The organism is Micromonospora sp. B9E7 (genome assembly GCF_039871815.1).
Taxonomy (GTDB): Bacteria; Actinomycetota; Actinomycetes; order Mycobacteriales; family Micromonosporaceae; genus Micromonospora.
The window spans coordinates 1-57,671 of record NZ_JBDPLX010000029.1; the positions used below are offsets into that span (position 1 = coordinate 1).

Annotated in this window: 48 protein-coding genes, 2 pseudogenes and 1 riboswitch (1 of these 51 running past the window's edge); of the genes and pseudogenes, 24 read left to right on the top strand and 26 right to left on the bottom strand. The window is 73.6% G+C overall.

All coding sequences use genetic code 11. The annotated features are described in order from the left end of the window. From ABGB10_RS30505 to ABGB10_RS30535, 7 genes and pseudogenes are all read right to left on the bottom strand, one after another. Positions 1-998 (bottom strand): annotated as a pseudogene (locus ABGB10_RS30505) (hypothetical protein); the annotation flags it as partial. After that, a complete protein-coding gene (locus ABGB10_RS30510; protein ID WP_347664440.1) occupies positions 973-1,455 on the bottom strand; it encodes a phage tail protein in 483 nt (160 codons plus the stop codon). The gene ABGB10_RS30510 and the pseudogene ABGB10_RS30505, both read right to left, overlap by 26 nt. A 1-nt stretch (position 1,456) precedes the next feature. After that, a complete protein-coding gene (locus ABGB10_RS30515) occupies positions 1,457-2,716 on the bottom strand; it encodes a phage tail sheath subtilisin-like domain-containing protein (RefSeq protein ID WP_145781356.1) in 1,260 nt (419 codons plus the stop codon). A gap of 23 nt (positions 2,717-2,739) precedes the next feature. Further along, positions 2,740-3,438 carry a carboxypeptidase regulatory-like domain-containing protein gene (locus ABGB10_RS30520; RefSeq protein ID WP_347664441.1) on the bottom strand — a complete coding sequence of 233 codons (699 nt, stop codon included), beginning with the start codon at positions 3,436-3,438 and terminating at the stop codon, positions 2,740-2,742. After that, the gene (locus ABGB10_RS30525) at positions 3,435-4,043 is read right to left on the bottom strand and encodes a glycine zipper family protein (protein WP_347664442.1); all 609 of its coding nucleotides are present in this window, start codon (positions 4,041-4,043) and stop codon (positions 3,435-3,437) included. Before ABGB10_RS30525 ends, ABGB10_RS30520 begins: the two co-directional genes overlap by 4 nt. Before the next feature lie 11 nt (positions 4,044-4,054). Next, a complete protein-coding gene (locus ABGB10_RS30530) occupies positions 4,055-4,390 on the bottom strand; it encodes a hypothetical protein (protein WP_278139724.1) in 336 nt (111 codons plus the stop codon). A gap of 146 nt (positions 4,391-4,536) precedes the next feature. Continuing rightward, a complete protein-coding gene (locus tag ABGB10_RS30535; RefSeq protein ID WP_347664443.1) occupies positions 4,537-5,310 on the bottom strand; it encodes a DUF3153 domain-containing protein in 774 nt (257 codons plus the stop codon). A 170-nt stretch (positions 5,311-5,480) separates the two neighbouring features. Between ABGB10_RS30535 and ABGB10_RS30540 the strand changes: the two genes are divergently transcribed. Further along, entirely contained in the window at positions 5,481-5,945 is a 465-nt protein-coding gene (locus ABGB10_RS30540) for an NUDIX domain-containing protein (protein ID WP_347664444.1), read from the top strand. Positions 5,946-6,473: 528 nt separating this feature from the next. Further along, positions 6,474-7,598: an FUSC family protein gene (locus tag ABGB10_RS30545; RefSeq protein ID WP_347664445.1), complete on the top strand. Its 1,125-nt coding sequence runs from the start codon at positions 6,474-6,476 to the stop codon at positions 7,596-7,598. Between the two features lie 156 nt (positions 7,599-7,754). Here ABGB10_RS30545 and ABGB10_RS30550 read toward each other — a convergent pair whose 3' ends face one another. Next, entirely contained in the window at positions 7,755-8,456 is a 702-nt protein-coding gene (locus ABGB10_RS30550; RefSeq protein ID WP_347664446.1) for a phospholipase, read from the bottom strand. A gap of 90 nt (positions 8,457-8,546) precedes the next feature. Next, positions 8,547-9,533: a LacI family DNA-binding transcriptional regulator gene (locus ABGB10_RS30555; protein WP_347664447.1), complete on the bottom strand. Its 987-nt coding sequence runs from the start codon at positions 9,531-9,533 to the stop codon at positions 8,547-8,549. Between the two features lie 160 nt (positions 9,534-9,693). Here ABGB10_RS30555 and ABGB10_RS30560 point away from each other — a divergent pair, with 160 nt between their 5' ends. Together ABGB10_RS30560 and ABGB10_RS30565 are read left to right on the top strand one after the other, a co-directional pair. After that, the gene (locus ABGB10_RS30560; protein WP_347664448.1) at positions 9,694-10,941 is read left to right on the top strand and encodes an MFS transporter; all 1,248 of its coding nucleotides are present in this window, start codon (positions 9,694-9,696) and stop codon (positions 10,939-10,941) included. Positions 10,942-11,020: 79 nt separating this feature from the next. Further along, positions 11,021-11,917 carry an aldo/keto reductase gene (locus ABGB10_RS30565; RefSeq protein WP_347664449.1) on the top strand — a complete coding sequence of 299 codons (897 nt, stop codon included), beginning with the start codon at positions 11,021-11,023 and terminating at the stop codon, positions 11,915-11,917. An 18-nt stretch (positions 11,918-11,935) separates the two neighbouring features. Here ABGB10_RS30565 and ABGB10_RS30570 read toward each other — a convergent pair. The 5 genes and pseudogenes from ABGB10_RS30570 to ABGB10_RS30590 all read right to left on the bottom strand — a co-directional run bounded on the left by ABGB10_RS30570 (position 11,936) and on the right by ABGB10_RS30590 (position 17,476). Beyond that, positions 11,936-14,508: pseudogene (locus ABGB10_RS30570) on the bottom strand (class I tRNA ligase family protein). A 446-nt stretch (positions 14,509-14,954) separates the two neighbouring features. Then, the gene (locus ABGB10_RS30575) at positions 14,955-15,620 is read right to left on the bottom strand and encodes a hypothetical protein (protein ID WP_347664450.1); all 666 of its coding nucleotides are present in this window, start codon (positions 15,618-15,620) and stop codon (positions 14,955-14,957) included. Positions 15,621-15,646: 26 nt separating this feature from the next. Further along, positions 15,647-16,153: a hypothetical protein gene (locus ABGB10_RS30580; protein WP_347664451.1), complete on the bottom strand. Its 507-nt coding sequence runs from the start codon at positions 16,151-16,153 to the stop codon at positions 15,647-15,649. A gap of 65 nt (positions 16,154-16,218) precedes the next feature. Then, positions 16,219-16,929, bottom strand: a complete 711-nt coding sequence (locus tag ABGB10_RS30585) for a hypothetical protein (protein WP_347664452.1) — start codon at positions 16,927-16,929, stop codon at positions 16,219-16,221. Next, complete coding sequence (locus ABGB10_RS30590; RefSeq protein WP_347664510.1) at positions 16,922-17,476, bottom strand: RNA polymerase sigma factor; 555 nt, start codon at positions 17,474-17,476, stop codon at positions 16,922-16,924. The genes ABGB10_RS30585 and ABGB10_RS30590 overlap by 8 nt, the downstream gene beginning before the upstream one ends. Before the next feature lie 149 nt (positions 17,477-17,625). Between ABGB10_RS30590 and ABGB10_RS30595 the strand changes: the two genes are divergently transcribed. Then, positions 17,626-17,961 carry a hypothetical protein gene (locus ABGB10_RS30595; RefSeq protein WP_347664453.1) on the top strand — a complete coding sequence of 112 codons (336 nt, stop codon included), beginning with the start codon at positions 17,626-17,628 and terminating at the stop codon, positions 17,959-17,961. A gap of 11 nt (positions 17,962-17,972) precedes the next feature. Here the strand turns inward: ABGB10_RS30595 and ABGB10_RS30600 are convergent, their stop codons facing one another. After that, positions 17,973-18,689 carry an MBL fold metallo-hydrolase gene (locus ABGB10_RS30600; protein WP_347664454.1) on the bottom strand — a complete coding sequence of 239 codons (717 nt, stop codon included), beginning with the start codon at positions 18,687-18,689 and terminating at the stop codon, positions 17,973-17,975. A 342-nt stretch (positions 18,690-19,031) separates the two neighbouring features. Further along, positions 19,032-19,161: riboswitch (cobalamin riboswitch) on the top strand. A gap of 282 nt (positions 19,162-19,443) precedes the next feature. Between ABGB10_RS30600 and cobN the strand changes: the two genes are divergently transcribed. The 12 genes from cobN (at position 19,444) to cobA (ending at position 35,890) form a co-directional block, all read left to right on the top strand. Next, on the top strand, positions 19,444-23,112 hold the full coding sequence (gene cobN, locus ABGB10_RS30605; protein ID WP_347664455.1) for a cobaltochelatase subunit CobN: 3,669 nt from the start codon (positions 19,444-19,446) through the stop codon (positions 23,110-23,112). Continuing rightward, a complete protein-coding gene (locus ABGB10_RS30610; protein WP_347664456.1) occupies positions 23,109-25,496 on the top strand; it encodes a magnesium chelatase subunit D family protein in 2,388 nt (795 codons plus the stop codon). Before cobN ends, ABGB10_RS30610 begins: the two co-directional genes overlap by 4 nt. Beyond that, positions 25,496-26,107, top strand: a complete 612-nt coding sequence (gene cobO / locus ABGB10_RS30615; RefSeq protein ID WP_347664457.1) for a cob(I)yrinic acid a,c-diamide adenosyltransferase — start codon at positions 25,496-25,498, stop codon at positions 26,105-26,107. Before ABGB10_RS30610 ends, cobO begins: the two co-directional genes overlap by 1 nt. Next, positions 26,101-27,465 carry a cobyrinate a,c-diamide synthase gene (locus tag ABGB10_RS30620; RefSeq protein ID WP_347664458.1) on the top strand — a complete coding sequence of 455 codons (1,365 nt, stop codon included), beginning with the start codon at positions 26,101-26,103 and terminating at the stop codon, positions 27,463-27,465. Before cobO ends, ABGB10_RS30620 begins: the two co-directional genes overlap by 7 nt. Beyond that, positions 27,462-28,235, top strand: coding sequence for a precorrin-2 C(20)-methyltransferase (gene cobI / locus ABGB10_RS30625; RefSeq protein ID WP_347664459.1), 774 nt, complete (start codon positions 27,462-27,464; stop codon positions 28,233-28,235). The genes ABGB10_RS30620 and cobI overlap by 4 nt, the downstream gene beginning before the upstream one ends. After that, positions 28,232-29,065, top strand: a complete 834-nt coding sequence (cobM, locus tag ABGB10_RS30630; RefSeq protein WP_347664460.1) for a precorrin-4 C(11)-methyltransferase — start codon at positions 28,232-28,234, stop codon at positions 29,063-29,065. The genes cobI and cobM overlap by 4 nt, the downstream gene beginning before the upstream one ends. Beyond that, on the top strand, positions 29,062-30,213 hold the full coding sequence (locus ABGB10_RS30635) for a cobalt-precorrin-5B (C(1))-methyltransferase (RefSeq protein ID WP_347664461.1): 1,152 nt from the start codon (positions 29,062-29,064) through the stop codon (positions 30,211-30,213). Before cobM ends, ABGB10_RS30635 begins: the two co-directional genes overlap by 4 nt. A gap of 104 nt (positions 30,214-30,317) precedes the next feature. Beyond that, positions 30,318-31,592 (top strand): precorrin-6y C5,15-methyltransferase (decarboxylating) subunit CbiE, encoded by a 1,275-nt coding sequence (cbiE, locus tag ABGB10_RS30640; protein WP_347664462.1) that lies wholly within the window; start codon positions 30,318-30,320, stop codon positions 31,590-31,592. Then, positions 31,589-33,319, top strand: a complete 1,731-nt coding sequence (gene cobJ / locus ABGB10_RS30645) for a precorrin-3B C(17)-methyltransferase (protein WP_347664463.1) — start codon at positions 31,589-31,591, stop codon at positions 33,317-33,319. Before cbiE ends, cobJ begins: the two co-directional genes overlap by 4 nt. Next, on the top strand, positions 33,307-33,585 hold the full coding sequence (locus tag ABGB10_RS30650) for a 4Fe-4S binding protein (protein WP_347664464.1): 279 nt from the start codon (positions 33,307-33,309) through the stop codon (positions 33,583-33,585). Before cobJ ends, ABGB10_RS30650 begins: the two co-directional genes overlap by 13 nt. Continuing rightward, positions 33,582-34,178 carry a precorrin-8X methylmutase gene (locus ABGB10_RS30655; protein ID WP_347664465.1) on the top strand — a complete coding sequence of 199 codons (597 nt, stop codon included), beginning with the start codon at positions 33,582-33,584 and terminating at the stop codon, positions 34,176-34,178. Before ABGB10_RS30650 ends, ABGB10_RS30655 begins: the two co-directional genes overlap by 4 nt. Beyond that, positions 34,175-35,890 (top strand): uroporphyrinogen-III C-methyltransferase, encoded by a 1,716-nt coding sequence (gene cobA, locus ABGB10_RS30660; RefSeq protein ID WP_347664466.1) that lies wholly within the window; start codon positions 34,175-34,177, stop codon positions 35,888-35,890. Before ABGB10_RS30655 ends, cobA begins: the two co-directional genes overlap by 4 nt. 3 nt (positions 35,891-35,893) lie before the next feature. On the opposite strand, the gene ABGB10_RS30665 is transcribed toward cobA, so the two are convergent. From ABGB10_RS30665 to ABGB10_RS30695, 7 genes are all read right to left on the bottom strand, one after another. Continuing rightward, entirely contained in the window at positions 35,894-38,047 is a 2,154-nt protein-coding gene (locus ABGB10_RS30665) for an FtsX-like permease family protein (RefSeq protein WP_347664467.1), read from the bottom strand. Then, positions 38,044-38,724: an ABC transporter ATP-binding protein gene (locus tag ABGB10_RS30670; protein WP_347664468.1), complete on the bottom strand. Its 681-nt coding sequence runs from the start codon at positions 38,722-38,724 to the stop codon at positions 38,044-38,046. Before ABGB10_RS30670 ends, ABGB10_RS30665 begins: the two co-directional genes overlap by 4 nt. Beyond that, positions 38,721-39,245, bottom strand: a complete 525-nt coding sequence (locus ABGB10_RS30675; protein WP_347664469.1) for a PadR family transcriptional regulator — start codon at positions 39,243-39,245, stop codon at positions 38,721-38,723. The genes ABGB10_RS30670 and ABGB10_RS30675 overlap by 4 nt, the downstream gene beginning before the upstream one ends. Positions 39,246-39,360: 115 nt before the next feature. Further along, a complete protein-coding gene (crcB, locus tag ABGB10_RS30680; protein ID WP_347664470.1) occupies positions 39,361-39,723 on the bottom strand; it encodes a fluoride efflux transporter CrcB in 363 nt (120 codons plus the stop codon). Further along, the gene (locus ABGB10_RS30685; protein WP_347664471.1) at positions 39,723-40,196 is read right to left on the bottom strand and encodes a CrcB family protein; all 474 of its coding nucleotides are present in this window, start codon (positions 40,194-40,196) and stop codon (positions 39,723-39,725) included. The genes crcB and ABGB10_RS30685 overlap by 1 nt, the downstream gene beginning before the upstream one ends. Before the next feature lie 59 nt (positions 40,197-40,255). Next, a complete protein-coding gene (locus ABGB10_RS30690; RefSeq protein ID WP_347664472.1) occupies positions 40,256-41,014 on the bottom strand; it encodes a class I SAM-dependent methyltransferase in 759 nt (252 codons plus the stop codon). A gap of 140 nt (positions 41,015-41,154) precedes the next feature. Further along, on the bottom strand, positions 41,155-42,375 hold the full coding sequence (locus ABGB10_RS30695) for an MFS transporter (RefSeq protein ID WP_347664473.1): 1,221 nt from the start codon (positions 42,373-42,375) through the stop codon (positions 41,155-41,157). Positions 42,376-42,512: 137 nt separating this feature from the next. On the opposite strand from ABGB10_RS30695, the gene ABGB10_RS30700 reads away from it, so the two are divergent. The 4 genes from ABGB10_RS30700 to ABGB10_RS30715 all read left to right on the top strand — a co-directional run bounded on the left by ABGB10_RS30700 (position 42,513) and on the right by ABGB10_RS30715 (position 46,212). After that, a complete protein-coding gene (locus tag ABGB10_RS30700) occupies positions 42,513-42,962 on the top strand; it encodes a MarR family transcriptional regulator (protein ID WP_347664474.1) in 450 nt (149 codons plus the stop codon). Between the two features lie 78 nt (positions 42,963-43,040). Then, entirely contained in the window at positions 43,041-44,351 is a 1,311-nt protein-coding gene (gene paaK / locus ABGB10_RS30705) for a phenylacetate--CoA ligase PaaK (RefSeq protein ID WP_347664475.1), read from the top strand. A 132-nt stretch (positions 44,352-44,483) separates the two neighbouring features. Then, a complete protein-coding gene (locus ABGB10_RS30710) occupies positions 44,484-45,590 on the top strand; it encodes a nucleotide disphospho-sugar-binding domain-containing protein (protein WP_347664476.1) in 1,107 nt (368 codons plus the stop codon). A gap of 55 nt (positions 45,591-45,645) precedes the next feature. Then, a complete protein-coding gene (locus ABGB10_RS30715) occupies positions 45,646-46,212 on the top strand; it encodes a dienelactone hydrolase family protein (protein WP_347664477.1) in 567 nt (188 codons plus the stop codon). Between the two features lie 86 nt (positions 46,213-46,298). On the opposite strand, the gene ABGB10_RS30720 is transcribed toward ABGB10_RS30715, so the two are convergent. After that, on the bottom strand, positions 46,299-47,228 hold the full coding sequence (locus tag ABGB10_RS30720) for an NADP-dependent oxidoreductase (RefSeq protein WP_347664478.1): 930 nt from the start codon (positions 47,226-47,228) through the stop codon (positions 46,299-46,301). Positions 47,229-47,278: 50 nt separating this feature from the next. Between ABGB10_RS30720 and ABGB10_RS30725 the strand changes: the two genes are divergently transcribed. Beyond that, positions 47,279-47,944: a helix-turn-helix domain-containing protein gene (locus ABGB10_RS30725; protein WP_347664479.1), complete on the top strand. Its 666-nt coding sequence runs from the start codon at positions 47,279-47,281 to the stop codon at positions 47,942-47,944. 115 nt (positions 47,945-48,059) lie between these two features. On the opposite strand, the gene ABGB10_RS30730 is transcribed toward ABGB10_RS30725, so the two are convergent. Further along, the gene (locus ABGB10_RS30730; protein ID WP_347664480.1) at positions 48,060-48,752 is read right to left on the bottom strand and encodes a hemerythrin domain-containing protein; all 693 of its coding nucleotides are present in this window, start codon (positions 48,750-48,752) and stop codon (positions 48,060-48,062) included. A gap of 90 nt (positions 48,753-48,842) precedes the next feature. Next, positions 48,843-52,127, bottom strand: a complete 3,285-nt coding sequence (locus ABGB10_RS30735; RefSeq protein ID WP_347664481.1) for a BTAD domain-containing putative transcriptional regulator — start codon at positions 52,125-52,127, stop codon at positions 48,843-48,845. 105 nt (positions 52,128-52,232) lie between these two features. Between ABGB10_RS30735 and ABGB10_RS30740 the strand changes: the two genes are divergently transcribed. Beyond that, entirely contained in the window at positions 52,233-52,778 is a 546-nt protein-coding gene (locus tag ABGB10_RS30740; protein WP_347664482.1) for a YciI family protein, read from the top strand. 120 nt (positions 52,779-52,898) lie between these two features. Here the strand turns inward: ABGB10_RS30740 and ABGB10_RS30745 are convergent, their stop codons facing one another. Continuing rightward, positions 52,899-55,160 (bottom strand): adenylate/guanylate cyclase domain-containing protein, encoded by a 2,262-nt coding sequence (locus ABGB10_RS30745; protein WP_347664483.1) that lies wholly within the window; start codon positions 55,158-55,160, stop codon positions 52,899-52,901. A gap of 194 nt (positions 55,161-55,354) precedes the next feature. Between ABGB10_RS30745 and ABGB10_RS30750 the strand changes: the two genes are divergently transcribed. Continuing rightward, positions 55,355-57,671, top strand: the 5' portion of a protein-coding gene (locus ABGB10_RS30750) for an AAA family ATPase (RefSeq protein WP_347664484.1). 581 nt of this gene lie beyond the right edge of the window; only the first 2,317 of its 2,898 coding nucleotides appear in the window; its start codon is at positions 55,355-55,357; its stop codon lies beyond the right edge, outside the window.

Below are 57,671 nucleotides of genomic sequence, written 5' to 3' on the forward strand. Positions count from 1 at the left end.
TCGATGGGCGGAACCGGGAGGTCGGCGCACGCTTCGAGCGCAGCCGACCGGTCCGGCAGCCCAGGGATCGGCGGTGCCAGCCCACGGGGCAGCGCTCTCGGGGCGGCGGTGGGATCATCGATCGCTGGGCCCGTCGCCGCGACCCGTCGGAATGGCGCCCGTGACCACCAACCGTCCAACAGTCGGCCCTGCGGACGTCGGTCCGCAACCGATGCGAGGGGCGCCGTGGCGGTTCTCGCGACGTCGGAGGCGTCGCCGCTGCCCCGTGGGCTGGCACCGCCGATCCCTGGGCTGCCGGACCGGTCGGCTGCGCTCGAAGCGTGCGCCGACCTCCCGGTTCCGCCCATCGAGGGCAACCCGTCCGGCCTTGCGCCCTCGCTCACCACGTCCGGCCCGTCGACGCCGTACGCCGCGCCCACCATGCCGTCGTCACCCACGCCGGGCGTAGCGGACGCCGGGCGGCCACGCCCGTCGGAGTGCGCCGCCAGGTCGGGGCCGCGCTCGCTGGGTGCGCGGCCGAGCCCACCACCCGTGCCGGGGCCACGACTCACCGTGCCGGGGGCACGCCCCACCGCGTCGGGCCCACGCCCCACCGTGCCGGCGGCACGACCCACCGTGCCGGGGCCACGACGACCCACCGAGTCGGCAGCACGCCCGGCGCTCTGCTCGACGGGCCGAACTGGTCGGGTCACCGCGGTCCACCGGTCCGGTCCTCCCCGATCGATCCGATCGCCGAGGCCGAACCCGTCATCGCGCCCCCGCGCCGGATCCGCAGCGGGCGGGTCGAGGTCCAGGTCGCGCAGCAGGCCGGGGGCGTGCGTGGCCACGAGGTCCAGCCAGTGTCGCGGGGGCTCACCGAAGCGGCGTGGCGGGTCCGACGGCGGCTGCTGACGGGGTTGCCCGACGGGCTCGACCCGTCCGGCGAGGCGCTGGACCGCGCCGGCGGCCGAGCGCAGCCGGCCGGCCAGCCAGCTACGCGGGTGCGGGCGCGGTGGCACCGCCGGTCTCCAGCTCCAGGCCCTCGTAGCGCAGGGTCAACGAGGCGATGGCGATCTCGTGGCTGAGCGTGTTGAGGTGCGCGCCACGCCACTTGGTCGGCCAGGCGTCGATCAGGTTCCAGCGCAGCACCTCCGCGGTGCCGACCGAGTCGAGCAGCACCACGGAGACGTTGCGGCGGTTGAGGGTGCCCTGCGCGGTGGCGTTCACCCAGTCCCACAGCTCGCGGGAGGCGGTGAGGCCGAAGTGCAACGTCACCGGTTCGTACTCGGCCTGGCCGGGCACCATCCGCATCCGGCCCAGGCCGTGCTCCCGGTACGGCTGCCCGGGGATGTTCACCTCCAACCCGGTCATCTCGGTGAAGTGGCCGTTGGTGACGCCGTTGATGAGTAACCGGAAGTTGTACGCCCGGTACGGGTCGACCGGTGCGCCGGGCTGCGGGGTGGCGGTGGTGGGCATGTCAGCCTCCGATCGTCTCGGTCTCGGTGCCGCCGGCCCACTGGCTCAGCTTGAACACCACGAATTCGGCGGGCTTGACGACGGCGATGCCGATGTGGGCGATCACCATGCCGGCGTCGCGGACGTCCGGCGGGTTGGTCTCCTCGTCGCACTTGACGAAGAACGCCTCCTCGGGGCTGCGCCCCAGCAGCGCGCCGTCGCGCCACACCCGGGTGAGGAACGCCCCGATGTCGCGTCGGATCGAGCGCCAGAGGGTGAAGTCGTTGGGCTCGAACACCATCCACCGGGTGCCGTTGGCGATGGCCTGCTCGATGGCGATGCTGAGCCGCCGCACGTTGAGGTAGCGCCACTCGCTGGCCTCGGCGGCGAGCGTACGGGCGCCCCAGACGCGGATGCCCTCCCCGGCGAAGTAGCGGATCACGTTGACGCCCTTGGGGTTGAGCACGTCGTGTTCCGGTCGGGTGACCAGGTAGCCCAGGTCGACGGCGCCGCGTACGGGTTCGTTGGCCGGTGCCTTGTGCACGCCGCGCAGGGCGTCGGTGCGGGCCCAGATGCCGGCCAGGTGCCCGCTGGGCGGGGTGAGTTCCAACTCGCCGCTGATCGGGTCACGCACCCGCAGCCACGGGTAGTAGAAGGCCCCGAACTCGGACTGTCGTGGCCGGTAGGCCGCCCCCTCGTGCCCGCCGGAGCCGCCCGGCTGGGCCGAGCCGCCGCCGGGACCGCCCGAGCCGCCGCCCGTACCCCCGTCGGGCTTGGGGGGTTTGCCGGAGGACGGCGTGGCGACCCGGGTCAACGCGGAGATGTCGTCGATGTCCGGTGCCGGGTCGCAGATCGCGACCATGGTGCGGGTGCGCTCGGCCATGCTGAGCAGCGCCTCGTGCGACACCGGGTCGTGGAAGCCGGGCGCGGCGATGATGGAGATCTCGTCGACGGCCTCCAGCAGTTGCAGGCCACCGCGGCGCTGCCCGGTGCCGGTGATCGCGCCGCCCTCGCCGACGTTGACCACCCAGCAGCGGGCGCCCCCGTTGTCCAGGAAGCCGAAGACCGCCCGGGCCAGCGGAGTGCTCTCCACCCGCTCGCCGCCGGCGAAGAGCCGCAGGAACTCCGTCCAGTTGTTGACCGGCACCGCCTTGCCCAGGTGGGCGGAGCGGTCCGGGGCGACGCCGACGAACGCGGCGATGCTGGTGCTCGCCGGGCCGATCGGTCGGGCGCCGCTGGGGACCTCCTCGACATAGATGCCGGGGGAGAAGTAGCTGGGCATCGGTCCTCCTGTGCGGGTGGGCGTCAGTGGGTCGGTGGCGCGCAGACGATGACGAGATCGGGTTCGGTGGGGTCGACGTCGGCGGTGAGGACGAGCCCGCGACCGGTCAGCCGGAGCCGGACCGGGCTCGGGTGTTCGGGATCGTGCGGGACGCCGACGATCAGGAACCGGCCGTCGGGGTCGGTGCGGGTGGCGGACCCGGTGCCGGGTAGCTCGACCCGCATCGCGGCGAGCGGTTGGTCCTCGGGACCGACCACCCGGCCGGCGAGGGCCCGCACCCCGAGTTGCCGCAGGCGCAACGGTTGCAGGACCGGCGGCGCGGCCGGGGTCGGGTGGTCCACCTGCGCGGGTACGTCGATCAGCAGCGCCGGGCGCGGCGCCGCACCGAACGCGGTCCAGAGTGGCGGGTCGCCGGCCTCCAGGACGACGCTGTAACTGCCGTCGGTGGTCGCGGCGGTGAGCACCCGGTCCAGCCGGGGCAACCCGGCCGGACCGGTGACGCAGAGCAGATAGCGGACCGTGAACCGGTACGGTTCGCGGACCGCGCCGCTGGAGCGGGTCTGCCGGGCCGGGCGTAACTCCAGCGGCCAGAGGGTGAGCCCGGCGGCGTCGCCGTCGGTACGGGGCGGACCGACCGGGACGGGTTCCCCCACCGCGCTGGTCAGCCAGGAGGCCAACTCGGCGGTGGCCGTCTCGATCGGGCCGCGCCCATCTGTGGTCATCGCGGCGGCGTCCCCTGGATCCGGTACGCGATGGCCTCGTTCCACACGTGCGGGTAGACGCCGATCTCGAAGTACCGGGTGAACCGGTTGATCGGGGCGTTGGTGTGGTCGTGGTAGAGCAGCCACACCGGGGCGATGGTGAACAGCACGTAGTTCGCCAGGACGAGGGGGATGTAGAGCGGCCCGAGCAGGCGGCCCTGGAAGATGTGCACGTCCTCGTGCCGTTGGATGCCCGAGCTGGCGCCGGCGCAGACGGTGCCGATGGTGGTGGCGTAGCGGGGCGAGACCCCCTCCACCACGCAGACCCGCCCGCTGCCCTGCGAGGTGGGCCGGTCCAGCGAGTGCCCGAAGATCAGGTGCACGGCCAGGTAGATGGCACCGACGACCGTGTTGAGCAGGCTCCAGGTGTGGTCGACGACGAAGAGGAAGATGCCGCGCGCGTCCGGCGCGTACACCCCGGCGGAGGCCACCGCCCAGCCGAAGACCGCGCCGACCAGCAGGCCCACGACGGCGCCGATCAGCAACCCGATCGGGCCACCGGCGAGGAAACCGAAGAGGGCGCCGAGACCGACCTGGACCGCCGCGCTGATGATTCCGAAGACCATGACGTCACCTCTCAGACCCAGGAGCGGACGAATCGGGGCTCGCGACCGCTCGCGACCTGGGTCGGCGTCGCCTGCCGGTTACCGGGCGGGAACTGGTTGATGCCGAGCGCGGCGGAGAAGATCACCAGCGCGTTGAAGAACGCGATGACCCACTTCTCGCCGCCGGCCTCGTCGGCGAACGCCGCGGTCACGTAGGACAGCAGCAGCGCGATGGCGATGGCGATCCACTTGCGGAGCTTGTCCCCGCTGGGGCCGATCAGGCCGCCGATGACGTTGGTGGCCAGCAGGGTGGCGGCGCTCGCGCCGGCGATGCTGCCCAGGGCGGCCCAGGTGAAGAGATCGTTCACGGCGATCCCCCTTTTCTACGATGGTGCGACCGGAATGTGGTGGTGGTGAGGTTCGGTGCTCCCACCGGGAGCACCGGGGCCGGTCGCCGTCGTCTCGGGGGCGGCCGGAGCCGGGCGCGGCCGGCGGGTGCCGGCCACCAGGTGGATCAGCCGGGCCCCGGTGAGCCGGCGGGCGGGCCCGCCGGGGTCGGGCCGGACGCAGCCGGCGCGGCGGGCTGACGGCGGCGCAGCAGGAGTACGCCCACCACGGCGAGCAGCAGCACCAGGAGTACGCCGGCACCGACCAGCAGCCAGGGGAAGCCGCCCTCGGCGCCGGCGGCTGCCGGCGAGGCGGACGGTCGAGGTGGCGCCTCGGCCACGGCCCGCAGTTCGGCCGGCTTGTCCTGGTTGGCGTCGACCTTCCAGCTCACCGAACGGCCGTTGACCGTGCCATTGCTGTCGATCACCCGGCCGGGAAATGTCACCGAGATCTCGAACGACATGAGCTTGAGGAACGCCTGCTGTTGCTGCGGATTCTGCTGCGCGACCTTTCCGCCGTATTTCTGCGGATCCAGTGGCAGCGTGAAACGGTAGAGATCGCCGTCCCGGACCAGTTTTACGCTCTCCGTGTCGAAACCGGCCAGCGGCGCCTTGCGGTAACTGATCTGGGAACCGTAGAAAGTGTTGTCCTGGTAAAGGGTCTCTCCGCCGGCCGGCAGCGCGGGAATGTTCTGCCGCAGCTCCGCGAAGGCGGCCGGGACGTTCTTGTTCCGTGCGCTCAGCACGGACTTCTGGGCCGTCAGCAGCAGTTGACCGTCCACCGTGTCGTCGGCGTTGACGGTGAGGCCCATGTTGAGCTGCATGCAACCGCTGAGTGCGGCGAGGAGGATGAGACACACCGCGACGCGGAGTGCCTTACCGCGGTTGACTCTCCTGTTCATGGGCTCAGTGTGTGTGATCGCTTTCACTATGAGCAGTCAGCGATCGGTCACATGACAGTCGCCGATTGTACCGGCGGACTGTCGCCTTTGATTAGCTCCGACGACGGCCCGAATGACTATTCTGGAGCTTTGGGGCCACGACGGTTCCCCGCCGGCCGTAGTCTGGCCGGATGAGAATTGTCGCGTGCGTCCTGCTGGTAGATCCCGACGGGCAGCTGCTGTTGCAACTGCGCGACGGCGACGCGATGCACCACCCGAACGTGTGGGGGCTGCCCGGCGGCCACGGTGAGCCGGGTGAGACGCCGGAGCAGACCGCCGAGCGGGAGCTGTGGGAGGAGACCGGCCTGCGGGCCGACGGGCCGCTGCGCCTGGTCGCCGTGCAATCGCTGCCCGAGCTGGATCGGGTGAAGCACTACTTCCTCGGCAGCACCCGGGCCCGGCAGGAGGACGTGGTGCTCGGCGAGGGCGCGGCGATGCTCTTCGTCCCCGGTTCCGAGGTGCTCGACGGTCGTCAGTGGACGCCGGGCACCGTGGAGGTGTTGACCGAGTTCCTCGCCTCGGCGGAGTATGCCGCCCTGGCCACCGGGCGGATCGCTGGGCCGGCTCAGCCCGCCGGCGGTCGCCAGTCCGCGTAGCGGGCCATGCTGCGCAGGGCGACCCGGCCCGGGGTGAGCCGCAACGCGGTGTCCCGGATCGCGACGGCGAGCGGGTGGTTCAGCTGCTGTCCGAATCGGCCGGCGGTGGAGGAGGCCCGGGCGACGGCCTGACTACGCGGTCAGCGCTGCGCGTCGTACGCGGCCAGGGCGGCCGGCAGCCCCTCGGCGCCGCCCGCGCAGACCGTGCCGAGCACCACCGCGTGGGTCGCAAAGCAGCCCGGTGATCAGGTCTGACGCGTGATGGGAGACGATCGCCCCGGGAGGCCGTGGGCCGCCGGCCTGGTGCCGTGGGCTGGTCCTTTGGAGCTGAATCGTCTACGACATCGCGCCTGATTCGTTTACGGCATCAGCTCCACAGGGGGAGCGGACGGGGTGCTGCGGTGAGCCGGCGGTGTGGTGCCGCGCGTTGGCGGCGGGCCGGCGTGAGCTGTTGGCGGGTGTGGTGAGCTTGCGGCTTGGTGTCGGACCGGGGCGCGGCCGGCAGGCATGGGTGGGAGAGGTTGGGCGATGGTGCGGTTCAGCGGCCTGCGGACGGCCGGCGGGCGGTTGCGGCACGGCTGGCGGCCGGTGCTGGAGGCGACCGTCGCGGCGACCGTGGCCTGGCTGCTGGCCACCCGGTTGCTCGGGCACCCGCAGCCCTTCTTCGCGCCGGCCGCCGCGCTGATCGTCCTCGGGCAGGCCCGGGGGCAGCGCATCCGCCGGGCCGTCGAGGTCGTCCTCGGGGTCGCCGCCGGGGTGCTCGTCGCGGACCTGGTGGTGCAGGCTCTCGGCCCGGGCAGCACCTGGACGGTGTTCACCGTCATCCTGCTCACCGTTCTCCTCGCGGTGGCTTTCGGCGCCACCGGCGTGACGCTGGTGCAGGCGGCGGTCTCCGCGCTCTACCTGGTGGTGGTCGCACCGCCGGACGGCTCGTTGGTGCCGTTCCGCTTCGTCGACGCGCTGGTCGGCGGCGTGGTCGCCCTCGCGGCCAGCCTGCTGGTCGACGCCCGGCACCCCCTCGCCCCGCTGGTCGCCGAGGTGCGGCGGACCTTCGACGAGTTGGCCGGGCTGCTCGGTGGGATCGCCGACGCGCTGGACGACAGCGACGAGCCGGCGGCGGTCGCCGCGCTCAGGCAGGCGCGGGGGATGGACGCCCGGGTGGACGGGCTGCGCGACGGTGTGCTGGCCGCCGGTGAGGCGCTGCGGCTCAACGTCCGTCGACGCCGGCACATCGGTCGGCTGCGCTCGGTGGACGAGTCGATCCGGCAGATCGACTACGCGGTCCGCAACGTCCGGGTGCTGGCCCGTGCGGGTGTGACCCTCAGCCGGCTGCACACCCCGGCCCCGCCCGAGCTGGGCGCCGCCCTGCGCTCACTGGCCGAGGCGGTCCGTCAGGCCGGTGCCGCCCTCGCCGCCGACCTGAACGGGCAGGAGGAGACCGCCGACCGGCACGCCACCCTTGCCGACGAGTCGGCGTTGGCCGCGGTGCACACCGCCGGGCAACTCTTCGGCTCCACGCAGACCCTCCCCCTGGCGATGATCATCGGTCAGGTCCGGGCCACGGCCATCGACCTGCTGCGCGGGGTCAACCCGGAGGACGACGCCGCCGTCCTCGCCCGCGTCGACGACGCCCTCGGCCTCCCCCCGGTCTGAGCCCGCACCGAGCGGCGGTTCCCACGCCCCCGCCCGGGTCGATCAAGGACTTGTGGTGCCTCGCGTAAGCCACTTTCCGTCGTCAATTGCCCACCACAACTCCATGATCGACCGGGGCGGGGCGGGGCGGGGCGGGGCGGCCCGGGGCGGGGCGGGTTACGTGGTGAGCCAGGCGATGGCGGAATCGCGGATCGGGGCGGGGATGTCGTGGCCGCCGGGGAACTCCTGGTAGGTGACGTCGTAACCGAGGTCGTGCAGGTGGGGGACGAGACGGCGGCTGCACACGTCGATGGGCAGCACCCGGTCGTCGACGCCGTGCGAGATGAAGATCCGTGGCCGGCCGTGGGTGACCGGTGGCGCGGCGAAACCGGGGGAGAAGGCCAGCACCGCGTCGACCAGATCCCCGTTCGCCAGGCCCAGCGACAGCGCGTACGAGGCGCCGTCGGAGAAGCCGGCGACCGTCACGTCGGCCACCGGGTAGGTGTCGAAGACGGTCGCCAACAGCCCGTCGATGCGCCCCACGTCCGCCCCGAAGCCGCCGGCGATCAGGTCCCAACTGGCCGCCGACGAGTCCGGGGCGACCAGCAGCAGGTGCTGCGCGTCCGCGACCGGCAACAGCAGGTCCAGCCCTTGTCGCGCCGAGCCGCCGGCACCGTGCAGGAGCAGCACCAACCGGTGCGCCGAACCGTCGGCCGCGGGCTCCGGGGCGTACGCCAGGGCCAGCCGGTCACCGTCGGGGCCGGTCATCGGCACCAGCCCGGTGCGGCCCGGCGCCACCGGCGGGTGGCGGCGGGCGGTCAACCGGCCGTCCCGGGGGCTCGGCGGCGAGTCCCAGTGCGACGGCGCGGAGTCGGACACGGGTCGGCGCTCCTCGCGGTGGACGAAAGGTCCGACGCGGTTACCCGGCCCGTACGGGGTTAACCGTCAGCGTGCCCGACTGGGCGCCACTCAGGCGCTGGCCCTCGCCACCAGGGCGGACGGGAAGAGGGTCACCGGCGCGGCCGGTCGTCCGTCGAGCAGGGCGGTGGCCGCGGCGACGGCGATCCGCCCCACCGGGTGACTCGCCGTGGTCAGCGCCGGGGCGGTCAGCCCGGCCACCGGAATGTCGTCGAAGCCGGCCACCGCGACGTCGCCGGGCACCTGCACCCCGGCGTCCCGCAGGCCCGCGATCACCCCGAGCGCGGTGTCGTCGCTGATCGCGTAGATCGCGTCGATGTCCGGCCACTGGCGCAGCACCACACCCGCTGCCGTCCGGCCGCACGCTGCCGTGAAGTCCCCGGGCAGCAACCGCTCCGGCATTCCGGCCTGCCGCATCAGCCGGCGGTACGTCTCCACCGGGCGCTGCGCGCAGGGCAGCCACCGAGGGCCGGCCACCATGGCGATCCGGCGGCGACCCGTGGCGTACAGGTGGTGCAGCACCGCCTCGGACCCGGCGGCGTTGTCGACGTCGAACGACGGCACGCTCGCCGAGCCGACGCCGATCGAGACCACCCGACCGCGCAGTGACCGGGGCACCGACTCCAGCAACTCCTCGGTGGTGTTGACCAGGATCACCCCGCACACGCTGCGATCGTCGAGCTGGTCCAGCCCGCCGGGGTCACCGAGCGGCAGCCAGTGCAACGCCACACCGACACCGACGGGTGTGCACACCCGGGCGACCGAGCCGACCACCCGGTGCACGTATGGGTCGTCCAGCACCGCCGCGCTGGTCCCCAGCACCGCCACGACCATCCGTACGCCGCCGCCGCGGACCAGCGCCCGGGCAGCCGGGTTGGGTACGTAGCCGAGCTGGTCGACCGCTGCCGCGACCAGTTCCCGGGCGGCCGGCGAGGCGAACCCGGTGCCGGCGATCACCCGCGACGCGGTGGACCGGGACACCCCGGCGACCCGGGCCACGTCCTCGAGAGTTGCCGGCCGGTGTGCCGCTGTCGTCATCGTCGCCTCCCCGCGGCGGCCCGCCCGGTCGGACAAACGCCTGCTCACATCATGCCCCGGCGGGCACACCGGCGGTAAGGGGCGGTTGCGGTTGTGGTGGGAGCGCTCTCAGGTGTGCGATCGTGCCAGGAGATCACCCCGAGGAAGAGGACCTGCCCCCGTGAGCGCCCCCACCAGTCGACCCGTAGCCCCGGCCGCCGCGCCGCCGTCCGCGCGAGCGGTGCTCCTCGCCCGCAACGGCGTCGCGGTCACCTTCACCCTCAACGGGCTCGCCGTCGGCAGCTGGTTCTCCCGGGTGCCGGCGGTCCGCGAGGCGTTGGACCTCTCCGCCGGCCGGCTTGGGCTGCTGCTGCTGGCGATGAGCGTCGGCGCGCTGCTCGCCATGCCCACCGCCGGGCTGCTCGCCCAGCGGCTCGGCGCGGCCCGCACCGTCACCCTGGCCAGCGTGGTGGTCGCGATCGGCCTGACCGTGGCAGGGCTGGGCGCCACGATGACCGGATCGTTCGCCGTCGTCGCCGTGGGCCTGGTCGCCCTCGGCTACGGCTCCGGCGCCTGTGACGTGGCGATGAACGTCGAGGGCGCGGCCGTGGAACGGCGACTGGGCCGGACGATCATGCCCCGTTTCCACGCGGGATGGAGCCTCGGTTCGGTGGCCGGAGCGGCGCTCGGCGCCGGGGCGGCCCGGTTCGACGTGGCGGTCGGCGCGCACCTCGTCGCGGTGGCGGTGGTCGTGTTGACCGGCACGGTGCTCGCCGCCCGGACGTACCTGCCCGTGGGCAGCGACCACACCGGTGACCCGGCCGACGCCACCCCGGCTGCCCGCCGCCGGGCGCAACTCGCCGCCTGGCGGGAGCCGCGCACCCTACTGATCGGGTTGTTCGTGCTGGTGGCGGCGTTCACCGAGGGAGCCGCCAACGACTGGCTCGCCGTCGCGTTCATCGACGGACGGGACCTGAGCGAGGCCGCCGGCGCGGCGGTCTTCGCCGTCTTCGTCGTGGGCATGACCGTCGGGCGCACCGCCGGCACCATCGCGCTGGACCGCTGGGGTCGGGTGCCGGTGCTCAGCGGCACCATCGGGCTCGCCGTGGTCGGCGCCGGCCTCGCCGTCCTGGCCGGCTCCGGGCCGGTGGCCGTCATCGGCGTGGCGCTGTGGGGCCTCGGTGCGTCGCTGGGCTTCCCGGTCGGGATGAGCGCGGCTGCCGACGACGAGGCGCACGCGGCGGTGCGGGTGAGTGTCGTCGCGGTGATCGGCTACACCGCGTTCCTCGGTGGCCCTCCGCTGCTGGGTCTGCTCGGCGACCAGGTCGGCACCCTGCGCGCGCTGTTGGTGGTGCCGCTGTTGTTGCTGCCGACCCTGCTGCTGGTGCCGGTGCTGCGCCCGCCGCACGCTGTTTCGTCAGCCAACTAAAACTAACCCAGACCACCGCCGAGCGGTATCGGGTACGTGGCCGACTGCGCCGCGTACCCGGGCTGGTTAGGGTCGCCCGATGTCAACCGACGAGATCACCGCCGCAGCGGCGGGCACCTGGACACTGGGCGACCGCACCGTGCACCGGATGGGCTTCGGCTCCATGCGGATCACCGCGAACCCCGACCCGGACCGGGCCGTCGCCCTGTTGCGCCGCGCCGTCGAGCTGGGCGTCGACCACATCGACACGGCCGCGTTCTACGTCTCGCCCGGCGGAACCCTGCGCGTCGGCACCGGCCCGGCCCGCTACGCCACCGAGTTGATCCGCGCGGCGCTCGCCCCGTACCCCCAGGACCTGGTCATCGCCACCAAGGTCGGCTTCGGGTACGACCCGGAGGTGGGCTTCACCGAGGCGTTCACCCCTGCGCAGTTGCGCGCCCAGGTGGAGGAGAACCTGCGTCGGCTCGGCCGCGACCACCTCGACGTGGTGAACCTGCGCCTCGGCCGAGGGCCCGGCGAGGTGCCGCTGGTCGACCGGTTCGGCGCGCTCGCCGAGCTGCGCTCCGCCGGGCTGATCCGGCACCTCGGGCTCTCCAACGTCCGGCCCGAGCAGCTGGACGAGGTGGCGGGCATCGCACCTGTGGTCTGCGTACAGAACAACTACGGGGTGGACGCCTACCGGGAGCAGGACGACGTCGTCCGGGTCTGCGGTGAGCGGGGCATCGCCTACGTGCCGTTCTTCGCGCTCGCCGGCACCGGCCGGGAGACGGGCGCGAGCGCCACGCAGGGCGAGGCGGTCGAGGCCGTCGCCCGCGCCCACGGCGTCACCCCGCATCAGGTACGCCTGGCGTGGACCCTGCACCAGGGCCCCCACGTGCTGGCCATCCCCGGCACCGCGGACCCGAACCACCTGGCGCAGAACATCGCCGCCGGAGCCCTACGCCTGACCCCCGAGGACCTGGCCCGCCTCCACTGATCGTCCATCCGTCACCACTCAGGCCCGCACGACGTGCACGACGATCTCCTGACCGTCGCCCACGGTGCCGGAGAAGCCCTCCGACAACGCGGCCGCCACCGTGAGCTTGAGCGCGAGGGTCTCGTGCGCGATGAGCTTCTGGTGCGCGGAGATCGCGGCCGCGACATCCGCGGGCGCGGCGATCGACACGGTGATCCGGTCGGAGACCTCGAAATCGGCGTCGCGGCGGGCCTGCTGGACGATGCGGACGACGTCGCGTGCGACACCCTCGGCTGCCAGTTCGGGGGTGATCTCGGTGTCCAGCGCGATCGTCACTCCGCGCTGGGACTCCACGACCCAGCCGGTCCGCGGCACCTCCGTGACCAGGATGTCGTCCAGGCCCACCTCGACCTGCGCACCGTCCACCGACAGCGGGAACGCCCCGTTCGCCCGGACACCGTCGACCAGGTCCCGCCCGGACACGGCGGCGATGGCCTTCGCGACGTGCTGGGTGCGGTTGCCGAACCGGCGGCCCAGCGTCCGGAAGTTCGCCTTGACCTGCACGTCGATGACTCCGCTCTGGGGGTCGAGCGGCTGGAGGACCTTGACGTTCAACTCGTCGCCGATGTCGTCCAGCAACGCCTGCGGGAGCACGGTGCCGGCCGGTAGCCCCACGAGCGCCCGGCTCAACGGCTGGCGGATACGCAGGCTGCTCGTCTTGCGGGCGGACCGGCCCGCCTCAGCCAACGCGCGCGCCGTCGCCACCTGGGCCGACAACTCCGCGCTGATCAGGCTGGCGTCGGGCGTGGGCCAGGTCGCCAGGTGCACCGACTCCGGCGCCGACGCGGCACCGCGCCGGACGACCTGCTGCCACACCTCCTCCGTGATGAAGGGAACGAACGGCGCGAGTAGCCGCGTGAGGATGTCGAGGCACTCGTACAGGGTGGTGAGGGCGTCCGGGTCGCCCTCCCAGAAACGCTGCCGTGACCGCCGTACGTACCAGTTCGACAGATCGTCGATGAAGTCGGCGAGCAGGCGGCCGGCGCGGGCGGTGTCGTAGTTCTGCATCCGTTCGTCCACGGCGGCGGCGAGGGCGTGGACCTCGCCGACGATCCACCGGTCCAGCACCGGTCGTCGGGCGACCGGCTGCGCCAGATGCGGCGCCCACGTCGAGTTCGCCGCGTAGAGGGAGAAGAACGCCGCGGTGTTCCAGTAGGTCATCAACACCTTGCGGACGATCTCGTCGAGAGGACCGGACCCGATCCGGCGCGGCGACCACGGTGAGCCGGAACAGGCCATGAACCAGCGCACCGCGTCGGCGCCGTGCGCGTCCATCAACGGGATCGGCAGCAGGATGTTGCCCAGGTGTTTGCTCATCTTGCGGCCGTCCTCGGCCAGGATGTGCCCGAGGCAGACGACGTTCTCGTACGGGGACCGGTCGAAGACCAGGGTGCCCACCGCCATCAGGGTGTAGAACCACCCCCGCGTCTGATCGATCGCCTCGCAGATGTACTGGGCCGGGTAGGTGCGCTCGAAGATCTCCCTGCTGCCCGGCACGTGGGGATAACCCAACGACGCGAACGGCATCGCCCCGGAGTCGTACCAGGCATCGATGACCTCGGGGACCCGGGTAGCGACCTGGCCGCAGTCCGGGCAGGCGAAGGTGATCTCGTCGACGTACGGGCGGTGCGGATCCAGCTCGGACAGATCGGCGCCGGCCAGCTCGCCGAGTTCCGAACGAGAGCCGACCGCGGTCACGTGGTTGTCCGGGCATCGCCACAGCGGCAGCGGCGTGCCCCAGTACCGGGAGCGGGACACCGCCCAGTCGATGTTGTTCTTCAGCCAGTCGCCGTACCGGCCGTGTTTGATGTGCTCCGGGAACCAGTTCGTGTTCTCGTTCTCCCGGGTCAGCTGGTCGCGTACCTCGGTGGTCCGGATGTACCAGGATGGCTGCGCGTAGTACATCAGCGGGGTGTGGCACCGCCAGCAGTGCGGGTAGGGGTGCTCGAACGGCTCGTGCCGGAACAACCGACCGGACTCCCTGAGCCGGTCGATGAGCAACTGGTCGGCGTCCTTGAAGAACACGCCGCCGACCAGGTCGATGTCGTCGTTGAACCGCCCGTTCGGAGCGACCGGGTTCACCAGTGGCAACCCGTACGCGCGGCAGACGGCGAGGTCGTCCGCGCCGAAGGCCGGCGCCTGGTGCACCAGGCCGGTGCCGTCCTCGGTCGTGACGTAGTCCGCGAGCTGAGCTGGACGAACTCGTCCACGTGCCGCAGCACCGAGGTGCGGCACCGGGCGTTGAACTCCGCGACGCCCATCTTCTCGATGTCGGGCTTGCCGCCCAGCCCCAGTTCCTTCTCCACCGCGAGTTCGACCGGCAGGCCGTGGCAGTCCCATCCGGCACGGCGTGGCACCGAGAAGCCCCGCATCGTCCGGTACCGGGGAAAGAGGTCCTTGAAGACCCTCGCCTCGATGTGGTGGGTGCCCGGCGTGCCGTTGGCGGTCGGCGGCCCCTCGTAGAACACCCAGGGCGGACCGTCGGCCGTCTGCTCAAGACTCCGCTCGAACACGTTGTTGGCCTGCCACCACTCGATGACCGCACGGTCCATCCCACCAAGATCGATCTTGGTGGGTAGTGGCACGAATGGCGACTTCGATGGACCGTCCGGCACCGACGTTCTCCCTACACTCCACGTCCGCTCGCGCGGGCATCAGCTCACTGCCCACGCGGGGACGAAGCGTCAGGCGTATGGCCGGACCTCCGCGGTACCACCCCGCTTGCGCCTCGACGGTGCAGGCGCCGCTCACTTTCGCGACGTGACGTGCCGCTACGTCCGGTTCTACTGGGGCCGTTGATGGGCCCGTTCTTCCGGAAGCTCCCCGGTGATGGCCGGATCGGTGCCGATGCCGCCCAGCATAGCTGTCCGGACGCGGACCCAGGGCGTCGAGGGCGCGGCGAAGGGCGCTCGCCACCGCATCCGCCCCCCACGGAGGTGACCGACGGTCACCATCGGCTGCGCCCACAGCCCGAGCCAGCGGTTCAGGAGCTACTCGTCTAGTCGCGGAGCCAGACCTGAAGGGGACCGATGGGGGCGAAGCCGGTTTCCAGGGCCGGGGCGAGGTCCGGGGTGGTTTCGTAGCCGACCAGCGGTGTGCCGGGCGCGGTGGCACAGACCGCGCGCCAGATGTCCCGGGGGTCGTCGGTGTGGGTGAACAGGTTGGAGACGCCGTAGGTGCCTCCGTCGCTGCTGAGCACCGCGCCGCCGGTGATCACACCCCGGTCGTGGCGGGCGAGCACCCGTACCCGTGGGTCGGTCAGGAGCGCGGGGCGGAACACGTCCCCAGCGCCGTGAGCGGCGGCCCAGGCCGCCAACTCGTCGGGTGTGGTGACCGGGGCCAGCGGTGTGTCGACAGGTGGCGCCAACGGTGGCCGGTGGATCCACTGAGCGTCGAAGAGCACCCGGAAGCCGTACCCGGACAGGTCGAGGTCGGCGAAGCTGTCCTTCACCGACGCGCCGGGCCCCGCGTCGATCCGGCCCAGCAGGGCCTCGGCGTCGACGCCCGGCCGCAGGGTGACCGCGTCCGGGTACCAGGGTGGCGAACGGTGGGGGACCGACCAGGCGTCGGCGTCGGTACGGCCGGTCAGCCCGTGGCTGCCGCAGACGATGTCGCACCACTCGGCGTTGTTGCGGGCCGCCGCCACCCGTACGTCGTTCGGCACGCCCGGCAGCCTAGGCGCCCGTCGGCTCAGGGCGCGTAGACCAGGTCCATCGTGTCGGTGTGCCCGGACCAGGCCAGGTCGAGTCGCCAGCAACCGGCCTGTGGCAGGTCGATGATCGACGGCCCGGGGCCGCCGGCGACCTCCCGGATCACCCGGGTGTCGGTGCCGGCGAGCGTCGCGGTGATCACCAGGGTTGCCGCTGCGGTCGGGTCGGGCGAGGTCGTGGCGGCGCGGGCCACCCAGAGGATCTTGTTGTTCGACCCGTCCTTGCGAACCTGGCGCAGGGGATGGGCGAACAGCACCGCCACGATGTCACCCTTCGCCCCGAAGACGTGTGGGACCCGCGCGTCGCCGCTGAAACCGGCGTCCGCCCAGTCGGGCAGGGACCCCGTCTCGACCCGCGTCGCGCAGGCGGCCGGGGTGCTCGCCGTGGTGGCCGCACCCACCGTCGGCGCCGCGCCGCTGGTCGTGGTCGTGCACCCCGCCAACAGGACCACCGACGTTGCCAGCATCGACCTGCCCCGTGAACTCATCTCGCCCCTCCATCGCGCGTCGACTCGTCGCACCTTCAGGACACCGGCCTGCCCTGTCAGGTTCCCTAACGCAGCGACCTGGCGATGTCGATCGCCTCGGCCCTACTGAGGGAGCCTTCGAGCCGGTAGCTCACGTCGTCGTCCTGCCAGATCAGGGTCGAGCCGGTCAGCCGGGCGGTCTCCCTGCGGATCCCGCCAGCCCGGTCCACGTAGGAGAGCACGTGTGGGCCGTCGACCCAGACGGCGAAGTCGCCGTTGACCTGGACCCAGGTCGCTCCCGGTGGGGTGACCTCCTTGTGGAAGGCCAGGTCGAGGCGACCGTCGAACGCGTCGACCCGCAACGCACCCCCGTCGTAGAGCAGCGTCGCCACCCGGTACCGGCCCGTGGCGTCCGGGTCGGCGACCAGCACCTGCTCGGGCGGGCCCAGCCTCGCCGGCAGGCGGATCGGAAACCGCACCGCCCGTTGGGCCTCGTCCAGGGCGACGGCCCGCTGCCCGGGCAGCGGCGACGCGGTGCCGCCGGGCGTCGTCGGGGCGGGCGAGGTGGCGATGCTGACCCCGGCGAAGCGCAGCAACCCGGCAACGGCGTCCGCGACGGCGGCCCGGGTCGGCGGCAACAGCGCGACCAGGAGGGCGACCAGCGCCGCTACGGCGAGCGGGCGCCACCGGCGCACGGGCCTGCCGAGTCGTACGCGGACACGGGCGGTCACGTCGGGTGGCTCGGGTGTTTCCAGCCAGGTGGACAGCTCGCGCAGTTCCCGTTCGAGGTCACCCATGCCGGACCTCCTCACGGTCGAGCAGGCCGCGAAGCTTCGCCAGCGCCCGGGACGTGCGCGACTTCACCGTGCCCCGGGGCCAACCCAGTGCCGCCACCGTCTCCTCCTCGGTGAGATCGAGGAAGTACCGACAGACGATCACCTCGCGGTCCCGTACCGGCAGTTGCCGCAGGGCCCGCACCAGCGCTTCCCGGCGCTCCCCGGCGAGGACCGCGCCGATTGCCTCGTCCTCGGCGACGTCGGACGTCGGGTCCGCCGCTGCCGCCCGTAGGACGAGCCCGTCCCGCCGGCCCCGGGACCGGTGCAGGTTGCGGGTCTCGTTGGCGACGATCGCGAGCAGCCACGATCGGAAGGACGACTCGCCCCGGTAACGGGACAGCTTCCGGTACGCCTTCACGAACGCCTCCTGCGTGACGTCCTCGGAGTCCGATCCCGCGCCGAGCAGCACCGCCGTCCGGTACGCGGACGCGGTGTGCCGGGCGACCAGGAGGTCGTACGCCTCCAGGTCACCGGCCCGAGCGCGGGTGACGAGAGCGTCGTCGTCCAGGGGGTGGCCTCCGTTCGGATCACACTCATGACACCGCCCACCCGTCGCGGGTTCCACCCGGCGTGGGTCAGGTTGCTCCCACCCGGCGTGCAGCGTATTGCCAGGATCCGGTGCTGCACTGGGAGAGGTGTCGAGGAGAGGGGCTGGGCATGAGCTGGTTCAATCGCCGGTCACGGGGTGCCGAGGCGACCCCGACGAAACTGGACCGGGAGGCGACTCGGGACGACCTCGCGGCGCTGGAGGAGTTCGTGGCCACCCGGCGGGGCGTGGAGTTCTACCTGGAGCCGGAGACCACCGCGACGGACACCACGGTGATGGCGATCGCGCACGACGGCGAATGGATCCGTCGCCGTACCGGAACACCCCGCGCGGCGGGGGCCATCGCCCGCAAGCACTCGGTGCCGCTGTACGAGGCGGCGCGCACCGGCTACCCGGAGCGGATGCGGACCTGGAGCCGGGCCCACCCGGAACGCCACGCCCGCTGAGACTCGCCTGCTCAGGCGTCCTCGACGGCCGAGCGGGCCTGCTCGAGCGTCATCGGCTCGGCGTGGCTGGAGACGTACCAGTGGTAGTCGTCGTCGAGAAGTCGACGGACCAGGCCCAGGTCGAGGCCGTCCTCCGGCCGACGCAGGTGCGCCGGCGGCGGGTAGAAGCAGTCGCCCAGCAGCATGACCCCCGAGTCGGGCACCAGCACCACGGTCGAGTCCGGTGCGTGCCCGCCGCCGACGTGGCGTAGCCGAACCCCGACCGGCAGCTCGGCCACGTCGGCGAAGGTCCGGGTCGGCGGCAGGATGGCGAAGCCTTCCCAGGACGCCATCGCGCGAGCGCGGGCCTGAAAGCTCGGGCGGAGGCGGGGGTTGGCGCGTACCTGCTCGTCCAGATAGCGGTGGCTCCACGGTCGGGTGGCCTCGGCGCGCAGCAGCGGCACGGCCGTCTCGTGTCCGACGATCTCGATTCCGGGCCAGGCGCAGGCTCCCCAGACGTGGTCCCAGTGGTGGTGGGTGTAGACGAGCCAGCGCGGCTGCGGCAGCCCGGCCGCGGCGAGCGCGGCCTGGATCTCGCGGGCGTGCGTGAGGCTCTGCCCGGCGTCGATCATCACACTGCCGCGCTCGTCGGCCACGACGGCGACGCTGGCCTGGACCGCCTCCGGGTCGGGATCGCCCGGGCAGAGCCAGACCCGGCCCGCCAGGTGGTGGAACTGCGGGGCGGCCAAGGTGATCGACCTCCGAGATTGATCACGGACACTGGTGTGGCGTTCGCCGATCCTAGGTGACGGTGCCGCCCGGCGCCGCCCTGCCGGGTGATCGGCGCAGGTCAGAGTTCGTTCGACCGTCCTTTGCTCTGCCTACCTATAGGCACCGGACACGCAGCGTCACCGGTGCACATAGGTAAGCAGAGCAAAGGACGGCGGGCATTGATCTGGGGCATTGCGCCGTGCGGGGGTCGCGCTCGCACCGATCGCCGAAGCTCGATGAGTGCCGTCCGCCTGGCGGGGCCGGACCGGCGTTGACCGGCAGCGGAGGGGTGTGGCAGCATTCGCGGCCTGACGGCAGTGAAGGAAGTCGGTGCGATTCCGACGCGGTCCCGCCACTGTCACCGGGGAGCGATCCCCCCTCGTGAGTCACGGCCGTGTGTCTGCGGTTGGAAGGCCGGGGGAGAGCATCGATCCGGAAGCCAGGATACTTCGGCCGTCGGGACGTACCCCAGGGCGTGGACACCCGAGGAGGACCCGATGACGCACGGCGTCTCATTCATCGACGAACATCGTCATGACTCGCGCGGTGGGCGCTTCACCGCGCCCGCGACCGGCTACGCCCCGCTGAGCTGAGCGCCGCCCGCCGCCGACCGGCCCCGCCGCTCGCGCCCGCGAGCCGTCCGCGCCGCCGTCGTACCGGCTGACGCCGCACCCACCCGCATCGTCGCGGTCACCCTCGTGGTGGCCGGGGCGTCACTCCCCGGAGCCTGCCGTGCGCATCCTGCTGCTCTCCACCGCCGACACCGACCTGTTGGCCGCCCGCGCCAGCGGTGCCGACTACCGGCTGGCCAACCCCGCCCGGGTCACCGCCGACGAGGTACCCGCCCTGCTCGACGGCGTGAACCTCGTCGTCGTACGCCTGCTCGGCGGTCGACAGGCCTGGCCGGACGGCCTCGCCGCGGTGCTCACCTCCGGCGTGCCGACGGTCGTGCTCGGCGGCGAGGCCCTGCCCGACGCGGAACTGATGGCCATCTCCACAGTGCCGTCCGGGGTCGTCACCCAGGCGCTGGCGTACCTGGTCGAGGGCGGGCCGGACAACCTGGGGCAGCTGGCCCGGTTCCTCTCCGACACGGTGCTGCTCACCGGCGAGGGGTTCGCCCCACCCGCACCCACCCCGGCGTACGGCGTGCACCGTGAGTACCCGACCAATCCGGAGCGGCCCACCGTGGGGATCGTCTTCTACCGTGCGCACGCGCTGGCCGGGAACACCGAATTCGTCGACGTGCTCGCGGACGCGGTCCGCGAGGCCGGCGGCAACCCGCTGCCGATCTTCTGCGGCTCGCTGCGCGGGCTCACCACGGGCGCCGGCCCGCTCGGGCTCTTCGCCCGCTGCGACGCGTTGCTGGTCACTGTCCTCGCGGCCGGCGGCGCGGTCGCCGCGGATGCCTCCGGAGGCGGCGACGAGGACGCCTGGGACGTCGGCGCCCTGGCCGCCCTGGACGTGCCGGTCATCCAGGCGCTCTGCCTCACCAGCACCCGTGCGCAGTGGGCCGACAGCGACGCCGGGCTGTCCCCGTTGGACGCCGCGATGCAGGTGGCCATCCCCGAGTTCGACGGCCGGATCGTCACCGTGCCGTTCTCGTTCAAGCAGATCGACTCGGACGGCCTCTCGGTCTACGCCGCCGATCCCGAGCGGGCCGCCCGGGTCGCCGGGATCGCGGTGCGCCACGCCCGGCTGCGGTACCTGCCCAACCCCGACAAGCGGATCGCCGTGGTGCTCAGCTCGTACCCCACCAAGCACTCCCGGGTCGGCAACGCCGTCGGGCTGGACACCCCGGTCTCGGCGGTCCGCCTGCTCGCCGCGCTGGCCGAGGACGGCTACGACCTGGGCGACGCGCCGCCGCCCACCGACGGGGACGCGTTGATCCATGCGCTGATCGCCGCCGGAGGCCACGACGTGGAGTGGCTCACCCCGGAGCAGTTGGCCGCCGCCGAGGCCCGGATACCGGGGCACACGTACCGGCGGTGGTTCGACCAGGTCCCGGCCGAGCTGCGCGAGCGGATGCGGGAACACTGGGGTGAGCCACCCGGCGAGCTGTACACCGAGGGTGGCGACATCGTTCTCGCCGGGCTGCGCTTCGGCAACGTGGTGCTGCTGATCCAACCGCCACGCGGCTTCGGGGAGAACCCGATCGCCATCTACCACGACCCGGACCTGCCGCCGAGTCACCACTACCTGGCCGCGTACCGCTGGTTGGCCGCGTCGGCCGCCGACGGCGGCTTCGGCGCGGACGCCGTGGTGCACCTGGGCAAGCACGGCACCCTGGAGTGGCTGCCCGGAAAGGGCCTCGGTCTCGCCGCCGACTGCGCGCCCGACGCGGTCCTCGGTGACCTGCCGCTGGTCTATCCGTTCATCGTCAACGACCCCGGCGAGGGCACCCAGGCCAAGCGGCGGGCACACGCCGTGGTCATCGACCACCTGGTGCCGCCGATGGCCCGCGCCGAGACCTACGGCGACCTGGCCAAACTGGAGCAACTGCTGGACGAGTACGCCACGGTGCAGGCCCTCGACCCGGCCAAGGTGCCCACCGTGCGGGCGCAGATCTGGGACCTGGTGCGCGCCGCCGAACTGCACCACGACCTGCACGCCGAGGCGATGCCCGACGCGGACGACTTCGACGACTTCGTGCTGCACCTCGACGGGTACCTCTGCGAGGTCAAGGACGTGCAGATCCGCGACGGCCTGCACATCCTCGCCGACGCGCCCAGCGGGGAGCCCCGGGTCAACCTGGTCCTCGCGGTGCTGCGCGCACCCCAGATCTGGGGTGGCGCCCGCGCCCTGCCCGGCCTGCGGCAGGCCCTCGCCGTCGCGTACTCCCTCGACGAGCAGGCGCTGCTCGCGTCACCCGGAAAGCGGCTGGCGCTGCCCAGCGCGTTGACCGAGGTGGTGGACGGCCCGGCCGGCACCGCTGCCGACGCCGTCGACCTGATCGAGGCCCTCGCCCGGCGGCTGGTCATCGGCATGGAGACGCTCGGCTGGGACGCCGACACCGTCGACGCGGTGGTCGCGGAGGTCACCGGCCAGCCGATCCCGGACGTCGCGGCGGTGCTGCACTTCGCCGCCACCGAACTGGTACCCCGGCTGGACCGCACCACCGACGAGCTGGCCAACACCCTCCGGGCGCTCGACGGCCGGTTCGTGCCGCCCGGCCCGTCCGGTTCACCGACCCGGGGCCTGGTCAACGTGCTGCCCACCGGCCGCAACTTCTACTCCGTCGACCCGAAGGCCATCCCCAGCCGCAACGCCTGGGACGTCGGGGTGGCCCTTGCCGACTCGCTGCTGGCCCGGCACCTCGCCGACACCGGGGCGTACCCCCGCTCGGTGGGGTTGACCGTGTGGGGCACCAGCGCCATGCGCACCCAGGGCGACGACATCGCCGAGGTGCTCGCGCTGCTGGGCTGCCGCCCGGTCTGGGACGACCGGTCCCGGCGGGTCACCGGCATCGACGTGGTGCCCACGGCCGAGTTGGGCCGGCCCCGCGTCGACGTCACCGTGCGCATCTCCGGCTTCTTCCGGGACGCGTTCCCGCACGTCGTGGCGCTGCTCGACGACGCGGTCCGGCGGGTCGCCGCCCTGGACGAGCCGGACGAGGAGAACTACCTTCGCGCGCACGTCGCCGCCGACCTCGCCGAACACGGCGACGAGCGGCGCGCCACGGCCCGGATCTTCGGCTCGAAACCCAGGGCGTACGGCGCGGGGCTGCTGCCGCTGATCGACGCCCGGACCTGGCGCAGCGACGCCGACCTGGCCGAGGTGTACGCGGTGTGGGGCGGCTACGCCTACGGCCGCGGCCTGGACGGGCGGGAGGCGCGGGCCGACATGGAACGTTCCTTCGCCCGGATCGCGGTGGCGGTGAAGAACCAGGACACCCGCGAGCACGACATCGTCGACTCCGACGACTACTTCCAGTACCACGGCGGGATGGTGGCGATGGTCCGCCACCTCACCGGCACGTCCCCACAGGCGTACGTGGGCGACTCGGCGATGCCGCACGACGTGCGCACCCGCACCCTGGGCGAGGAGACCCGGCGGGTGTTCCGGGCCCGGGTGGTCAACCCGAAGTGGATCGCGGCGATGCGCCGGCACGGCTACAAGGGCGCGTTCGAGCTGGCCGCCACCGTGGACTACCTGTTCGGCTATGACGCCACCGCCGGCGTCGTCGACGACTGGATGTACGAGCACCTCGCCGCCGCGTACCTCTTCGACGAGACCACCCGGGAGTTCCTGGAGAAGTCCAACCCGTGGGCGCTGCGCGGCATCACCGAGCGGCTGTTGGAGGCCGCCGACCGGGGGCTGTGGGCCAAACCGGAACCGGCAACCCTGGACCGACTGCGCGACACGTACCTGGCCAGCGAGGGCGACCTGGAGGACCGGGTGTGAGCGCGAGGAGTGAGCCGGTTTTGCGAGCCCCGCAGTCGCGAACGAAAGAAGGTCCAGTGATCTATCCGTTCAGTGCGGTGCTCGGCATGGCCGACATGCGGTTGGCGTTGCTGCTCAACGCGGTGTCCCCGGCGATCGGCGGGGTGCTGGTCCGGGGTGAGAAGGGGACGGCCAAGTCCACTGCCGTACGGGCGCTCGCCGCGCTGCTGCCCCCGGTGCGCCGGGTGGCCGGCTGCCGTTTCGGCTGCGACCCGGCCGAGCCGGACCCGGCCTGCCCGGACGGGCCGCACCCGGCCGGCGCGACTGCCGAGACCCGCCCGGCCCGCCTCGTCGAGCTGCCGGTGGGCGCCGCCGAGGACCGGGTGGTCGGCTCACTGGACCTGGAGAAGGCCCTCGGCGAGGGCGTACGCGCCTTCGAGCCGGGGTTGCTCGCCGCCGCACACCGAGGGGTGCTCTACGTCGACGAGGTCAACCTGCTGCACGACCACCTCGTCGACCTGCTGCTCGACGCGGCGGCGATGGGCCGCAGCCACGTCGAGCGGGAGGGCGTCTCGGTCAGCCACGCCGCCCGGTTCCTGCTGGTCGGCACGATGAACCCGGAGGAGGGGGAGCTGCGACCCCAGCTTCTCGACCGGTTCGGGCTCACCGTCGAGGTCGGTGCCAGCCGGGACCCGGAGGTCCGGGTCGAGGTGGTCCGCCGTCGGCTCGCCGCCGACGCCGACCCGGTCGGGTTTGCCGCCCGCTGGGCCGACGCGGACGCGGAGATCGCCGGCCAGGTGGCAGCCGCCCGCCGCCGACTTCCCGGGGTACGACTTCCGGACGCCGCGTTGCGGCAGATCGCCGAGGTGTGCGCCGCGTTCGACGTGGACGGGATGCGCGCCGACATCGTCACCGCCCGAACCGCGTTGGCGCACGCCGCCTGGCACGGCCGGGACCGGGTCACCATCGACGACGTGCGGGTGGCGGCCCGGCTGGCCCTGCCGCATCGCCGCCGCCGCGATCCGTTCGACACTCCGGGGCTGGACGAGAAGCGCCTGGACGAGGCGTTGCAGCGCGCCCAGGACGCCCACCCCGACGAACCGGACGACCGTGGCCCGGACGACGGAGGCCCGGCCGGTGGCGGCGGCCCGAACGGCGGCGTCCCGAGTGGCCCGGCCGGCGGCGGTCCGCAGCGGAACGCCGTGGACGGACACGGCCTCGGCGAGGGTGGCCCGGACGGTCATGGCTTCGACGGCAGCGGCGCGGACGGCAGGGGCGCCGACGGCAGGGGCGGCGACGGCAGGGGCGCGGACGGCAGTTCCGGCGACCGCAGTGGCGTCGACGGGAATGACCCCGGAGGGGCTCAGGCCACCGGGGACGGCGGCGCGGACGGGCGGCTCGACGGGCCGCGCGGCGCGGACGGGTGGCCGCACGATGACGACCGGCGAGCCACCGGTGGCCGGCAGAACGGTGCCGGCGACGACGACCCGACCCCGGCGCCGAGCGGTGACGGCGGTGGCGGTCGGGTGGCCGTACCCCGGGGTGGGTTGACGGCGCGGCTGCTCACCGCGCCCGGCGTGGGTGACGGGGTGCCCGGCCGGCGTTCGCGCGCCCGCACCGGGCGGGGTCGCACCACCGGGGCCCGGATGCCGACGGGCCGCGTCGCGGCGCTGCACCTGCCGGCGACCGTCCGGGCCGCCGCGCCGCACCAGGCCTCGCGGGGGCGGGTGACCGGCCCCCTGCGGTTGCGTCCGGACGACGTGCGCGAGGCGGTCCGGGAGGGGCGCGAGGGCAACCTGGTGCTGTTCGTGGTGGACGCCAGTGGCTCGATGGGTGCCCGGCAGCGGATGACCGCCGTCAAGGACGCGGTGCTCGCCCTGCTCACCGACGCGTACCAGCGCAGGGACAAGGTCGCCGTCATCGGCTTCCGGGGCAGTGGTGCGCGGACGCTGCTGCCGGCGACCTCGTCGGTGCTCGCCGCCTCGACCCGACTGGCCGAGCTGCCCACCGGTGGGCGTACGCCGCTGGCCGAGGGCCTGCTCGCCGCCGCCGACCTGCTGCGGGTGGAGCGCCTGCGCGACCCGAAGCGCCGCCCGCTGGTCCTCGTCGTCACCGACGGTCGAGCCACCGCCGGCACCCGCCCACTGGACCGCACGGCAGCAGCCGCGAAGGTCCTGGCGGCAACCGGCGCCCCCTGCGTGGTCGTCGACTGCGAGTCCGGCCCGGTACGTCTCAACCTGGCCAGTCGCCTGGCAAACCAGCTGGATGCCCCCCGCCACCAACTCGACGACGTGGTCCAGCCCCAAGCCGGAGGAGATCTTGGAAGGAAACGGCCCCTGGAAGGGCGGATTCCTTCCACGATCTCGACCGGCACCACCATCACGCCAGACAGGGGAGATCGCTGATGCCGCAGGGGCAGCCGACACACGTGCCCGCCGACGGGTTGACGACCCGGCAGCGGCGGCACCGGCCACTGCTGATCGTCCACACCGGACAAATGAAGGGCAAGTCGACAGCCGCCTTCGGCTTGGCGCTGCGGGCCTGGACGGCCGGTCTGCCGATCGGCGTGTTCCAGTTCGTGAAGAGCGCCAAGTGGCGGGTGGGGGAGGAGAACGCCTTCCGGGCCCTCGGCGAGGTGCACGAGCGCACCGGCCAGGGCGCACCGGTGGCCTGGCACAAGATGGGTGAGGGCTGGTCCTGGATCCAGCGCGGCGGCGACGCCGACCACGCCGCCGACGCCCTGGAGGGGTGGCGGCAGATCCAGCGTGACCTGGCCGCCGAACGCTACGGGCTGTACGTGCTGGACGAGTTCACCTACCCGATGAAGTGGGGCTGGGTGGACGTCGACGAGGTGGTCGCCACCCTGGCCGACCGGCCCGGATTCCAGCACGTCGTCATCACCGGCCGGGACGCCGACCCGCGCCTGGTCGCCGCCGCCGACCTGGTGGCCGAGCTGACCAAGGTCAAGCACCCGATGGACGCCGGCCAGAAGGGCCAGAAGGGCATCGAGTGGTGAGTGCCCCCACCGAACCGTGGCCGCTGCCCCGGGTGGTCGTCGCCGCGCCGGCCAGCGGCCACGGCAAGACGACGATCGCCACCGGGCTGCTCGCCGCGCTGCGCCGTCGCGGTCTGACGGTCAGCCCGCACAAGGTCGGCCCGGACTACATCGACCCCGGCTACCACGCCCTCGCCGCCGGCCGGGCCGGCCGCAACCTCGACCCGTTCCTGGTCGGGGCGGACCGGATCGCCGGTCTGCTGCGGCACGGCGCGAGCGTCCCCACACCCGCCGACGTCGCCGTGGTCGAGGGCGTCATGGGTCTGCACGACGGCGCGGTGGGCCGCCGCGACTACGCCTCCACCGCCCACGTCGCCCGGCTGATCGACGCGCCCGTGCTGCTGGTGCTGGACACCACCGCGCAGGGCCGCTCGGCCGCCGCGCTCACTCTCGGCATGGCCGCCTTCGACCCGGCGGTACGCATCGGCGGGGTGATTCTCAACCGGGTCGGCTCGCCCCGGCACGAGAGACTGCTGCGCGACGCCCTCGCCGAGGTGGGGGTGCCGGTGCTCGGGGCGGTCACCCGGGCCGTCGAGGTGGCCGCGCCGGCCCGGCACCTCGGGTTGGTGCCGGTCGCCGAGCGGGCACCCGAGTCCCTGGCGATCGTCACCGCGCTCGCCGAGCTGGTCGAGGCCACCGTGGACCTGGACGCCGTGCTCGCCCTGGCCGGCAGTGCCCCGCCGCTGACCTCCCCGGCGTGGGACCCGGTCGCCGCCGTCGGCGGACCAGCCGGCGCGCAGCGACCACGAGTCGCGCTCGCCGGAGGGCCGGCCTTCACCTTCTCGTACGCGGAGACCGCCGAACTACTCACCGCCGCCGGCGCGGACGTGGTCACCGTCGACCCGCTGCGCGACCCGGCGCTGCCCACCGGCACCCGGGCAGTGGTGATCGGCGGCGGCTTCCCCGAGGCGTACGCGGAGGCGCTGGCCGGAAACACCACGCTGCGCGCCGAGCTGGCCGACTTCGACGGGCCGATCGTGGCCGAGTGCGCGGGGCTGCTCTACCTCGGGCGGTCCCTGGACGGCGTACCCATGTGCGGCCGGCTGGACCTGACCGCCCGGATGACCGGCCGCCTCACCCTCGGCTACCGCGAAGCCGTGGCGGTCACCGACTCCCCGGTCGCCCTCGCCGGCGAGCCGGTACGCGGCCACGAGTTCCACCGCACCACCACCGACCCGGGGCACGGCGACCGGCCCGCGTGGCGCTGGGACGACGCGCGGCACGGCTTCGTGAGCGGTCGGGTGCACGCCTCCTACCTGCACACCCACTGGGCCGGCCACCCGGACGCGGCCCGCCGCCTGGTGGAGGCGTGCCGATGACGGCCACGTTGACCGGAGTGGGTGTCGGCCCGGGCGACCCGGAACTCCTCACCGTCAAGGCGGTGCGGGTGCTGCGCGAGGCCGACCTGGTCTTCGTACCCGTGATGGCGGACCGGGTCGCACCCACCGCGCCCGCCGGTGCGACACCGTCGGGCGCGGACGTCGGGCGCGCCGAGGCCACCGTGCGGGAGTACGTCGCGGCGGATCGGCTACGCCGGCTGCCGTTCGCCCTGGACGACCGGGGCGGGGTGACCGCCCGCCGGGCGACGGCCTGGGACGACGCGGCCCGGGTGGTGGTCGAGGCCATCGACGCCGGCGCGAGGTCCCTCGCGTTCGCCACCATCGGCGACCCCAACGTCTACTCCACGTTCGGTTACCTCGCCCAGAGCGTCCGCGCGCTGCGCCCCGCGGTGCGGGTGGAGACAGTGCCCGGCGTCACCGCCATGCAGGAGCTGGCAGCCCGCAGTGGCACCCCCCTCTGTGAGGGACGCGAACCGCTGACCCTGCTGCCGGCCACCGCCGGGCCGGCGCTGTTCGCCGACGCCCTCGCGGGGCCGGGCACCGTGGTCGTCTACAAGGGCTGGCGGCGGCACCCGGACCTGCTCGCCGAGCTGCGCAGGCAGGGCCGCCTCGCCGACGCGGTCCTCGGGCGCAGCCTCGGGATGCCCGGTGAACGCATCGGGCCGGTCGACGCCACCGAGCACGACCTGCCGTACCTGTCGACGCTGCTGGTCCCGGCCCGCCGCGAGCACCGAGGAGGAAAACTGTGACCAGCGACGGCAAGGTGTGGTTCGTCGGCGCCGGCCCCGGGGCGGCGGACCTGCTGACCCTGCGAGCCGCCCGGGTCATCGCCGAGGCGGACATCGTGATCTGGGCGGCAAGCCTGGTGCACGCCGACGTCCTCGACCACGCCCGCCCCGGCGCGGAGATCGTCGACTCGTCGCAACTGCCCATCGAGGGCGTGTTGCCGCTCTACCGACGGGCCGCCGAGCAGGGGCTGACCGTGGCCCGGATCCACTCCGGCGACCCGGCGCTGTGGGGCGCGGTGCAGGAGCAACTGGACCTGTGCCGGGTGCTCGACCTGGCCGTCGAGATCGTCCCCGGGGTGTCCTCGTTCACCGCCGTCGCGGCGATCGTCGGGCGGGAGCTGACCGTGCCCGAGGTGGCCCAGTCGGTGATCCTCACCCGTCTCGAAGGTGGCAAGACCCCGATGCCGCCCGGCGAGCGGGTCCGGGACTTCGCCCGGCACGGCACCACCATGGCGCTGTTCCTCTCCGCCGCCCGCTCCGGTCAGGTACAGGCCGAGCTGCTGGCCGGCGGCTACCCGGAGGACACCCCGGCCGTGGTGGCGTACCAGGCGACCTGGCCCGACGAACTGGTGGTGCGCTGCACGGTCGGCACCCTGGAGGCCACGGTCAAGCAGCACAAGCTGTGGAAGCACACCCTCTTCCTGGTCGGGCCGGCGCTCGCCGCCGAGGGCACCCGATCGCACCTCTACCACCCAGGGCACTTCCACACCTTCCGCCGGGCGGAGCCGGCCGCCCGCGCCGAGCTGCGCCGTCAGACCGCCGCCCGTGCCGGGGAGACAGAGACACCATGACGTACGCCGAGCCGCCGCTGCGCGAGCCGGACCTGCCGCGTACCGCGAAGGTCCGGCCCACCGCGCTGCGTACCGGCTGGACCACCGGCGCCTGCGCGACGGCGGCGGCCAAGGCGGCGCTCACCGCGCTGGTCACCGGGGAGATCCAGCCCGATGTGGAGATCGGTCTGCCCGCCGGACGCCGGGTGCGCTTCCCGGTCGAACGCTGCGAGGTGACCGGCAACCCACCGGTCCGCGCCGAGGCGGTCGTCGTCAAGGACGCCGGGGACGACCCGGACGTCACCCACGGCGCGGAGCTGACCGCCACCGTGGACTGGACCGACGTGCCCGGTCTGCGGCTCGCCGGTGGTGCCGGCGTCGGCACCGTCACCAAGCCCGGCCTGGGCCTCGCGGTCGGCGGTCCGGCGATCAACGACACCCCACGCCGGATGATCGGCGAGGCGGTGGCCGAGGTGGTCGACCTCAGCGAGGTCGGTGTCCGCGTGGTGATCAGCGTGCCCCGGGGCGAGATCATGGCCCGCAAGACCACCAACCGGCGGCTCGGCATCCTCGGCGGCATCTCGATCCTCGGCACCACCGGGATCGTCCGCCCCTTCTCCACCGCGTCCTGGCGGGCCAGCGTCGTGCAGGCCGTGCACGTGATGGCAGCCCAGGGGGAGCGGACCGTGGTGCTCTGCACCGGTGGGCGTACCGAGCGGGCCGCCCGTGCGCTCCTGCCCGACCTACCCGAGGTCTGCTTCGTCGAGGTCGGCGACTTCACCGGTGCCGCGGTGACCGCCGCCGTGGGCGACGCGATGACCGGGGTCGTCTTCGTCGGCATGGCCGGCAAGCTCGCCAAACTCGCCGCCGGCATCCTGATGACCCACTACACCCGCTCCAAGGTGGACCTCTACCTGCTCGGCGCGGTGACCGCCGACGCCGGCGGTGATGCGGCTCTCGTCGCCGCCGTGACCGAGGCGAACACCGGGCGACACGCGTACGAGCTGTGGGAGGCCGCCGGCCTGCTCGAACCGGCCGGCGACGTGCTCTGCCAACGGGTCCGGCAGGTGCTGCGGCGCTTCGCGGGGCCGACGGTCACCGTCGACGTGGCGATGGTCGACTTCGCCGGGTCGCACGTCGTCGCCTCGTCCGGCCGGTGGCCCCGATGACGCGGGCGGCCTCGGGGGCCTCGGTGACGCGGACGGCGTCGAGGGCCTCGGTGACGCGGGCGGCGTCGGGGGCCTCGGTGACGCGGGCGGCGTCGGGGGCCTCCGTGACGCACGTGGCCCCGATGGCCGGCGTGACCGTGGTCGGGCTGGACGCCGCCGGTGCCCCACCGCACCCCGCGCTAGCCCCGGTGCTGGCCACCGCCGGGCTGGTGGTCGGGGCCGCCCGGCACCTGGCCGCGGTCCCCGTACCGGCCGCCGTCGAGACCGTCACCCTCGGGCCGCTCGCCCCCGCCCTGCGCCGCCTCGCCGAGGCCGTCGACGCCGGCGTGCCGGCCGTGGTGCTGGCCAGCGGCGACCCCGGCCTGTTCGGCATCGTCCGGCGGCTGCGCGCGGCCGGGCTGCCGCTGCGGGTGGTGCCGGCGGTGTCCAGTGTGGCCGCCGCGTTCGCCCGCGCCGGGCTGCCCTGGGACGGCGCCGCCGTGGTCACCGCGCACGGCCGCGACCTCCGACCGGCGCTGAACGCCTGCCGGGCGCTGCCGCTGGTCGCGGTGCTCACCGCACCCGGCGCCGGTGCGGCCGAGCTGGGCGCCGGGCTGATCGGCTGGTCCCGCCGCCTGCTGGTCGCCGAGCACCTGGGCACCGACGCCGAACGGATCCGCGCGGTGACCCCCGAACAGGCCGCCGCCGAGACCTGGGCCGACCCGCACGTCCTGCTCAGCCTCGCCGAAGCCGAAGCCGAAGCCGACGTCGACGTCGACGTCGACGTCGCACCCGATCGGGTCACCGCCGGCGGGATGCGCGCCGACAACCAGCCCGCCGCCGGGCCGGCCGGCGGGTGGGCGCTGCCGGAGACCCGGTACGCCCACCGCGACTCCATGATCACCAAGTCGGAGGTGCGCGCCCTCGTCGTCGCCCGGCTGCGCCCCCGACTGGGCCGGCTGATCTGGGACGTCGGTGCGGGCAGCGGCTCGGTCGGCATCGAGTGCGCGCTGCTCGGCGCGGCCGTGCTCGCCGTCGAACAGGACCCCGAGGCCGGCGCGACCGTCCAGGCCAACGCCGCCGCGCACGCCGTGCACGTCCGGCTGGTCACCGGAACTGCACCGGAGGTGCTGGCCGGCCTCCCCGAGCCCGACGCGGTCTTCGTCGGCGGTGGCGGTGTCGACGTCCTCACCGCCGTGGTGGCCCGCCAACCCGAACGGGTGGTGCTCACCCTGGCCGCCCTGGACCGGGTCGCACCGGCCGTGGGTCTGCTGCGCGCCGCCGGCTACACGGTCGAGGGCAGCCAGCTCTCCGCCGCCCGCCTCGCCGACCTGCCCGGCGGGTCGATCCGCCTCGCGGCCACCAACCCGGTGGTCGTCCTCACCGGGGAGCGCCCGTGACCGACCTGAACCCGCCCGCCCGGATCGGCCTGGTGGCCGCCACCGCCGCCGGCCGCCGGCACGCCGATACCCTGACCGCCGCCTGGCCGCACGCCCGGCTGGTCGAGGGAAACAGCGTGGCCGACACGCTGCGGACCGCCTGGGCCGGATGTGACGCGGTGATCGCATTCCTGGCCACCGGAGCGGTGGTGCGGATCCTCGCGCCGCTGCTCGGCGACAAGCACAGCGACCCGGCCGTGGTGGTCGTCGACGAGGCAGCCCGGCACGCCGTGGTACTGCTCGGAGGCCACGCCGGCGGCGGCAACGACCTCGCCGAGCAGGTCGGCGCGCTGCTGGACGCCCGCCCGGTGATCACCACCGCCACCGACGCCGTCGGTCTGCCGGGGCTGGACACCCTCGGCTGGCCCGTCCAGGGCGCGGTCGCCGCGGTGTCCCGGGCCATCCTGGACGGCGAACCCGTCCACCTGATCTCTGACGCCGCCTGGCCGCTGCCCGCCCTGCCGCCGAACGTCCAACCGCCACCCGCCGGCACAGTGGCGGAGGGCGGGTACCGGCTGCTGGTCACCGACCGGCTCGTGCCACCCGACGATCGGACCGCCGTGCTGCGCCCACCGTCGCTGGTTGCCGGGGTGGGGGCGAGTCGAGGCGTACCCGCCGCCGAGGTGGCCGAGCTGCTGCACCGGGTGCTGGCCGACGCCGGCCTCGACCCGGCGAGCCTGCGGTGCCTGGCCAGCGCCGACGTCAAGGCCGACGAGGCGGGCATCCGCAGCACCGCCGACGCGCTCGGCGTACCCCTGGTGACCTGGCCGGCGACGCGGCTGGCCACGGTCGACGTGCCGCACCCCAGCGAGGTGGTCCGCGCTGCGGTCGGCACACCGAGCGTGGCGGAGGCCGCGGCCCTGCTCGGCCCGGACGGCCGACCGGGCGATGCCACGCTGCTGGTGGGAAAGACCGCGACGGCGATGGCCACCGTGGCGGTGGCCCGGCACGCGCCGCGCGGCCGACTCGCCGTCGTCGGCCTCGGGCCGGGCACCGCCGACCTGCGCACCCCCCGCGCGGTGGCCGAGCTACGTCGCGCCGCCGTGGTGGTCGGCCTCGACCAGTACCTCGACCAGGTCCGCGACGTGTTCCGCCCCGGCACCCGGGTGCTCTCCAGCGGGTTGGGCGCGGAGGAGGCCCGGGCCCGCGCCGCCGTCGCCGAGGCCACCGCCGGCCGGGCGGTCGCGCTGATCGGGTCCGGCGACGCCGGGGTGTACGCGATGGCCAGCCCCGCCCTGGAGTACGCCGACGAGCGGATCGACGTGGTGGGCGTGCCCGGGGTGACCGCCGCCCTCGCTGCCGGGGCGCTGCTCGGCGCGCCGCTCGGCCACGACCACGCCTACCTGAGTCTGTCCGACCTGCACACCCCGTGGGAGGTCATCGAGCGGCGGGTGACCGCCGCCGCCGAGGGTGACTTCGTGACGGTGTTCTACAACCCGCGCAGCCGGGCCCGCGACTGGCAGCTCGGCAAGGCACTCGGCATCCTCGCCGCGCACCGGCCACCGGACACCCCGGTCGGGGTGGTACGCAACGCCAGCCGCCCCGGCGAGCGGCTGCACCTGGCGACGCTGACCACCCTGGACCCGGCCGTGGTCGACATGTACAGCGTCGTGGTGGTCGGCAACAGCGACACGAGGCTGGTCGCCGGCCGGATGGTCACACCCCGGGGGTACCGGTGGCGCTCGTGACCATCGGCGCCTGCCAGGGCTGCGGCGCCTGCCTGCTCACCTGCCCCACCCACGCGATCCGACCGGTCGCCGGTGGCCTCACCGTCCGCGCCGACCGGTGCACGGGCTGCCTGGAGTGCCTGGAGATCTGCCCGGTCGACGCGATCCGCGTCGTCGCTGACCCTGACGCGATCCGCGTCGTCGCTGACCCTGACGCGATCCGCGTCGTCGCTGACCCTGACGCGATCCGCGTCGTCGAGCCCGACCCCTGCGAAGGAGCCCGATGAGCCGGATGGTGCATCCCATCGAGGTCGAGTCGTACCGCATCCTGCGCGAGCGGGTCGACCTGTCGCACCTGCCGCCGCTGAGCCGAGCGGTGACCGAGCGGGTGGTGCACGCCAGTGCCGACCTCGCGTACGTCGACGAGCTGGTCTGCGACGAGGCCGCCCTGGAATTGGGGCTGACCGCGCTGCGCGCCGGCGCGCCGGTGGTCACCGACGTGGCGATGGTCGCCGCCGGGATCACCCGGGCCGGCCTGGAACTGGTCTGCCCGGTCGCCGAGCCGGCCGCCGCCGAGCTGGGCCGCTCGGCCGGGATCACCCGCTCGGCGGCGGCCCTGCGGATCGCCCTGGCCCGGGTCGGCCCGGGCGCGGTCTGGGTGGTCGGCTGCGCGCCGACCGCGCTCGTCGAACTACTCACCCTGGACGCGGCACCGGCGCTGGTCGTCGGCCTGCCGGTCGGCTTCGTGGGCGCCGCCGAGTCGAAGGCGGCGCTGCGGGCCAGTGGCCTGCCCGGGGTGTCCAACGTGGGGGAAAAGGGTGGTTCGGCGGTCGCCGCCGCCGCCCTCAACGCCCTGCTCTACGTCGAGGAGAAGTCATGACCGGTTTGGTCATCGTCGGGCACGGCACGCGCAGCGCGGCCGGGGTCGAGCAGTTCGCCGCACTGGTCGAGCGGGTCCGCCGTCGCGGTGACATCGGCGACGTCGAGGGCGGCTTCATCGAGCTGTCCCGCCCACCGCTGACCGACGCGGTCGGCGCGCTCGTCGCGCGCGGGCACCGGGCGCTGGTGGCGCTGCCGCTGGTGCTCACCGGCGCAGGCCACGGCAAGGGCGACATCCCCGCCGCCATGGCCCGGGAGCAGGAACGTCACCCCGGGCTGAGCTACCGCTACGGCCGCCCGCTCGGCCCGCACCCGCTGCTGCACACCGCCCTCGAACAGCGCATCGACGCGGCACTTGCCGGTACCGGGCAAGCCGGTGCGGGCCCGGCGGGTGCCGACCGGGCCGACGCTGCGCTGCCTGGTGCCGACCGGGCCGACGCTGCGCTGCGTGGTGTCGATCGGGCCGGCACGTGGGTGGCGTTGATAGGGCGGGGGTCCACCGACCCGGACGCCAACGCCGAGGTCACCAAGGTCGCCCGACTGCTCTGGGAGGGACGCGGCTACGCGGGTGTGGAGCCGGGCTTCATCTCCCTCGCCCAGCCGTCGGTGCCGGCCGTGCTGGAGCGGCTACGCCGCCTCGGCGCGCGGCGGATCGTCGTCGCGCCGTACTTCCTGTTCGCCGGGGTGCTGCCGGACCGGATCGTCGCCCAGTCGGCGGAGTTCGCCGCCGCCCACCCCGACCTGGACGTCCGCGTCGCCGAGGTGATCGGTGACTGTGACGCGCTCGCCGACCTCGTCCTGGAGCGGTACACCGAGGCGCTGGGCGGGGACATCCGGATGAACTGCGACACCTGCGCGTACCGGGTGCTGATGCCCGGCTTCGCCGACAAGGTCGGTCGCCCGCAACGCCCGCACGACCACCCCGACGACCCGGTCGGCCACCACCATCACCACGGGCACGACCACCACCACGACCACGGCTCGGTCGCCGTGGTCGGCGGCGGGCCGGGCCCCGACGACCTGATCACGGTACGCGGAAAGGCACTGCTCGACGCCGCGGACGTCGTGGTGGTCGACCGACTCGCCCCGCAGGGGCTGCTCGCCGGGCTGCGCCCCGACGTGCTGGTGGTCGACGCGGCGAAGGTGCCCCGTGGCCCGTCGATGGCACAGGAGGCGATCAACGCGGCCCTGGTGTCGCACGCCCGCGCCGGTCGCCGGGTGGTCCGCCTCAAGGGCGGCGACCCGTACGTCTTCGGGCGCGGCCACGAGGAGATGCAGGCCTGCGTGGCGGCGGGCGTCCCGGTGACTGTGGTGCCCGGGGTGAGTAGCGCGCTCGCCGCGCCGGCCCTCGCCGGCGTGCCCGTGACGCACCGGGGCGTGGCGCACGACGTCACTGTCGTGTCGGGGCACCTGCCGCCCGGGCACCCCGACTCGCTCGTCGACTGGGCGGCGCTGGCCCGGGCCCGGGGCACCGTCGTGCTGCTGATGGCCGTCGACACCATCGCCAAGATCGCGACCGTGCTGATCGAGCACGGACGTGCACCGGAGAGCCCGGTGCTGGCCGTGCAGGACGCCGGGCTGCCCGACCAGCGATCGGTGCCCGCCCGGCTGGACGAGATCGGCGCCGTCGCCGCCCGGGAGGGCGTCGGCCCACCCGCCGTCTTCGTCCTCGGCCCGGTGGTGGCTCTCGCCACCACCGGGCCGACGGGATGACGACTACTCGCTGCGGGCGGTCTCCGGCCCGGTGATGCGTTCCAACAGCGGCAGTGTGGAGGCGATGACGCCGAGACAGGCGGCCAATCCGACCACGACGATCACGTAGAAGCCCGGCTGCGGCGCGACGAGGGTGTAGTCCATCTGCGCCCGGAGGAACAGGTGGGCGGCGAGGAGGCCCATGCCGATGGCGACGGCGGCGACGGCGAGCATCGGCACGGCGCTCTCCAGCGCCACCACCCGGCGCAGGACCCGCACCGGAGCGCCGCTGAGGCGCAGCAGGCTGAACGGGCGGCGGCGTTCGGTGAGCCCGCCGATGACGCTGACCGCGAGGCTGCACCCGCCGAGCGCGAGGCTGGCGATGATGATGACGTTGGCCAGTTGTTCCCAGCCGCGCAGCGTGTTCGCGAAGTCCGACTCGAAGTCGCCGGGCACGTTCGGCCCGACCCAGAAGGTAGGGAAGGCGACCTCCAGTACGGTGCGGGTGCGCTCGACGGCGGCGACGGAGCCGTCGGTGCCGACGACCATCGCCCCGACCGGTAGCTGCTGGAGTTCGTCGAGGGTGAGCGATGCGGCGGGCCACACCGTCGCGGACGACGCCGACTCCCGCCAGCGGCTGAGGCCGAACGGCACCTCGATGACGCTCGCGCCGTCGGCGCACCGGCCGTACGCGCTCGGGAGGTCGGTGCACGCGATCACGCCGACCTCGCCGGAGTCGGTCCGCACCGGGTTCTCGCGGATGGCTGTCGCGGAGCGCACCCCGGTGATCGCCCGCAGTTCGGCGAAGAGCGGGTCGGGCACCGAGGCCACCTTCTCGTCGAAGACGGTGGTCACCGTGCCCGCGTCGGTCGAGCCGGTGGGCGCCGGGCCGCGGTTGGCGACGATCGTGGTGATCACGCCGACGGACACGCTCGTGACGAAGAGCGCGAGCATGATGCCGCTGATCGCCCGGAAGCCGGCCTTCGGGTTGTCGGCGAGGCGTCGCGCGGCGATGAGTGTGGCCGGGCGGTTGGCGTACCGAGCCATCACCCGGGCACCGACCATCGTCAACCACGGGCCGGCGAAGACCAGGCCGGCCATGATGAGCAGCAAGCCGGGCAGGAACACCGCGGCCTGGCCGTCGGACGTCTCGGGCCGGAAGCCGATGGCGAAGACCAGCACGGCGACGCCGAGCACCATCGGGATCAGCCGGTACGCGCGCGGCGCCCGGGGGGTGACCCGCCGGGTGACGCCCAGCGGCGAGATCCGTACCCGGCGAAGCGAGACCTGGGCCGCCACCGCCGCGCCGGCCGGGACGCCGAGCGCCACCAGCAGGACGTCCAGCACGCCCAGGGACATGTCGCTGGGGAAGAACGGCATGCCGGTGAACGGGATGCCGGCGAGCGGGTCGCGGAAGGCGTAGAACAGGCCGAAGCCGACGGCGGTGCCGGCGACGGCGGCGGCGGCCGCCTCCACCGCGGCGACCAGCGAGATCTGCCGGGGGGTCGCGCCGACCAGGCGCATCGCGGCGAAGCGCTGCTCCCGGCGGGCGGCGCTGAGCCGGGTGGCGGTGCCGATGAAGATCAATACCGGGAAGAGCAACCCGCCGGCGATCACGCCCAGGATGAGGTTCACAGTGGCCTCGGGGAGGGCGGGGGCGTTGCCGACGCTTGTGATCTGTTGCGCGTTGGGCAGTTTGGCGACCTGCTCGGGGGTGCCGCCGGCGATGACGAGCAGGGTGTCCGGCGAGGTCAGCGCGGCCGGACCAACGGTGCCGAGATCCCGCCCCGGGTAGCGGTCGCCCAGTTGGTCGGCCGGATGGGCGGTCAGCAGCTCCCGAAACGCGGGCGAGGCGTAGTACTCGCCGGGACCCGGGGTGGTCGGGATGCCGACCGGGGTGGGCGCGGTCGCGCCTGTCGCGGCGACGTCGATCCGAATGATCTGCTCACCGTCGAAGTAGTCCTGGCGGTTCGACCACCACAGCGGGTCGGCGTCGCCGGCCGAGGCCTGGGGATACATCGACGCGTACCGGGTGAGCTGGGCGTTTACCGCGTTGACCCCGGCGAGAGTGGTCAGCAGCAGCCCGCTGCCGATCGCGACGGCGGCGGCGATGACGACCAGACGGGTGAGCGCCTCACGGCCGCCGGCCACAGCGAGGCGGAGCCCGAAGCGGATCACGAGGCGATCCGGTCCGGCGCGTTCACGCGCCCGTCGCGGACCATGACCTCGCGGTCGGCGTACGCCGCGATCCTGGGCTCGTGGGTCACCAGGATGACCGTGGTGCCCTGCTCGCGGGCGGCGCCGACCAGCAGGTCCATCACCTGTTCGCCGGTGAGGGAGTCGAGCGCGCCGGTCGGCTCGTCGGCGAAGAGCACCTGCGGCTCGGCGACCAGGCCGCGGGCCAGGGCGACGCGTTGCGCCTGCCCGCCGGAGAGCTCACCGGACCGGCGCTGCTCCAGGCCGTCCAGGCCGAGGCGCACGAACCAGGCTCTCGCCCTGGGGAGCGCCTGCTTCCGGTGTACGCCGCTGAGCAGCAGCGGCAGCGCGACGTTCTCCACCGCGGTCAGCTCGGGGACGAGCTGGCCGAACTGGAACACAAAGCCGAAGCGGTCCCGACGCAGGCTGCTGCGCTGGGTCTCGGCCATGGCGTCGACCCGCGTCCCGTCGAAGAGGATCTCGCCGGAGTCGGGCACCAGGATGCCGGCCAGGCAGTGCAACAGGGTGGACTTGCCGGAGCCGCTGGGGCCCATCACGGCGAGAATCTCGCCCGCCTCCACGGCGACGCTCGCGCCACGCAGGGCGGAGGTCTGACCGAAGGAGAACTCGACGTCGCGCGCTTCGATCACGACGCTCACGGCCGCACCTCTTTCCGTAGGGCGTCCAGCCGGGCGCCGGTCATCTCGATCCATCGCAGGTCCGCCTCCAGGTGGTAGAGGCCGTGGTCGGCGAGCAGCGCGTCGACCAGGCTGCCGGCGCGCTTGATCTCGGTCAGCTCACGCATCCGCTGCAGATGAGCGCTGCGCTGCGTGTCGAGGTAGTCGGCGGCCGGCCGGTCCAGCATCAGCGCGAGCACGACCTTGGCGAAGAGCACCGTCTGCAGGTGCGGTTCCGGGTCGACCGGCTGGGTCAGCCACTGCTCGACCTCGGTCGCGCCGACGTCGGTGATGATGTAGCGCTTGCGGTCGGGGCCGGAGCCCGGCGCGACGTCGCTGATCACCACCTTGCCGTCGCGGGCCAGTCGGCTGAGGGTGGAGTAGACCTGGCCGAACGGCAGTGGCTTGCCCCGGCCGAAGAAGGCGTCGTAGTCGCGCTTCAGGTCGTAACCGTGGCTGGGCTCGCGTTCGAGGAGGCCGAGAAGGGTCAGTGGCACGCTCATGGCAGCAGACTACACCGAGGGTATACCTCGCGTATATACCCTCGGTGTGTTGTGGGTCAGCCCTGGTCCAGGCGTTGGTGGGGATGGAATCGGGCGCAGCGCGGCTGGTGCGCGGTCAGCCGGTCAGGGCGCGGGCCACGGCGTAGCCGGCGGTGGCCGCGACGAGCCCGGCGGCCACGCTGCCCAACGCGTTGGCGATCGCGAGGAGCCGGTTGCCACCCCGGACGAGTCGCAGCGTCTCGTAGCTGAAGGTCGAGTAGGTCGTCAGCGCGCCACAGAACCCGGTGGCGAGCGCCGCGGTGACGGCCGGGCCGGCCGGCCACCCGACGAGCGCGCCGAGCAGCAGTGACCCGATCACGTTGACGGTCAGCGTGCCCCAGGGGAACGCCGAGTCGTGCCGGGACTGCACGGCCCGGTCGGTGAGGTAGCGCAGCGGAGCGCCGACGGCCGCGCCCAGGGCGATGAGCAGGACGGTCATCAGGCCGCCCTGCGTCGCAGCAGTCGGGCGGTGACGGCGTCGCCCAGCCCGACCGCGACGAGCGCCCCGAGCAGCGTCGCGGCCAGATAGGTCAGCGCGGTGCCCGGAGCGCCCACGACGATTGCCTGCTGGACGTCGACCGCGTAGGTGGAGAAGGTGGTGAACCCGCCGAGCACCCCGACCCCGAGGAGCGGGCGAGCCAGCGGGGGACCGCCGTCGAGGTGCCCGAGCACCGCCATCAGCACGCCGATCAGCAGGCAGCCGGACGTGTTGATGCCGAACGTGGCCCACGGGAAGCCGGTCGGCGGGTGCGGCACGGCGTGTTGCAGGCCGGCCCGGGCTAGCGCGCCCAGCACCCCGCCGGCCGCGATAGCGGCGAGGACCGTCGCGGGGCGCGCGGTCAGCTCGCCCCGGTCGGCGGGGACCCGGAGGTCGACGTCGGGGTCGGTACGCGGGTCCAGCGGCTCTGCCACGAGTCCCCAGCGTAGTGCCGCCGGCGGCGGCCCGAGTGCGCTGCCGCCGACGGCGGGCGTCAGCGCACTGCCGCGACGGCGGCGTCCGGGCCGCCCCGCCAGACCGTGCCGACCTCGCCGAAACCGGCGGCGGTGAGCGCGGCGAGGTGCCACGAGACCGGTGGGTTCCACTCCGGGCTGTGTCCGGTCGGGTAGATGTCCTGTCGCTGGGTCACCAGCGGGGACAGTGTCGGGTCCGCGCCGGCCCGCTCCCACCAGTCCGACCAGGACAGCATCGAGCCGGTCGCGTACCGGGCGTTACGCCGGTCCCGGGCCCGGCCCATCAGCCGCTTGGTCAGCTCCGGCAGGGTGTCGTCGGGCATGTGGTCGGCGTTGACGAAGACGCCTCCCGGTCGCAGCACGTCGCGCAGTTCGGCGTAGAGCTGACCGAGTCGGTCGGCCGGCACCCAGTGCAGGGCGGTGGCGGTGAGGACGGCGTCGTACTCGCGGTGGGGGAGTGCGGAGCGCCAGTCCGGGGTGCTGAGGTCGGCCGTGACGATGGTGGCCCGGTCGCCCAGCGAGGCGCGGGCGATGGCCAGCAGCGCCGGGTCGAGGTCCAGCAGGGTCGCCTCGGCGCCGGGGAAGCGCGCCAGTGTCCGCAGCGAGATGCTGCCCGTGCCGCCGGCCAGGTCGAGCACCCGGGGCGGCCGGCCGTCGAGGACCGCGTCGACGGTGTCGAGCATGGCGGTGAACCGGTGTTCCCGGTCCGGCATGAACGCCTCCTGCTGGCGATCCCAGCTCTCCTGCCAGGCCCACGGATCCGTGATGTAAGGACTCATGCCGAGAAGGCTAGTTACGTCACGACGGCGCTGTCCAGACCTTGTTGCACATAACTTGCAATTGCGAGAAGATGGCGGGGCGATGATCAGAGTGACGCCGGGTCGGGCATCGCCCGGCCCGGCGTCCTCCTGCTGGCGGCTCAGACCGCCGTGTCCACCAGGGCCGCGTCGGTCTCCACCGGCTCGCCGCGGCGGGCCAGTCGCAGCGCCCCGAGCAGGACGCCCAGTCCCGCCAGGGTGAGTGCGGCGCCGGCCCAGATCGGCGAGGTGTAGCCGAGCCCGGCGGCGATGGTCACGCCGCCGATCCAGGCGCCCAGCGCGTTGCCGAGGTTGAACGCGGCGATGTTCGCCCCGGACGCCAGCGTCGGTGCCTGGTGCGCGTAGTGCATGATCCGCATCTGCAACGGCGGCACGGTGGCGAAGCCGAACCCGCCCATCAGCACCAGCGAGACGATGGTCAACACCGGGCTCGTCGCGGTCAGCGCGAAGCCGACGAGCACCACGGTGAGCACTGCCAGGACGGTGACCAGGGTGCGCGACAGGGACCGGTCCGCAGCCCGGCCGCCGAGCAGGTTGCCGGCGAAGAGTCCCACCCCGAAGAGGACGAGCAGCCACGGCACGGTGCTGGTGGCGAAGCCGCTGACCTCGGTCAGCGTGTAGGCGATGTAGGTGAACGCGCCGAACATGCCGCCGAAGCCCAGCACCGTGATCACCAGGGAGAGCCAGACCTGCGAGTGGGTGAAGGCGCGTAGTTCACCACGCAGCCCGGCGGCCGGACGGTCGGCGCGGGCGGTGTCGCGAGCCGGGATGAGCAGGGCCAGCCCGACCAGCGCGACGATGCCGATCGCGGTGATCGCCCAGAACGTCGACCGCCAGCCGAAGTGCTGCCCGAGGAAGGTGCCGAAGGGGACGCCGAGGACGTTCGCGATGGTCAGGCCGGCGAACATCATCGCGATGGCACCCGCCCGGCGGGACGGTGCGACCAGGCCGGCGGCCACCACGGCGCCGATGCCGAAGAACGCGCCGTGGCAGAGGGCGGCGACGATCCGGCCGGCCATCATCACGGCGTAGTCGCCGGCGACGGCGGAGAGCAGGTTGCCGATGATGCAGAGCACCATCAGGCCGAGCAGCACCGGCTTGCGGGGCAGCCGGGTGACCGCCGCGGTGAGGGCGACCCCGCCGACGGCCACGCTGAGCGCGTAGCCGGAGATCAGCCAGCCGGCCACCGGCTCGGTGACCGCGAAGTCGGCGGCCACGTCGGGCAGCAGGCCCATGATCACGAATTCGGTGAGCCCGATGCCGAAGGCGCCGATGGCCAGCGCGATCAGGCCGGGTGGCAGGGACTGTTGGCGTACGGACATGGTCTTCCCATCGGGGAGGGGGCAGATGTACGGCGCGTGCAACTACACGCGTCAGCAACGAAATACTTGCACGCGCTTTATATCGGCGCAAGCGTGGTAGCCTGGGGCCGTCCAGATCACCCCCGAGGAGGGCCGGCATGGGCATCGCCGACGACGCCGTCGAGATCCGCGCGCAGGGCTGGCGCACCCTCGCCGCCCTGCACGGGCTGATCGAGACGTCCCTGGAGCGGGCGTTGCAGGCCGGTCACGACCTGTCCGTCGTCGAATACACGGTCCTCGACGCGCTCTCGCGTCAGCACGGTTGGCACATGCGGATGAGTCAACTCGCCCGCGCCGCCGCGCTCTCCGGCAGCGCCACCACCCGCCTGGTCACCCGCCTCGAACAGCGAGGGCTGCTCACCCGCATCCTCTGCGCCGACGACCGGCGCGGCATCTACACCGAACTGACCCCGGCCGGCTCCGAGCTGCTCGCCCAGACCCGACCCACCCACGACCGGGTGCTCGGCGACGCGCTCGCCCAGGCGGAAGCCACCCCCGAGCTGGCACCGCTGGTCGACGCCCTGCACCGGCTGCCCGCCGCCCGCTGACCGCCCCCGCAGGCCCGGACGACGGCGGGCGTACGGTACCCGCAGCCCACCGGGACCGCCGCGCCAAGGAGGCACGCGATGCAGGACCGCACCCCTCGTCCGGAGGAACTGGAGCCGATCGAGCGCGCCGGCATCGACGAGCTGCGCGCCCTGCAACGCGACCGACTGCGCTGGTCGCTGCGGCACGCGTACGACAACGTGCCGCACTACCGCCGGGCGTTCGAGGCGGCCGGAGTGCACCCCGACGACTGCCGTGACCTCGACGACCTGGCCCGCTTCCCGTTCACCGGCAAGGCGGAGCTGCGGGAGAACTACCCGTTCGGCATGTTCGCCGTACCCCGGGAGCAGGTGGCCCGGCTGCACGCCTCCTCCGGCACCACCGGCCGGCCGACCGTGGTCGGCTACACCCGCGACGACCTGCGTACCTGGGCGCGTCTGATGGCCCGGTCGATCCGCGCTTCCGGCGGCCGTCCCGGCGACCGGGTGCACGTCGCGTACGGCTACGGGCTCTTCACCGGCGGCCTGGGCGCGCACTACGGGGCCGAGGAGTTGGGCTGCACGGTCATCCCGGTCTCCGGGGGCATGACCGAGCGTCAGGTCATGCTGATCCGCGACTTCGAGCCCGAGGTCATCATGGTCACGCCCAGCTATCTGCTGGCCATCGTCGACGAGATGCGCCGCCAGGGCATCGACCCGCGTGCCACCTCACTGCGGGTGGGCATCTTCGGGGCCGAGCCGTGGACCGAGGACATGCGCCGCGAGATCGAGCAGCAGTTGGACATCCACGCCGTCGACATCTACGGGCTCTCCGAGGTGATGGGCCCCGGCGTGGCGACCGAGTGCGTCGAGACCAAGGACGGGCTGCACCTCTGGGAGGACCACTTCTACCCGGAGATCATCGACCCGGTCACCGCGGCGGTGCTGCCCGACGGCGAGCGGGGTGAGCTGGTGTTGACCTCCCTGACCAAGGAGGCGATGCCGGTCGTGCGCTACCGCACCCGCGACCTGACCCGGCTGCTGCCCGGCACCGCCCGGCCGATGCGCCGGATCGAGAAGATCACCGGCCGGACCGACGACATGATGATCCTGCGCGGGGTGAACATCTTCCCCACCCAGATCGAGGAGCTGATCCTGCGCACCCCGCAGCTCTCGCCGCACTTCCAGTGCGTCCTCGATCGGCACGGCCGGCTGGACACCCTGACGGTGCGGGTGGAACGGCGCGCCGGGGTTGGTGTGGACGCCGCCGAGCGGGCCGGCGACACGCTTGTCCAGCTGGTGAAGAACACCATCGGCGTGAGCGTGGCGGTCGACGTCCTCGCCCCGGACACGGTGGAGAGGTCGATGGGCAAGATGCGCCGCATCGTCGACCAACGGCCGGCGGCCGTCTGACGGCCGGCCACCCCGTGGGGTCGGTGCTGTCTCCTGTAGAGCTGCCCCAGGCATGGGGCAGGTGGTCTGGTCCGCGTGGAGTGCGCGTCCTGGGGGCCGCCCGGCGTCGGTGAAAGACATAGGATTCGGCCCATGCGTGTGCTGGTGGTCTCCGCCCCGCTCGTCGGGCACGTCTTCCCGCTGGTGCCGCTCGCGGTCGCGCTGCGCGACGCCGGCCACGACGTGTTGCTGGCCACCGGCGGCGGTGGTCTGACCGCCGCCGACGCCGGTCTGGCCGTGCACGACGTCGCACCGGGCTTCGACTTCGGCCGGATCGCGCTGCGGGTCTTCCCCCGCCATCCGCTGATCGCGCGCGCCGAAATGGCCGGCACCGCCGGCACCCGGGGCGCCGGCCTGCTGTTCGGCGCGCTCAACGACCAGCTCACCGACCCGGTGGTCGCGCTGGCCACCCAGTGGCGGCCGGATCTGGTGTTGTACGAGCCGTTCGCGGTCGCTGGCGCGGTGGCCGCGGCGCGGCTCGACGTGCCGGCCGTACGGCAGGAGAACGCCCTCTTCGACGGCCGCGACCTGGTCCGCGCGACCGTCGCCCGACTCGGCGCAGCTCTGCGCCGACACGGTCTGACCGAACTGCCGCCACCCGCCGCCGCCCTCGCCGTGGCTCCGCCCAGCGTCGCCACCCAGGGCGGTTGGCCGATGCGGTACGACTCCTACGTCGGCGGCGGCGAACTGCCGGGCTGGCTGCGCGAGCCGGGTGAGCGTCCCCGGATCCTGGTCACCCGCAGCACCCTGACCGGCCCCGGCGACCGGGGGCCGATGCCCGCCGTGGTGGCCGCCGCCGCTCAGGTGGACGCCGAGATCGTGCTGGTCCGACCCGACGAGCGGTCGGCTCGTTCGCTGCCCGGCAACGTGCGGGTCGTCGACTGGATCCCGCTCGACGAGGCGTTGCCGGCGAGCGCGGCGTTGGTCCACCACGGCGGGGCGGGCAGCGTCTTCGGCGCACTTGCCGCCGGTCTGCCCCAGCTGGCCACCGTCGGTCCGGGGGACCGGCGGCACAACGCCGAGCTGGTGGCCCGCCGAGGTGCCGGCCTGGCGCTGCGCCCCCGGGACATCACCGCGCAGACGCTGACCCGGCTGCTCACCGATGACGACCTGCGCACGGCCGCCGGGCAGGTCAGCCGAGAGATCGCCGCGATGCCGCCGCCGACCGACCTCGTCGCGCGGTTGGCGGCGTTGGTCTGACCGTCGCCCCGCGTGGCCGCACCGGCCCCGCGGGCGGCTGCGGCAGGATGACGTGATGCGACACGTCGTGCTGTTCCACTCCGTGTACGGGTTGCGGCCCGCCGTGCGCGCCGCCGCCGACCGGTTGCGCGCCGCCGGGCACCAGGTCAGCACCCCCGACCTGTACGGCGTCCCGGCCACCGACACCGTCGAGGAGGGCTTCGCGCTACTCGACAAGATCGGCCAGGAGATGGTGCTGGACCGGGCTCGCGACGCGCTGCGTGACCTGCCACCGGAGACGGTGCTTGCCGGCTTCTCGATGGGCGCCGGGGTGGCCGGGGCGCTGCTGGCCGAACGCCCCGACGCCGCCGGTCTGCTCCTGCTGCACGGCACCGGCGGCGCCCCGGACGCGGTCCGACCCGGGTTGCCGGTGCAGCTGCACCTCGCCGACCCCGATCCGTACGACGCGCCGGACGAGGTCGACGAGTGGCAGCAGGCGCTGATTGACACTGGCGCAGAGCTGACGGTCTTCCGCTATCCCGGCGTGGGCCACCTGTTCACCGACCCGGACGTGGCCGAGTACTCCCCGGACGCCACCGCGGTGGCCTGGCCGCGCGTACTGGCCTTCCTGGCCGCTCGCTGAGCATCCGTCCCGCGGACCGCGCCTGCGTGCGGCTACCCCCGGTCGCGCGTGCTCGGGCCAGGCGGACAGAGGCAGGGTGGGGCACGCTAGGGCTTCAGCACGATCTTGCCTCGCGCATGGCGGGACTCACTCAACTCGTGGGCGGCGGCCGCCTCTTCCAGAGAGAACACGGCCGCGACCGGCACTGTGAAACGATTCCGCTCGGCGAGTTCGCCGGCGGCGGCGATTCCTTCGAGAGCCGGTGTGTCCGCGCCGGGGCCAGAGCCGCGCGACAGGTGTACGCCGTAGGCCGCGGCGTTGATGTCGGCGATGCTCACCACCCTGTCCGGGCTCGCGACCAGGCCGACCAGGTCTGGTAGAGAACCAGAGCCGGCACAGTCGAGTACGACATCCACCCCGCCGGGCACCAGAGTGTGGACCCGCTCGGCCAGTCTGGGGCCGTAGGTGGTCGGGATCGCCCCGAGCGAGGCGACGAACTCGTGGTTGCGGTCACTGGCGGTGCCGATGACGGCCGCACCGCGAGCGACCGCGAGCTGGATCGCGGTCGTACCGACCCCGCCAGCCGCGCCCTCGATCAACAGCGTGGTGCCGTCCTTGACGCCCAACCGGTCGAGCACTCGGGTGGCCGTCTCGATGTTGCCCGCCGCGCCGCCGGCCTGCTCCCAGGTCAGGGTGGCCGGCTTCCGTGCCCACGCGGCCAGGACGGCGTATTCGGCGTTCGCCCCGCCCATCTGGGCGTAGTCCGTGATCCCGAAAACCTCATCGCCCACCCGAGCGGTGCTCACCCCGTCACCGACCTCATCCACCACGCCGGCAGCGTCGACACCGGGTACGTGCGGCAGGCGGAGCGGGATCCACTCCTGGAATCGGCCGGCGCGGACGTACGTGTCGGCCGGATTGACACCCGAGGCCCGAACCGTCACCCGTATCTGGCCGGGTCCGGCGTGCGGTTCCGGCGCCTCCGACACCTCAAGGACACTCGCGGGACCGTACTTCGAAAATTGCAAAGCCCTCATGGACACGGACGCTAACGCACGCCGCTGTCCGCCTCGCTAAAGTGAGAGCCGTGACCGATCGTTTGTCTCACGCTCTTCGCTCCGACGCCCTGGACAACCGCGAGCGCATCCTCGAGGCCGCCCGCGCGGTCTTCGCCGTTGACGGCCTGGACGTGCCGATGCGGGAGGTCGCCCGGCGCGCCGGGGTCGCACCCGCCACCCTGTACCGCCGATTTCCGACCAAGGAGATGCTGGTCACCGAGGCATTCGCAGAACAGATGTACGCGTGTCGCGCCGTTGTCGACGAGGGCCTTGCCGATCCGGATCCATGGCACGGTTTCTGTCTCGTGATCGAGAAAATGTGTGAATTGCACGCCCGCGACCGAGGCTTTACCGCAGCGCTTATTTCGACCTTTCCCAAGGCAGTTGATTTCGAGGCGCGCCGTGAATACGCGCTCAGAGCGGTCGACGAACTGGCCCGCCGCGCCAAGGAGGCGGGTCGCCTGCGCCCCGACGTCGTCCTGGACGACGTCATCCTCGTACTCATGGCCAACAGCGGTATCCACGCGACCTCGCCGACCACCCAGGTCAGCGCCTCCCGGCGCTTCGCCGCGCTCGCCATCTCGGCATTCCAAGCCTCCCCGGACGCCTCGCCGCTCCCGCCCGTGGCGCGGTTGGCGTCCCCGGCATCGGTAACCGGACACAGCCAGGTGGGCCAGGCTTCTCGACCTGGATGACTGGTAGTCGGAGCCGTCGCTGGTGGTGGACTTGCCGTGCGCGGGCTCGGTGGCCGACCCCAACCGCGTCGGGCGGGCCGGCCACCCAGCTGGCTCGGCGGCCCGCCGGCTTCGCTCAGCGGACGGTGGCGCCGATGCGCGGGGGCGTGGCGGTGCCGTGCACCCGCTTGGCGTGGCTGGCGTACAGCCGGGGCGCGATGATCGGCATGAGCAGCCGGGCCGGCAGCGGGGCGTGCGCCAGCACCGCCTTGACCACCTCCGGGTCGCCCTCGTACATGGCCAGGCCGAAGGCCAACGGCAGCTGCTTCTTCGGGGACTTGCTCATGCCGTGCTCGCCGAGCCGCATCCACTCCCGGGCGGTGACGTGCCGTTGCGCCAGCGGCAGGATCTCGCTCTCCTCCAGGGCCATGTGCTCGATCAGCGCGGCGCGTAGCTGCTCCAGGGCGTCCGCGAGCTGCTCACCGTCGCGCCCGGTGCGGCGCCACTGGGGCAGGAGGGCGACCACCGCCGCGTGGGCGTCCTCGATGGCGTGGTGCTGCGCCTCCATGGTGGGGACGATCGCCGCGGCCTCGGTGCCGCCGCGCTCCAGCAGCAGGGGCCAGAGCAGCAGGTCCTCGCCCTCGTGGTGCAGGTGCAGGATGTGGCAGAGCATCTCGGCGTGGGCGCCGACGACCTCCGCGCGCGTGGCGTCGCCCGGCGCGACGTCGCGGACGAGCTGCGGCAGCAGGCTGAACTCGCGACGGAGCGCCGAGTGCGCCATATACATGTCGCGTACGTCGGCCATGGCTTCGCGGTGGTTCTGGTTCACGGTGACCTTTCCGAGGGATCAACTGGCACAGATCTGTTGATCATGCTCGGTGTCACTTGGAACCGGCTTGGAATCCGCCAACCGTGACGGTCAGCGGGCCAGCGCCGCCGTCGCCTCGGCCAGCCAGTGCGGCGACTCCCACCGGCGGGCCACCCGCGCGGCGAGGGTGAAGTGCCGGGTCGCCTCGTCGGTGCGGTCCAGCAGCCGGAACAGCTCACCGAGCGTCAACGCGACCGGCCGCAGCACGGCCGCGGTGGTGGAGAAGCCGGCCAGTTGCTCGCGTACCGGGAGCAGCGCGTCGATCACCGGCTGGGCCAGGTCCCGTCGACCCAGCGCCACGACGACCATCGCCCGCACGCTGAGCAGTGCCGACTCGAAGTAGTCCGGGCGGTAGGTGTGCCGTCCGATCGGCATGGCCCGCGCCTCGTCCAGGCGTCCGCTCCCGATCAGCGCCAGGGCCAGCAGGTCGTCCACGATCGGGCCCAACGGGCCCCGGATCCGCCTTGTCGCCTCCAGGTGCTCACCGAACCGCCCCTGGCTGATCAGCAGGGTCCCGGTGGAGAAGTAGTGGAATGCCTCGGCGTGCAGCGAGCCCTGCCGCCGCATCTGCACGGCGACCTGGTCGTAGTGCCGCCGCGCGGCGGCGAAGTCGCCCGCGACGTGCGCGAGGGCGCCCAGCGAGCACAGGTTGATCGTCTGTGCCTCGTTCAGCTGGTACGTCTCGGCCAGCCACCCCTGGCGGGCAACACTGAGGCGCAGCTCGTCCGGTTCGTTGAGCGCGGCAGCGCAGTGCCCCAGCGCCTGCTCGGCGACCGAACGGTAGGTCACCAGCCCGTGCTCCTCGGCGAGGTCACGCAGCTCCAGCGCGAAGGTCCGACGCTCCGGCGCCTCCCGCTCGTAGCTCATGGTGCGCAGCCGCGCGGCCAGCCCGAGGGCACGCAGCTCGGGGTCGTCCAACCGCTGCGAGAGGGCCAGCGCCTCCCGTCCGGCCGCCACGCCTCGCGGATCGGACTCGCCGTCCAACTCCGTGGCCAGCGCCTCCAGCAGCCGGCAGCGGGCGACCGGGTCCAGGTCGTCGGCGCGCAGCAGCCGGGTGAGTAGCTCGACGATCAGGTGGTCCACCGCGCCGTACTCGTGGGTCAGCCACGGGGTGGGGACGGTCCACGCGGTGAACGCCGCGACCAGCAGGTCGTCGCGGCCGGACGCCGCGGCGATGTCGATCGCCCGCGCGCGGGTGTGCCGGGCGGCGGCCACCGCGCCGGCCCGCGCCTGGGCGCGCAACAGCCGCCCGAGCAGGTCGACCCGGAGCGCGTCGCGGTCGCCGGCGACCGTGGCGGCGGCCTGGACAGCATTGCCGAGCAGCTCGATCGCGGCGTCGTACGCGTACCGCCGCTCGGCCAGCTCGGCGGCCTGGATGGCGTAGTCGACGGCGAGCGGCGCGGTGTCGGCCGACGCGGCGCGGGCGTAGTGGTGGGCCAGGGCCGGGTAGTCGTCGGGCCGCAGCCGGCGGGTGGCGGCGGCGATCCGCGCGTGCAGGCGGGTGCGGCGCAGCTGCGGCAGGTCGGTGTAGATGGTGTCGCAGACCAGGCCGTGCACGAACCGCACCCGCCCGGGCGCCGGTTCGGTGAGCAGCCCGGCGGTCAGCCCGGCTTCCAGCGCCCGCAGGACGGTGCCCTCGTCGGTGCCGGCGGCGTCGACGAGCGTTCGCACCTCGGCCTCCCGCCCGGCGGTCGCGGCGAGTCGCAGCACCGAGACGGCCGCCGACGGGAGGCGGGAGAGGCGTCGGCGCAACACGTCGCGTACGCCTTCGGGCACGTCCGAGGTGGCCACGAGGGTGCCCTCGGCGGCGAGCAGTCGCGCCGACTCCCGCACGTAGAACGGGTTGCCGCCGGTCCGCTCGGCCAACGCGGCGACCGTGTCCGGGTCGACGGTGGTCCGGGCCAGCGCGCCGAGCAGCCGTTCGACCTCGGACGTGCTCAGACCGCGCAACGGGATCCGGACGGGTGACCGGCGGGCCAGGACGGCCATCGTGTCGGCGAGCCGTTCGGCGTTGTCGGCGGGCCGCAGCGCCGCGACGAACAGGACGGTGCCGGTGGTCATCTCGGTGACGCTCTGCAGCAACAGCAACGTCTCGGCGTCGGCGGCGTGCAGGTCGTCGAGGACCACGGCGACCGGTCCGCGGGCCGAGGCGGCGTCCAACCAGGCGCCGACGGCGCGGTGCAACCGGAACCGGCTGGCGGTGACGTCGCCGCCGGGCTCGCCGTCGCCCTCGCCGAGCAGCGGGGCGAGCGCGGGTGCGAGGTCACCCGGGGGCGCCTGCTCGGCGAGTTGCCGCAGCGCCTCGACCCAGGCCCAGGCCGGCGGGGCGCCCTCGACCTCGGGGCAGCGGCCGACGGTGACCAGCCAGCCGTGGACGGTGAGCTCCTCCCGCATCCGGCTGAGCAGGCTCGACTTGCCGGCCCCGGCCTCACCGCTGAGCAGCGCGACGCGCGGCCCGCTCGCCACCGCGTCGGCGGCAGCCTGCCGGAGCGCCTCCAGCTCGGCCTCCCGGCCGACGAAGACCTCCTCCGACACCTGCCGCTGGGCGCGTACCGCTGTCGCCGGCACCGGTGGCAGCAGGTCGAGACGCTGGCCCAGGATCGCCGACTCCAGCTCGACCAGGGCCGGGCCCGGATCCAGGCCGAGCTGGTCGGCCAGCGTCGCCCGCGCCCGACGCAGCGCGGCGAGGGCGTCGCCCTGCCGACCGGTACGCCACAACGCCAGCGCCAGCAGCCGCCAACTCTCCTCCCGCAGTGGCGCCTGTCGGGTCAGTACCTCCGCTTCCGGCACCGCCTCGGCCGCGTCGCCATCGCGCACGGTCACGTCGAGCAGCAGCTCCCGGGCGGCGAGGCGCAGCTCCTCCAGCCGCAGCACCTCCGGCTGCGCCCACGGCTCCTCGGCGAACTCGGCGTACGCGGGCCCGCGCCACAGGTCGAGTCCGGTGCCCAGCAGCCGGCGTGCCCGGCCCGGGTCGGCGGCGTTGACCGCGCGTGCCTCGGCGAGCAGCGCCTCGAACCGACCGGCGTCGACGGCGTCGGTGGGCACCCGGATCGCGTAGCCGGGCGGCGCGGTGACCAGGACCCGCGCCGGTGCTCGGCGCTCGCGGGCCGGCTCCAACAGGCGGCGCAGGTGCGAGACGTACGCCTGCAGGGAGGCGATCGCCCGCGGCGGGGGGTCACCCCGCCACAGCTCCTCGATCATCCGACCGACGGACACGACCTCGCCTCGGGCCGCCAGCAGCAGCGCGAGCACGGCGCGTTGGCGGGGGCCACCGAGGTCGACCGGTCCGCCTGTGTCGACCTCGACCTCGAGCGGCCCGAGCACCCGTAGCAGCATGACTGGGTCGATCCTAGTCGCCCGTGCGCGGGCTCACCGGTACGCTGCCGGTCTCACCGACGCTCGGCTCGGCAGGGACGGGGCATGGCGTCGACAATGTGCGGCATGGAATTCCTGTGCTACCACCGCGACCGGCCCGGCTCGGGCCCCATGCGCGACGAGTTGTTGGCCGAGCACTGGGCATACATGGACCGGTTCGCGACGGAGATGATCGCTCGCGGCCCGACTCTGTCCGGCGACACCGCCACCGGCAGCGTGCACATCGTCGATCTGCCCGACTCGGCCGCCGCGCGGGCGTTCGCCTTCGACGAGCCCAACTACCAGGCCGGCGTCTACCGGGATGTGCTGGTGCGCCGGTGGCGCAACACGCTGGGCCGCACGATGTGGGACTTCCCGGGTGGCCGGACCGGTGGTAACAGGTACCTGGTGCTCGGTCTCGGGGCGGGGCAGGCCGTCGACCTGGCCGTGCCACCCGACCCGGACGAGCTGATCGCGTACGGGCCGTTGCTGTCCGACGACGGCGGCACGTGGCTGGGCACCGCCGCGCTGCTCCGGGCGTCGTCCCGGAACGCGGCCCGGGCCATCCTGACCGTGGACCGGTACGCCGACGTCGAGGTGCACGACTGGCGGTTCGGTGGGCGACCGACCTGACCCGCTCCCACCGATCTGCTCGGGATGGTCGGGCCGATAGTGGTAGCCCGGCAGGGCGAAGCTCGGTGTGTCGGGCTGCTCGGCTGCCGTCGACCGAGGAACGAGGCCGCTGATGGAGTCTCAGGCGGCGGCAGCCAGGCCGGGTGACCAGTGCGGCACCGGTGGGCGCGGCAGGGCGCGCACCGCCCCGGGTGGAGTCCCGACGCCAGCCGGGGCGGTGTGGTCGGGCGACCCCGGCACGATGCGGATCGACGCTGCGCCCCGGTCGGTGCCCGGCGGCCGACGACCGCCCGCACGGGCCGGCGTCGCGGATGCCCGGGTCGGCGGCACGTCGCCCGCCGACGCGACGGTCCGGAGCCGGCGGGAGATCGGCGATCGCGCGATTCCGCGATTGGGCGCGGGCGGTGCGGCGGTCACCGTCGGGCTGCGGAGGCGTCGGAGCAGCGCGTCGGAGGGCGACGTCGCGAAGGCGGCGTCGAGGCGGTCGTTCCGGGTGCGAACGGCGTCGAGGAGCACGACCTCGTTGCGCCGTACGGCCGAGCCGCCGACGGAAGCACGACCAGCGCCAACCGGGTCGGCACCGGCGTGCTCGGCCGCGGCGTGGTCACGGGGAAGGACGGCGTCCGGGTGGACGCTGTCGAGGCAGACGCCGTCGGCGACGCGGCGGCTGAAGACGGTGCGCAGGGCGCGGGGCAACCGTTCGGCGGCGACCTGACGCAGCGCGGGCGCGGCGAACGCGTAGCCGCCGGCGCGGTGGGGGAGCAGCAGCCCGGCGGCGGCCAGCCCGCGCAGCGCCGGTGCGGACCGGCCGGGCGTCCAGCCGAGGGCCCGGTCGACGGCCGCACCGGAGATCACACCACCGAGTGTCCCGGCGGCCATCAGCACCGCCCGCCGTTCACCGTCGAGGTGGTCCAGCTCCGCGCCGGCGACCCGGCGTAGCGCCTCGGGCAGCGGGAGCGTCTCCGGGTCGGCACCGTCCACGAGCGACGCGACGTACGCGGCCGCGTGCCCGGGTCGGCCTCCCACCAGCGACAGCAACCGGCCGGCCAGGGTCACCGGCTGTCCGGCCCGGGTGAGCAGGTGGCGCAGCAGTCGTCCGGACTGCACCGCGGCCAGTGGCCCGATCGTCAACCGTCGCGCCGGGCTCGGTCGGGTGTCGGCCCACTGCGGTTGGTGCAGGGTGATCAGGGCAAGCGGTAGACCGCGTGCCGTCGCCGCGCTGAACAACGTGTGCAGGAACCGGCTCATCGCGGGCGCCGCCCGGTCCACGTCGTCCACGGCGACGATCAACGGCTGGTGCGCGGCCAGGCCCAGCAGGACGTCCCGGCAGATCGCCGCCCCCGCCAGCGCCGCCGACGAGCTGTCCGGAGTGGTCAGGAACCGCTGCAGGGCCGGGATCGCCGCCGCGACGCGCTCCGGAGGGAACAGCGACGTCAGGGCGGCGACCAACCGGTCGTGGATCACCGCCGGGCCGTCGCCGTGCCGCACCCCCGCGAGGCCACGGAGCAGCTCGGCGGCCGGTGCCAGGACCTGATCGGGGTACGGCTGGCAGGTCGCCACACACCAGCGCACCGACACTCCGTCCACCGTGGTCAGTCCGCGGGTCAACTCGTGCAGCAGGCGGCTGCGGCCACTGCCGGTCGGGCCGACCAGGGACAGCCACCTGGGGCTCTGTTCGCGGATGGCCTGGCTCACCTGGTCGCGGATGGTGGCCAGCTCGCGGCGACGACCGATCAGCGGGCCGTCGTGGCGATCGGTGCCGGGGCGTACCGGACCGACGGCGTGCCATACCGGCATCGGAGGCACCCGACCGGCGACCGGCACCGCCGCCAGCTGACGCTGGGTGATCAGGCCGGCGGTGGCCCGTGCGGTGGCCGCGCAGAGCGCCACGGCGCCGGGCTCCGCGTACTCCTGCAGCCGGGCCGCAGTGGTGATCACCGCGCCGCTGGCGACGCCGTGCCCGCCACTGACGGCGCCGCCCAGGTCGACCACGACCTCGCCGGTGGCGACACCGACGCGCACGCGGAGTCTGATGTCGCCGACCATCGGCCGGCGGTCCAGAGCGGCCTGGATCTCGAGCCCGGCGCGCACCGCCCGGTACGCGTCGAAGCCGTCCGAGTGCCGCGCGCCGAAGAGGGCCATCACCGCGTCGCCGACGTACTTCTCCACGACTCCCTGCCAGCGGTGCAGCACGCCGGCGACGGTGTCGAAGTAGGCCCGCTGCAGGGCGCGGACGTCCTCCGGGTCGAGTCGGTCCACCAGACCGGTGGAGCCGACGATGTCGGCGAAGAGGACGGTGACGGTGCGTCTCTCCTCCGGCACCGGCCAGTGCCCGGTCACGGTCCGCTGCGGGTCGACGACGATGATGCTGCTGCTGGTCATGGGTATCGCACCGGCCCTTCTTCCCGCTCCTGCCTGATGACCTCCGGAGATTGGCATCCCTGGGCTCACGGGGGATCTGCAGAACGACGTATGTCGGCCACCCGCAACCTTTAGTCGCAAAGTCGACGCGAGGAGTACCACAAGCGGCGGATCGCCGTAGAACGGTGCGGGGCACTGTGATTAGGCTGCGTGCCATGGCCAGCGATGTGGACACCGCACCGCTCGTGGGTCGGGCCGAGCTGGTGCGGACGGTCCGGTCCGCGTTGCTCGGTGACGCGGCGCACGGGCAGACCGCCGCCGTCTTCCTGACCGGCGAGAGCGGTGTGGGCAAGACCCGGTTGCTGGGTGAGATCGGCGACCGGCTGCGTGACCAGGGCGCCGTGGTGCTCACCGGCAGCTGCCTGGACATCGGCGACGCCTCTCCGCTGCACCCTCTGTTGCAGGCACTGCGCCGCTACGACGCCGACCTGTCCGCCTCTCGCGCGCGCAGCTCCTCCGCGGTGCGCGGGCTGTTGCAGATGGTCGCCGACGAGACTGCCGCCCCGGACGGCGCGGGCGCGTTGCTGGAGCGGGTCTCGCGCGGACTGCACCTGATCGCCGAGGGCAGACCGTTGGTGTTGATCCTCGACGACCTGCAGTGGGTCGACCGCAGCACCCGGCAACTGTTGCTCTACCTGTTGGCCGGTCTGGGCGACCTTCAGCTCTCGGTGCTGGCAGCGGTACGCGCCGAGTCGTTGCAGGGCGCGCACCCACTGCGCCGGGTGCTCACCGAGCTGCGTCGCCTGCGGACGGTGCGGGTGCTCGACCTGGCACCGCTTGGCCGGGCCGACACCGAGGAACTCGCCGCCGCGGTGATCGGCCGGACCCTGTCCGTGGACGCGGCCGAGCAGGTGTGGCAGCGCAGCGGCGGCAACCCGTTCGTCATCGAGGAGCTGGCCCGCGACCTGCGCGACGGCCGCGACGGCCTGTCCGAGACGCTGCGGGAGATCTTCCTCGACCGGGTCGACGCGCTGCCACAGCACGCGCACGCGGTGGTGCACGCGGTGGCTGCCGGCGTCGAGCCGGTGCAGCACTGGCTGCTGGCCGAGGTGCTGCGGTTGCCCGAGGACGAGTTGATCGACGCGGCCCGCGCGGCGGTGGCACACCGGCTGCTGGTCGGCGCCGACGACGGCTACCGGCTGCGGCACCGCCTCGTCGCCGAGGTGCTGGCGCACGAGTTGCTGCCGGCCGAGCGTTCCGGGTTGCACCGCCGCTACGCCGAGGCGCTGACCTCCGCGCCCGGTGAGCTGCACCAGGCCCGACTGGCACACCACTGGCGGCTGGCCGGTGACCCGGCGCGCGCGTTGCCGGCGGCGGTCGCCGCCGCGCAGGAGGCCGAGCGGCTGCACGGCTACGCCGAGGCGCACCGGCACTGGTCTGCGGCGTTGCAGCTCGCCGCCGACTCGGGTCCGCTCGCGGTGGACCGTGTCGAACTGCTCGGAAACGCCGCCGAAGCCGCCCACCACTGTGGGGAGCACGCCCGCGCGTTGGCCCTGCTGGAGGAGCTGGCCACGCTCCAGGGTGGTGAGCCGAGCTGCGCGCTGCACATCCGCCGGGCCCGTTACCTGGCCGCCGCCGGTCGCTCGGCGCTGGCCGAGGAGGAATACCAGCGGGCGCTGAAGGCGGCGGACTGCTCCCCGCGCGACCGCGCCGCGGCCGCCGCGCGCCTGGCCGAACTGCTGCTGCACCTGGGCCGGTACGCCGACGCCGGTGAGCGGGCGCGGGAGGCGCTGGCGTTGGCCGAGAACGTGGAGGGGTCCGCCACCGAGGTCGTGCTGGCCAGCTCCGCGCTGGGCTTCAGCGACGCCTGTCTGGAGGACCCGGACGCCGGTCTGGCGGTCATGCGCGACGCCCTCGACGCCGCTGAGCGCGCCGGCCAGCCCGAGGACGTGGCCTGCGCGTACCTGCACCTGGCGGAGTTGCTGACCGGGCCACTGAACATCCTCGAGGAGGGCGTGGTCGTGGCCCGGCGGGGCGCCGAGCGGGTGGCCGAGCTGGGGCTGGGCCGCACCTGGGGCACCCGGCTGTTGGCCATCGCCATCAACGGATTGTTCCGGGTGGGTCAGTGGGCCGAGGCGGAGAAGGTGGTCGCGGCGGCGCTGCGGCACCGACCGTCCGGTGCGGACGCCGTCGAGTTGCTGCTCGCCCGGTGCCGGCTCTCGGTGGGCTACGGCGACATCGAGGCCGCCGGTCGGGACCTGGACGCGGTGGCGACCCTGCTCGCCGGCGGTGGGGCGCGGCACGTCATTCCGCTGCTCACCCTGCGCTCCGGGCTGGCCATGTGGGAGGGCCGGCACGACGTGGCGCGGCAGGCGGTGCAGCGTGGCCTCACCGAGAGCCGCTCCGACGACGTGATGATCCTGTCCGCCCTGGTCTGGCACGGTCTGCGCGCCGAGGCGGAGGCGCACGCCAGCCGCACCGTGGACGTGGACCCGACGGCGGTACGCCGGCTGCGCGACGTCGCCGACCGGG

What these genes read in the sequence shown, in the direction of transcription:
- ABGB10_RS30510 (WP_347664440.1), bottom strand. Translation starts at nt 1,455, where the DNA reads ATGCCCACCACCGCCACCCCGCAGCCCGGCGCACCGGTCGACCCGTAC.
- ABGB10_RS30515 (WP_145781356.1), bottom strand. Translation starts at nt 2,716, where the DNA reads ATGCCCAGCTACTTCTCCCCCGGCATCTATGTCGAGGAGGTCCCCAGC.
- ABGB10_RS30520 (WP_347664441.1), bottom strand. Translation starts at nt 3,438, where the DNA reads ATGACCACAGATGGGCGCGGCCCGATCGAGACGGCCACCGCCGAGTTG.
- ABGB10_RS30525 (WP_347664442.1), bottom strand. Translation starts at nt 4,043, where the DNA reads ATGGTCTTCGGAATCATCAGCGCGGCGGTCCAGGTCGGTCTCGGCGCC.
- ABGB10_RS30535 (WP_347664443.1), bottom strand. Translation starts at nt 5,310, where the DNA reads ATGAACAGGAGAGTCAACCGCGGTAAGGCACTCCGCGTCGCGGTGTGT.
- ABGB10_RS30540 (WP_347664444.1), top strand. Translation starts at nt 5,481, where the DNA reads ATGAGAATTGTCGCGTGCGTCCTGCTGGTAGATCCCGACGGGCAGCTG.
- ABGB10_RS30545 (WP_347664445.1), top strand. Translation starts at nt 6,474, where the DNA reads ATGGTGCGGTTCAGCGGCCTGCGGACGGCCGGCGGGCGGTTGCGGCAC.
- ABGB10_RS30555 (WP_347664447.1), bottom strand. Translation starts at nt 9,533, where the DNA reads ATGACGACAGCGGCACACCGGCCGGCAACTCTCGAGGACGTGGCCCGG.
- ABGB10_RS30565 (WP_347664449.1), top strand. Translation starts at nt 11,021, where the DNA reads ATGTCAACCGACGAGATCACCGCCGCAGCGGCGGGCACCTGGACACTG.
- ABGB10_RS30580 (WP_347664451.1), bottom strand. Translation starts at nt 16,153, where the DNA reads ATGAGTTCACGGGGCAGGTCGATGCTGGCAACGTCGGTGGTCCTGTTG.
- ABGB10_RS30585 (WP_347664452.1), bottom strand. Translation starts at nt 16,929, where the DNA reads ATGGGTGACCTCGAACGGGAACTGCGCGAGCTGTCCACCTGGCTGGAA.
- ABGB10_RS30595 (WP_347664453.1), top strand. Translation starts at nt 17,626, where the DNA reads ATGAGCTGGTTCAATCGCCGGTCACGGGGTGCCGAGGCGACCCCGACG.
- cobO (WP_347664457.1), top strand. Translation starts at nt 25,496, where the DNA reads ATGCCGCAGGGGCAGCCGACACACGTGCCCGCCGACGGGTTGACGACC.
- cobI (WP_347664459.1), top strand. Translation starts at nt 27,462, where the DNA reads ATGACGGCCACGTTGACCGGAGTGGGTGTCGGCCCGGGCGACCCGGAA.
- ABGB10_RS30635 (WP_347664461.1), top strand. Translation starts at nt 29,062, where the DNA reads ATGACGTACGCCGAGCCGCCGCTGCGCGAGCCGGACCTGCCGCGTACC.
- ABGB10_RS30655 (WP_347664465.1), top strand. Translation starts at nt 33,582, where the DNA reads ATGAGCCGGATGGTGCATCCCATCGAGGTCGAGTCGTACCGCATCCTG.
- cobA (WP_347664466.1), top strand. Translation starts at nt 34,175, where the DNA reads ATGACCGGTTTGGTCATCGTCGGGCACGGCACGCGCAGCGCGGCCGGG.
- ABGB10_RS30675 (WP_347664469.1), bottom strand. Translation starts at nt 39,245, where the DNA reads ATGAGCGTGCCACTGACCCTTCTCGGCCTCCTCGAACGCGAGCCCAGC.
- crcB (WP_347664470.1), bottom strand. Translation starts at nt 39,723, where the DNA reads ATGACCGTCCTGCTCATCGCCCTGGGCGCGGCCGTCGGCGCTCCGCTG.
- ABGB10_RS30690 (WP_347664472.1), bottom strand. Translation starts at nt 41,014, where the DNA reads ATGAGTCCTTACATCACGGATCCGTGGGCCTGGCAGGAGAGCTGGGAT.
- ABGB10_RS30695 (WP_347664473.1), bottom strand. Translation starts at nt 42,375, where the DNA reads ATGTCCGTACGCCAACAGTCCCTGCCACCCGGCCTGATCGCGCTGGCC.
- ABGB10_RS30700 (WP_347664474.1), top strand. Translation starts at nt 42,513, where the DNA reads ATGGGCATCGCCGACGACGCCGTCGAGATCCGCGCGCAGGGCTGGCGC.
- paaK (WP_347664475.1), top strand. Translation starts at nt 43,041, where the DNA reads ATGCAGGACCGCACCCCTCGTCCGGAGGAACTGGAGCCGATCGAGCGC.
- ABGB10_RS30710 (WP_347664476.1), top strand. Translation starts at nt 44,484, where the DNA reads ATGCGTGTGCTGGTGGTCTCCGCCCCGCTCGTCGGGCACGTCTTCCCG.
- ABGB10_RS30715 (WP_347664477.1), top strand. Translation starts at nt 45,646, where the DNA reads ATGCGACACGTCGTGCTGTTCCACTCCGTGTACGGGTTGCGGCCCGCC.
- ABGB10_RS30720 (WP_347664478.1), bottom strand. Translation starts at nt 47,228, where the DNA reads ATGAGGGCTTTGCAATTTTCGAAGTACGGTCCCGCGAGTGTCCTTGAG.
- ABGB10_RS30735 (WP_347664481.1), bottom strand. Translation starts at nt 52,127, where the DNA reads ATGCTGCTACGGGTGCTCGGGCCGCTCGAGGTCGAGGTCGACACAGGC.
- ABGB10_RS30740 (WP_347664482.1), top strand. Translation starts at nt 52,233, where the DNA reads ATGGAATTCCTGTGCTACCACCGCGACCGGCCCGGCTCGGGCCCCATG.
- ABGB10_RS30745 (WP_347664483.1), bottom strand. Translation starts at nt 55,160, where the DNA reads ATGACCAGCAGCAGCATCATCGTCGTCGACCCGCAGCGGACCGTGACC.